This window comes from Myxococcales bacterium, from assembly GCA_016712525.1.
GTDB lineage: Bacteria > Myxococcota_A > Polyangia > Polyangiales > Polyangiaceae > JAAFHV01.
Map to the genome: position 1 here is coordinate 1,664,135 of JADJQX010000001.1, position 57,671 is coordinate 1,721,805.

General features: G+C 69.7%; 45 protein-coding genes and 2 pseudogenes (2 of these 47 running past the window's edge). 17 read left to right on the forward strand and 30 right to left on the reverse strand.

All coding sequences use genetic code 11. The features are described 5' to 3' along the window. Positions 1-419 carry the 5' portion of a glutathione S-transferase family protein gene (locus tag IPK71_07105; protein MBK8213509.1) on the reverse strand. It extends 205 nt beyond the left edge of the window, so 419 of the gene's 624 nt are visible here — the first part of the coding sequence; the start codon lies at positions 417-419; its stop codon lies beyond the left edge, outside the window. A gap of 145 nt (positions 420-564) precedes the next feature. Between IPK71_07105 and msrA the strand changes: the two genes are divergently transcribed. Next, positions 565-1,251 (forward strand): peptide-methionine (S)-S-oxide reductase MsrA, encoded by a 687-nt coding sequence (gene msrA / locus IPK71_07110; protein ID MBK8213510.1) that lies wholly within the window; start codon positions 565-567, stop codon positions 1,249-1,251. Between the two features lie 1,101 nt (positions 1,252-2,352). On the opposite strand, the gene IPK71_07115 is transcribed toward msrA, so the two are convergent. The 8 genes from IPK71_07115 to IPK71_07150 form a co-directional block, all read right to left on the reverse strand. Then, positions 2,353-3,270, reverse strand: coding sequence for a transposase (locus tag IPK71_07115; protein MBK8213511.1), 918 nt, complete (start codon positions 3,268-3,270; stop codon positions 2,353-2,355). Between the two features lie 983 nt (positions 3,271-4,253). Further along, complete coding sequence (locus IPK71_07120) at positions 4,254-4,973, reverse strand: glycosyltransferase family 2 protein (GenBank protein MBK8213512.1); 720 nt, start codon at positions 4,971-4,973, stop codon at positions 4,254-4,256. After that, entirely contained in the window at positions 4,970-5,410 is a 441-nt protein-coding gene (locus tag IPK71_07125; protein ID MBK8213513.1) for a GtrA family protein, read from the reverse strand. Before IPK71_07125 ends, IPK71_07120 begins: the two co-directional genes overlap by 4 nt. Beyond that, a complete protein-coding gene (locus IPK71_07130; GenBank protein MBK8213514.1) occupies positions 5,407-6,975 on the reverse strand; it encodes an NTP transferase domain-containing protein in 1,569 nt (522 codons plus the stop codon). The genes IPK71_07125 and IPK71_07130 overlap by 4 nt, the downstream gene beginning before the upstream one ends. After that, positions 6,969-7,937 carry a class II aldolase/adducin family protein gene (locus tag IPK71_07135; GenBank protein MBK8213515.1) on the reverse strand — a complete coding sequence of 323 codons (969 nt, stop codon included), beginning with the start codon at positions 7,935-7,937 and terminating at the stop codon, positions 6,969-6,971. Before IPK71_07135 ends, IPK71_07130 begins: the two co-directional genes overlap by 7 nt. Continuing rightward, positions 7,925-8,626 (reverse strand): HAD-IA family hydrolase, encoded by a 702-nt coding sequence (locus IPK71_07140; GenBank protein ID MBK8213516.1) that lies wholly within the window; start codon positions 8,624-8,626, stop codon positions 7,925-7,927. The genes IPK71_07135 and IPK71_07140 overlap by 13 nt, the downstream gene beginning before the upstream one ends. Next, positions 8,623-10,794 carry a hypothetical protein gene (locus IPK71_07145; protein MBK8213517.1) on the reverse strand — a complete coding sequence of 724 codons (2,172 nt, stop codon included), beginning with the start codon at positions 10,792-10,794 and terminating at the stop codon, positions 8,623-8,625. Before IPK71_07145 ends, IPK71_07140 begins: the two co-directional genes overlap by 4 nt. Further along, a complete protein-coding gene (locus IPK71_07150; GenBank protein MBK8213518.1) occupies positions 10,791-11,375 on the reverse strand; it encodes a hypothetical protein in 585 nt (194 codons plus the stop codon). Before IPK71_07150 ends, IPK71_07145 begins: the two co-directional genes overlap by 4 nt. Before the next feature lie 98 nt (positions 11,376-11,473). Between IPK71_07150 and IPK71_07155 the strand changes: the two genes are divergently transcribed. Both IPK71_07155 and IPK71_07160 read left to right on the forward strand, forming a co-directional pair. Further along, a complete protein-coding gene (locus tag IPK71_07155; GenBank protein ID MBK8213519.1) occupies positions 11,474-13,108 on the forward strand; it encodes a glycosyltransferase family 39 protein in 1,635 nt (544 codons plus the stop codon). Between the two features lie 69 nt (positions 13,109-13,177). Continuing rightward, positions 13,178-15,076, forward strand: a complete 1,899-nt coding sequence (locus tag IPK71_07160; protein ID MBK8213520.1) for a hypothetical protein — start codon at positions 13,178-13,180, stop codon at positions 15,074-15,076. Here the strand turns inward: IPK71_07160 and IPK71_07165 are convergent. After that, a complete protein-coding gene (locus IPK71_07165) occupies positions 15,054-16,646 on the reverse strand; it encodes a hypothetical protein (GenBank protein MBK8213521.1) in 1,593 nt (530 codons plus the stop codon). The two genes, IPK71_07160 and IPK71_07165, sit on opposite strands and share 23 nt — an antisense overlap. 150 nt (positions 16,647-16,796) lie before the next feature. On the opposite strand from IPK71_07165, the gene IPK71_07170 reads away from it, so the two are divergent. The 5 genes from IPK71_07170 (at position 16,797) to IPK71_07190 (ending at position 22,619) form a co-directional block, all read left to right on the forward strand. Then, positions 16,797-18,158 carry an efflux RND transporter periplasmic adaptor subunit gene (locus IPK71_07170; GenBank protein ID MBK8213522.1) on the forward strand — a complete coding sequence of 454 codons (1,362 nt, stop codon included), beginning with the start codon at positions 16,797-16,799 and terminating at the stop codon, positions 18,156-18,158. 6 nt (positions 18,159-18,164) lie between these two features. Next, positions 18,165-18,899, forward strand: a complete 735-nt coding sequence (locus tag IPK71_07175; GenBank protein ID MBK8213523.1) for an ABC transporter ATP-binding protein — start codon at positions 18,165-18,167, stop codon at positions 18,897-18,899. Then, positions 18,896-20,122 carry an ABC transporter permease gene (locus IPK71_07180; protein ID MBK8213524.1) on the forward strand — a complete coding sequence of 409 codons (1,227 nt, stop codon included), beginning with the start codon at positions 18,896-18,898 and terminating at the stop codon, positions 20,120-20,122. The genes IPK71_07175 and IPK71_07180 overlap by 4 nt, the downstream gene beginning before the upstream one ends. Positions 20,123-20,259: 137 nt before the next feature. Then, the gene (locus IPK71_07185; GenBank protein MBK8213525.1) at positions 20,260-21,654 is read left to right on the forward strand and encodes a DUF2330 domain-containing protein; all 1,395 of its coding nucleotides are present in this window, start codon (positions 20,260-20,262) and stop codon (positions 21,652-21,654) included. A gap of 83 nt (positions 21,655-21,737) precedes the next feature. Next, entirely contained in the window at positions 21,738-22,619 is an 882-nt protein-coding gene (locus tag IPK71_07190; protein ID MBK8213526.1) for a hypothetical protein, read from the forward strand. A gap of 35 nt (positions 22,620-22,654) precedes the next feature. Here IPK71_07190 and IPK71_07195 read toward each other — a convergent pair whose 3' ends face one another. Continuing rightward, the gene (locus IPK71_07195; protein MBK8213527.1) at positions 22,655-23,848 is read right to left on the reverse strand and encodes a hypothetical protein; all 1,194 of its coding nucleotides are present in this window, start codon (positions 23,846-23,848) and stop codon (positions 22,655-22,657) included. Between the two features lie 56 nt (positions 23,849-23,904). Here IPK71_07195 and IPK71_07200 point away from each other — a divergent pair, with 56 nt between their 5' ends. Together IPK71_07200 and IPK71_07205 are read left to right on the forward strand one after the other, a co-directional pair. Further along, positions 23,905-24,858 carry a LysR family transcriptional regulator gene (locus IPK71_07200; GenBank protein ID MBK8213528.1) on the forward strand — a complete coding sequence of 318 codons (954 nt, stop codon included), beginning with the start codon at positions 23,905-23,907 and terminating at the stop codon, positions 24,856-24,858. A gap of 60 nt (positions 24,859-24,918) precedes the next feature. Continuing rightward, positions 24,919-25,320 (forward strand): hypothetical protein, encoded by a 402-nt coding sequence (locus IPK71_07205; GenBank protein ID MBK8213529.1) that lies wholly within the window; start codon positions 24,919-24,921, stop codon positions 25,318-25,320. 7 nt (positions 25,321-25,327) lie between these two features. Here IPK71_07205 and IPK71_07210 read toward each other — a convergent pair whose 3' ends face one another. After that, positions 25,328-26,161 (reverse strand): hypothetical protein, encoded by an 834-nt coding sequence (locus IPK71_07210; protein MBK8213530.1) that lies wholly within the window; start codon positions 26,159-26,161, stop codon positions 25,328-25,330. A gap of 183 nt (positions 26,162-26,344) precedes the next feature. On the opposite strand from IPK71_07210, the gene IPK71_07215 reads away from it, so the two are divergent. Further along, positions 26,345-27,529, forward strand: coding sequence for a beta-lactamase family protein (locus tag IPK71_07215; GenBank protein MBK8213531.1), 1,185 nt, complete (start codon positions 26,345-26,347; stop codon positions 27,527-27,529). 109 nt (positions 27,530-27,638) lie between these two features. Here IPK71_07215 and IPK71_07220 read toward each other — a convergent pair whose 3' ends face one another. The 8 genes from IPK71_07220 to IPK71_07255 all read right to left on the reverse strand — a co-directional run bounded on the left by IPK71_07220 (position 27,639) and on the right by IPK71_07255 (position 34,030). After that, the gene (locus IPK71_07220; protein ID MBK8213532.1) at positions 27,639-27,788 is read right to left on the reverse strand and encodes a hypothetical protein; all 150 of its coding nucleotides are present in this window, start codon (positions 27,786-27,788) and stop codon (positions 27,639-27,641) included. Between the two features lie 38 nt (positions 27,789-27,826). Further along, a complete protein-coding gene (locus IPK71_07225) occupies positions 27,827-28,273 on the reverse strand; it encodes a TIGR02646 family protein (GenBank protein ID MBK8213533.1) in 447 nt (148 codons plus the stop codon). Beyond that, complete coding sequence (locus IPK71_07230) at positions 28,273-29,472, reverse strand: AAA family ATPase (GenBank protein ID MBK8213534.1); 1,200 nt, start codon at positions 29,470-29,472, stop codon at positions 28,273-28,275. The genes IPK71_07225 and IPK71_07230 overlap by 1 nt, the downstream gene beginning before the upstream one ends. A 232-nt stretch (positions 29,473-29,704) precedes the next feature. Continuing rightward, complete coding sequence (locus IPK71_07235) at positions 29,705-31,471, reverse strand: hypothetical protein (protein ID MBK8213535.1); 1,767 nt, start codon at positions 31,469-31,471, stop codon at positions 29,705-29,707. 61 nt (positions 31,472-31,532) lie between these two features. Beyond that, entirely contained in the window at positions 31,533-31,931 is a 399-nt protein-coding gene (locus tag IPK71_07240; protein MBK8213536.1) for a DUF302 domain-containing protein, read from the reverse strand. Positions 31,932-32,006: 75 nt separating this feature from the next. Continuing rightward, positions 32,007-32,669: a hypothetical protein gene (locus tag IPK71_07245; GenBank protein ID MBK8213537.1), complete on the reverse strand. Its 663-nt coding sequence runs from the start codon at positions 32,667-32,669 to the stop codon at positions 32,007-32,009. Positions 32,670-32,840: 171 nt separating this feature from the next. After that, positions 32,841-33,287, reverse strand: a complete 447-nt coding sequence (locus IPK71_07250) for a hypothetical protein (GenBank protein MBK8213538.1) — start codon at positions 33,285-33,287, stop codon at positions 32,841-32,843. Beyond that, complete coding sequence (locus tag IPK71_07255; protein ID MBK8213539.1) at positions 33,284-34,030, reverse strand: SDR family oxidoreductase; 747 nt, start codon at positions 34,028-34,030, stop codon at positions 33,284-33,286. Before IPK71_07255 ends, IPK71_07250 begins: the two co-directional genes overlap by 4 nt. 352 nt (positions 34,031-34,382) lie before the next feature. Between IPK71_07255 and IPK71_07260 the strand changes: the two genes are divergently transcribed. Both IPK71_07260 and IPK71_07265 read left to right on the forward strand, forming a co-directional pair. Beyond that, positions 34,383-34,988 carry a hypothetical protein gene (locus IPK71_07260; GenBank protein MBK8213540.1) on the forward strand — a complete coding sequence of 202 codons (606 nt, stop codon included), beginning with the start codon at positions 34,383-34,385 and terminating at the stop codon, positions 34,986-34,988. Between the two features lie 38 nt (positions 34,989-35,026). Next, positions 35,027-36,193 carry a CapA family protein gene (locus tag IPK71_07265; protein ID MBK8213541.1) on the forward strand — a complete coding sequence of 389 codons (1,167 nt, stop codon included), beginning with the start codon at positions 35,027-35,029 and terminating at the stop codon, positions 36,191-36,193. Between the two features lie 59 nt (positions 36,194-36,252). Here IPK71_07265 and IPK71_07270 read toward each other — a convergent pair whose 3' ends face one another. The 7 genes and pseudogenes from IPK71_07270 to IPK71_07300 form a co-directional block, all read right to left on the reverse strand. Next, positions 36,253-37,518 carry a hypothetical protein gene (locus tag IPK71_07270; protein MBK8213542.1) on the reverse strand — a complete coding sequence of 422 codons (1,266 nt, stop codon included), beginning with the start codon at positions 37,516-37,518 and terminating at the stop codon, positions 36,253-36,255. 191 nt (positions 37,519-37,709) lie between these two features. After that, positions 37,710-38,618, reverse strand: coding sequence for a hypothetical protein (locus IPK71_07275; protein MBK8213543.1), 909 nt, complete (start codon positions 38,616-38,618; stop codon positions 37,710-37,712). Positions 38,619-38,701: 83 nt separating this feature from the next. After that, positions 38,702-40,924, reverse strand: a complete 2,223-nt coding sequence (locus IPK71_07280; GenBank protein MBK8213544.1) for a protein kinase — start codon at positions 40,922-40,924, stop codon at positions 38,702-38,704. After that, entirely contained in the window at positions 40,924-44,277 is a 3,354-nt protein-coding gene (locus IPK71_07285; protein MBK8213545.1) for an FIST C-terminal domain-containing protein, read from the reverse strand. The genes IPK71_07280 and IPK71_07285 overlap by 1 nt, the downstream gene beginning before the upstream one ends. A 102-nt stretch (positions 44,278-44,379) precedes the next feature. Then, a pseudogene (locus IPK71_07290) lies at positions 44,380-45,699 on the reverse strand (FIST C-terminal domain-containing protein). Continuing rightward, a pseudogene (locus tag IPK71_07295) lies at positions 45,673-46,821 on the reverse strand (FIST C-terminal domain-containing protein). The pseudogenes IPK71_07290 and IPK71_07295 overlap by 27 nt, the downstream one beginning before the upstream one ends. 36 nt (positions 46,822-46,857) lie before the next feature. Beyond that, positions 46,858-48,084 carry a SpoIIE family protein phosphatase gene (locus IPK71_07300; GenBank protein ID MBK8213546.1) on the reverse strand — a complete coding sequence of 409 codons (1,227 nt, stop codon included), beginning with the start codon at positions 48,082-48,084 and terminating at the stop codon, positions 46,858-46,860. A gap of 284 nt (positions 48,085-48,368) precedes the next feature. Between IPK71_07300 and IPK71_07305 the strand changes: the two genes are divergently transcribed. Next, on the forward strand, positions 48,369-50,999 hold the full coding sequence (locus IPK71_07305) for an AAA family ATPase (GenBank protein MBK8213547.1): 2,631 nt from the start codon (positions 48,369-48,371) through the stop codon (positions 50,997-50,999). 4 nt (positions 51,000-51,003) lie between these two features. Here the strand turns inward: IPK71_07305 and IPK71_07310 are convergent, their stop codons facing one another. Next, on the reverse strand, positions 51,004-51,852 hold the full coding sequence (locus tag IPK71_07310; GenBank protein MBK8213548.1) for an AraC family transcriptional regulator: 849 nt from the start codon (positions 51,850-51,852) through the stop codon (positions 51,004-51,006). Positions 51,853-51,882: 30 nt separating this feature from the next. On the opposite strand from IPK71_07310, the gene IPK71_07315 reads away from it, so the two are divergent. Then, a complete protein-coding gene (locus IPK71_07315) occupies positions 51,883-52,263 on the forward strand; it encodes a cupin domain-containing protein (protein ID MBK8213549.1) in 381 nt (126 codons plus the stop codon). Between the two features lie 87 nt (positions 52,264-52,350). Continuing rightward, entirely contained in the window at positions 52,351-53,013 is a 663-nt protein-coding gene (locus IPK71_07320) for a glutathione S-transferase (GenBank protein ID MBK8213550.1), read from the forward strand. A 3-nt stretch (positions 53,014-53,016) separates the two neighbouring features. On the opposite strand, the gene IPK71_07325 is transcribed toward IPK71_07320, so the two are convergent. Beyond that, entirely contained in the window at positions 53,017-53,748 is a 732-nt protein-coding gene (locus IPK71_07325) for a hypothetical protein (protein MBK8213551.1), read from the reverse strand. A gap of 290 nt (positions 53,749-54,038) precedes the next feature. Here IPK71_07325 and IPK71_07330 point away from each other — a divergent pair, with 290 nt between their 5' ends. Beyond that, positions 54,039-56,426, forward strand: a complete 2,388-nt coding sequence (locus IPK71_07330; protein ID MBK8213552.1) for a ribonuclease H-like domain-containing protein — start codon at positions 54,039-54,041, stop codon at positions 56,424-56,426. 11 nt (positions 56,427-56,437) lie between these two features. Here the strand turns inward: IPK71_07330 and sthA are convergent, their stop codons facing one another. Continuing rightward, positions 56,438-57,671: the 3' portion of a Si-specific NAD(P)(+) transhydrogenase gene (gene sthA, locus IPK71_07335; protein ID MBK8213553.1), read on the reverse strand. 188 nt of this gene lie beyond the right edge of the window; 1,234 of the gene's 1,422 nt are visible here — the last part of the coding sequence; its start codon lies off the right edge, out of view; the stop codon is at positions 56,438-56,440.

A 57,671-nucleotide genomic window follows, 5' to 3' on the forward strand; every position in this document is an offset into this window, starting at 1 on the left:
GACACCGCGTGCTCCATCGTGGCGAGCATGCTCGCGTAGTCGCCGAAGCCGGCCTGGCCGGGCTTGAACTCCCACTTGGCGGCATGGGCCATCGACCCGGGCTCGATCACGGACGGCGCGAAGAGCGCCCAGCGGTAGTACGTGCCGCGGCGCGGATCGTCGAGCGCGGGCGCGAGCTTTCCCTGGCCGTAGCGATCGGCGAGGTAGAGCCCGATGGCCGCGACCTCGGTCACGACGGTGTCGCCGTCGACGAGCGTGGGGAGCTTGCCCATGGGGTTCTTCGCGACGAAGTCCGGGTGCTTCTGCTCGCCCTTCATGAGGTCGACGTAGCCGAGCTCGTACGGCACCTCGAGCTCCTCGAGCATCCAGATGACGGTGGCCGCGCGCGAGAACGGGTGATGGTAGAGGACGATGGACATGGGCGCTCCTTTCGGGAGCCCCGTCGTACCGCGAGAGGCGTGGCGGTGTCGAAACATGTCGTCCTTACGCGGCCGTAGGGCCATGATCGTCTCGCCCGCGAGGCTCTCGCGAAACCAGCCTCCCCTCGCGTGCGTAAGGTCCTTCATGAAGCACCCGTCCTTCACCGCCGCCGTCGCCGCCTCGGTCGTGTCCGCCCTGCTCGTCGTCGCGTGCAAAGGCTCCCAGGCCTCGCCCGATCGCGCCGAGAGCCCCCACGTCTCTCCCTCTGCCGGTCAGATCGCGCCGACGGGTGTGGGCACGAACCCGGGCAACGCAGGGAAGGGGACGCCCCTCGCGGCGGCGCCCGGGCACGAGCTCGCGGCGTTCGCGATGGGGTGCTTCTGGGGCTCGGAGAACACGTTCCGCCACGTGCGCGGCGTGACGGCGACGGCCGTGGGCTACGCGGGCGGGCACACCGAGGCACCGACGTACGAGGACGTGTGCGGGCACGGCACGGGCCACGCCGAGGTGGTGCTCGTGGAGTTCGACCCGAAGGTCGTGAGCTACGACAAGCTGCTCGAGACGTTCTGGAAGAACCACGATCCGACGACGAAGAACCGGCAAGGCCCCGACGTGGGCGACCAGTACCGGAGCGGCGTCTTCACGTTCTCGCCCGCGCAAGAGGCGGCCTACCGGGCCTCGATGGAGGCCGAGCAGAAGCGCCGCCCCAAGGCCATTACGACGATCGTCACGCCGATGAAGGTCTTCTGGAAGGCCGAGGAGTACCACCAGCAATACGACGAGAAGACCGGCCACGAGTCGTGCCCGCTCCCCGGCGTTCGCGGGACGTGAAGTGCGAAAACAGAAGATCCGACCGACGTTGGCGCTAAGTGGTTGAAATTACATTGACGCCCAGCTCGGCGGCGGGCGAAGCAGAAGATCCGACCGACGTTGGCGCTAAGTGGTTGAAATTACATTGACGCCCAGCTCGGAGCGGCGGGCAGATCGCGGGCACGGGCAGATCCGACCGACGTTGGCGCTAAGTGGTTGAAATTCCATTGACGCCCAGCTCGGAGTGGCTGGAGCGGAAGATCCGACCGAGAGCGGAAGATCCGACCGACGTTGGCGCTAAGTGCCTGAAATTCCATTGACGCCCAGCTCGCGAAAGTGGCGCCACTTCCCCTCGGGAAAGAACCCATCCCGCACTGCGCTCCTCATCTTCGCAAACGCCTCACGGTACGCCCCCAAGAACGCGGCCCGCTCCTTCATGGCCCGCACCGCCATCTCCACGTTCCCACCCGCCGCAAAGCTCGGATTCCGTGCCCCCTCCTTCTCGAACGACGGGCAACGGGCAGATCCGACCGACGTTGGCGCTAAGTGGTTGAAATTCCATTGACGCCCAGCTCGGGAAAATCACATAGCGGCCGGCAACGGCCAGCTCGCGCGGGCAGATCCGACCGCTAAGTGGCACCAGCAGATCCGACCGGCGTTGGCGCTAAGTGCTTGGGAGGGCAGGGGAGGGCAGATCCGACCGACGTGGGCAACATGGGCATGGGCAGATCCGACCGACGTTGGCGCTACGACCGAGGAAGATCCGACCGACGTTGGCGCTAAGTTGTTGAAATTGCATTGACGCCCAGCTCGCGAAAGTCACATAGAAGGAAGATCCGACCGACGCTGGCGCATTGACGCCCAGCTCGGGAAAGTCACATAGCGGCCGGCAACGGCCAGCTCGCGCGGGCAGATCCGACCGACGTTGGCGCTAACTTAAGTGTTGGGAAGACCCGACCGACGTTGGCGCTAAGTGGTTGAAACTACGTTAACGCCGAGCTCGCGGAAGCGGTAGCATCCGACCGACGTTGGCGCGAAGTGGCACCAGCACCAGCAGATCCGACCGACGTTGGCGCGAAGTGCTTGGGGCAGCAGGGGCGGAAGATCCGACCGACGTTGGCGCTAAGTGCCTGAAATTACATTGACGCCCAGCTCGCGAAAGAGGCGCCACGTCCCCTCAGGAAAGAACACATCCCGCACTGCGCTCCTCATCTTCGCAAACGCCTCACGGTACGCCCCCAAGAACGCGGCCCGCTCCTTCATGGCCCGCACCGCCATCTCCACGTTCCCACCCGCCGCAAAGCTCGGATTCCGTGCCCCCTCCTTCTCGAACGACGACGCGCGAGTCGTATGTGGCACAGCGAAAATCCACTCGAGCGAGCGCACGAACTTCCCTGCCTTGCGGGCCACGATGCGCGCCTTCTCTACCGCAGCGTTGACCGCGGACACGATGCGCTCCCGCGCCCCCTCGTGCCCCGAGCTCGCCTCGAGCGCGCGCGGCACCGTGATCGAAATCTCGGCCGCCGCCGGCCAGCGCGTGTTTTCCGCGTCGAAGTACATCTCGGGACGCGCGACACGAATCGTACGCGTGCCAATGTCCGTCGCCGCGAGCGTGACACCGGGCCAATCCTCGGGGCTCGCCACGAGCCCCGCCTCGACCGCATTCGCGAGCGTGTACCCGATCTTCTGTAGCACGGCGTCCTCACCATAGAGCGCAACGACGCTCGCGCCCTCACGCGAGAAGACCTCTTCGGGCCACCCGCGAAGCACCTTGATGGCGTTCGCGAGCAGGCGATTTCGCTGCGACAGAAAGTCGGGGAGCCTTCCTCGCGTGTCCGTGAGCACCTCGTGGAGGTGGTTCGAGAGCATCTGCACCGCGTGAATCTCTATGCCAAATTCCGCCGCGAGCACGGCCGTGGTGTACCAATAGAACGCAAGCAGGATCCGCCGCTTGTCCGGGTTCAGGAGGAAGTAACGGCGCGTGGTCCTGCGCGTGATGAGGTAGGTGGTGCCCGGAACGATGCGACGAGGGTTGGACATGCCCTGGCTTAATTCACGATCTGGGCCAACACGAAGTAGCTGAATTTACAGGGGATCGTGTGCGGCCACAGTGGCCCGGCCAGGTCCAAGGGGTGGCCCGGCCAGGCCCGCGAGAGCTTCGCGGACTCGGGCCATCGTTGGTCGGTCTTGCGTCGGTCGCGACCTGCTCGGCCGGACCAAGCCGGCCCGGCTCGTCCGCCACGTGCCTTCGTGGACTTGGCGCCAGCGTCGGTCGGGTCTGCTCGCCACGTCGCCAGTGCTTTCGCGGACTTGGCGCCAACGTCGGTCGGATCTGCTTCCCCGCTGCTTGCGTCGGTCGGATCTGCTTCTCCGCTGCTTGCGTCGGTCGGACCAGCTGGCCGGCTTGGCCACCACGTGGTTTCGCGGACTTGGCGCGAACGTCGGTCGGATTTGCTCCGGTCGGATTTGCTTCCTTCTGCCTCGCCACGTGGTTTTCGCGGACTTGGCGCGAACGTCGGTCGGATCTGCTTTGGTTTCGCGGACTTGGCGCGAACGTCGGTCGGATCTGCTCCGGCGCGGACTTGGCGCGAACGTCGGTCGGATCTGCTTTGGTTTCGCGGACTTGGCGCGAACGTCGGTCGGATCTGCTCCGGCGACCGTTGTTGTGGCGCGAACGTCGGTCGGATCTGCTCCTGCTGGACCTGCTCCTCCGCCACGTCGGTCGGATCTGCTCCTCCGCGACGTACTTTCGCGGACTTGGCGCCAACGTCGGTCGGATCTGCTGTCGCCGGCTCGCCACGTGGTTTCGCGGACTTGGCGCGAACGTCGGTCGGATCTGCTCCGGGATCTGCTCCGTCACGTCGGTCGGATCTCCCGCCTCCGCGACGTACTTTCGCGGACATGGCGCGAACGTCGGTCGGATCTGCTGCGCCGTGCGCATGGTCATCGACGCCAAGGGAACGTACCCCGGTCGCGACCTCCTCTTGTTCAGGGTCACTGTCGGCGGTTCGTGAGGGTGAACGTCACCCCCGCAGCTTCGCCATGTAGGTGACACTGCGCGCGATGTTCCGAGCCTTCGACTTGTAGTTGAATGCCCACTTCGACTCACCGTGCTCGCGGTCGCCGAAGTGCACGTCGAACGTGCGAACCATGAAGCCGTTCTTCTTCGCCACGTAGAAGAAGTAGAGGTCGAGCGAGAGGTCCGTAGGCGGGTTCTCGCAGAGCTCGAAGAGGCGCCGGTGGAAGCACTTGGGCTGGCCGTTGATGTCTTCCAGGCTCTCGTGGAGCAGCGCGAACGCGACGACCTGCATGCCCATCGTGAAGAGCGTGTCGCGGAGCGGGCGCGCGCGTCGGCGGCCCTTCACGAGCGTGCGCTCGGGGCTCGCTGCGGCCTCGAGCATGTCGAACGCGCGGAAGACGTCCTTCGGTGGCGTCTGGCCGTCGGCGTGGGTCCACGCGAGCAGCTCTCCGCGCGCGGCCCTGAGACCGGTGACGATGCCGTGCCCATAGCCCACGTTCGGCGAGGGCACCGTGACGACCTTCACGAAGTCTCGCCCCGGTTTCGCGAGCTCGGCCTCGAAGACCTGGGCGCTCTCGTCGGTGCTGCCGTTGTTCACGAGCAGAAGCTCCCAATCGAGCTTCGTGCGATCGTCGGGGACGAGCGCCTCGAAGCGCGCGATGAGGTTCGGGAGGTTCTTCGCCTCGTTGTAACAGGGGACGACGATCGACTTTCGCAGGCTCATACCGAGGGCTCCTCCGCCGCCGAGGTCTTCTTCTTGGCCTCGGCGAACACGATGAACTTCATACCCAAAAAGTTCGACACGGTGGACGCTCCCGTCGCGAAGAGCCACGCCACGGGCTTCGGCAAGCCTATCCAGAGGCCGGCCGCGTTCACGGCCATGTTGAGGAGCAGCGTCGTCAGGTAAAGCGCGACGAACGCGCCCGCCTGATGCGTGACCTTGCCCTTCTCTTTGGCGCGGAACACGAATACCCGATTCAGCACGAACGAAAGCACCGCGCCCGCCGCGAACGAGATGCCCTTGGCCACCGAAGGCGGCAAGAACCGCACGAGCACCATGTACGTGAGAAAGTCCGTGCCGACGGCCGAGAGGCCCACGACGAGGAACCTCCCGAGCTCCGCCGTCTGGGCCTTCGCGCGATCGGGCCGAGCCTCGGTCACAGGGGCGCTCCGCCGCGGTGGACGTCGTTCCAATAGTGGAACGTGTCGAGCTCCTCGGGGGTGCCCCAGGGGATGTACTTGTCGACCGTGAGGGCGCGCACCTTCGCGCCGCGCTCGACCATCCGGCGCGCGATGGTGTCGATGTAGTACTCGTTCTTCACGGTGTCGCCCGCGGCCACCATGGCCTCGTACTCGCGCACGAAGAGGGCCTTCGAGGCGAACCAGAAGGTGCCGAGCACGACCTCTTGCTCACGCGGGTCGAGCCCCTCGATCTGCTTCTTCACGGCCACGCCCGTGGCTCGACCGCCCTCGACGCGCACCCAGCCGTACATCTGCGGGCGCCAGAGCGCGGGCAAGTGGCCTTTGGCCGTGAACACCACGAGGTCGGCGTCCTTGTCGCGCTCGGCGGCGAGCAGCGCGTCCACGTCGAACACCGAGCCCGTGTCGCACGGCGCGAAGAGGATGGGCGCGTCGTCCGGAATCCCTTCGAGGCCGCGTAGGGCCGTCGTGGCCTGTCCGTTCGTCAACGAGGGAATGGCAAGTACGCGCGCCGACCGCGCCTCGGCGATGGCCCGGAGGCGCGGATCGTTCGCGTGCTCCTCGAGGGCCACGAGCGTCGTCGTGGGGGACCGGGGCAGCATGCGGAGCACCTCGTCCACCATGGGGCGCCCCGCGACGGGCACGAACGGCTTCGGCTCGGTGTACCCGCGGTCGCGGAAGCGCTGGCCGAGGCCCGCCATCGGCACCACCGTGTGCGCCGCGATCGTGGTCTCGGCGACGCGCGCGAGGAAAACAGGCATCCCACGGAGCGCGCGGCTCCAGCCCTCCCAGTCGCGCAGATCGTCGGGTGTGCCCCACTGGTAAAAGTGCTTGAGCGGGAAAACGCCGACCTTGAGCCCCCGCGCCACCACGCGCTGGATCGCCATCGACACGTAATACTCGCCCTGCACACGCTCTCCCGAGGCGAGCATCTCCTTGGCGATGTCGAGCAGCATGTCGCCGCGGCGGAAGTAGTAGAGCCCCGACGAGGCATACTCCGAGAATTTGTCGGGCGTGAAGTGGTGCTTCTCGCGGATCTCGAGCACCGTCTCTTGGTCGTCGGCGACGCGCATGTACGCGTAGAGCGTCGGCCCGAGCGAGTGCGGGTGAAAGCCACGGTAGGCCGACATCGCGCCGTCCCAGGCGTGTTTGGCGAGCCACGCGCGGAACTTGGGATACGACCAGTCGACGCCGAAATCGCAGTAGTTGAGGAGCACGTCCTCGTCGGGTCGAATGTGGTCTTTGGCGGCGAGCAGGGTCTGCATCGGCCCGTCTTTGTGGGGCTCGCAGACGACGATCTCCGCGTCGGGCACGAGCCGCTTCGTCACGGCGACGAGGTCGGTCTCTTCGGCGTGCGTGCGGTTCACCACGAAGACGTACCTGTCCCCGGGCTGCCGCGGCTGGAACGCCTCGAGCACACGCTCGATCATGGGCACTCCATCGACGGGGATGAGGGGCTTCGGCTCTGTGTAACCTGCACGCTTGTAGCGGTCGCCGAAGCCGGCCATCGGGACGAGGATCAACATGGGGAGTCACTCCGGGTGAGCGAGAGTCGGTATTGCTCGGAAGGCATGCCCACGATCTTCGCGGGCTCGTCGTCGGGGAGGTAGCGCCCGTCGCCGCGGGCGAGGAGCGCGTCCTCCACGTAGTCGTGGGCGAGGAGCACCTCTCGGGCCTGCGCGAGCTCGTCCTCGTTCCGCGCGACGTGCATGCGCGCGCCGTCGTCCGCGACGAGCACCACGGGGCGCCCGAAGGCCGTGAGGGCCGCGCGGGCGTGCGAGAGGCGCGCCTCGGCGGTCTCGAGGCTCGGCACGCGGGAGACGCTCGCGAACACCGCCGCGTCGGGGAAGAGGAAACGACCGATATGCCCTTTGCGGGCGGGCAGTGTCGTGAGCACGAGGCCGTCGCCGCGGAGGACCTCGTACGGCGCCGAGACGCGCGGCGCGAAGGCCTCGAGGCCGGAAAACTCGGCGCGGAAGGCCGCGTCGATCTCCCGCGTCCGCGCGATGGCGCCCTCGGTCGTCTCTCCGTAGACGACGAGCCCATGCGAAGCGAGCAACACGGTGCCCTCGCGCGCGCCCCCGAGCGCCTGCGCGACGCGCACCCCGAGGCCGCGGCCCGGCCGCTCGTACGGCACTTCGACCACGCCCGCGGGTCTCTTCGCGCCCGAGCACGCGACCAGCATCGCGCCCACGGTGTGCGTGTGAATGACCACCTTCGCGCCGATGGCGTGGAAGTACGTCTCGAGTGAAGGGCGCGGCGTCCGGGCGAAGGTGCGGGCCTCGGCCTCCTTGTCGCCTTCGAGGGCGGCGCGCGCGTCGGCGAGGGGCACGGTGGCGATCGACCCTGGTTTGCCCATGTCGCGGAGGCGCTTGCCGCTCGCCTTCACGTGGAGCACGTCTCCCTCTTTGACCGAGACGTTTCCACCCGGCCCCTGCACCCACTCGGGACCTCCGAGCTCTTGGCCGATGCGTGTCAGCGCGTCCATGCGTTCCTCCTCACGATCTCGTCGAAGATCTCCTCGAGCGTCAGGCCTTCGCCGACGGCGAGCGTCCGCGCGCGAAAATAGGGAATCCCGAGCGCCTCGGCGCCCGCGCCGTCTTTCTCGACGTTGTCCCCGACGACGGCGCACGCCTCGAGCGGCACCCCGAGGCGCGCCGCCCCGAGCGCGAACGCGGCCCTCGCGGGTTTGTCGGCGCCGACCTCTTCGCTCGCGACGAGCGCGTCGATGCGGCAAAAGAGATCGAGCCGCGTGAGCTTCTGGAGCTGGATGTCGAGCGTGAGGTCGGTCACGATCGCGACCTTCACGCCGAGCGCGCGGACCTCGTCGAGCAGGGCGTGGGCGAAGGGCCGAAGCTCCATCGTGGCGAGGTAGGCGGACCAATAGGCCTCTTCGAGCTCCCGCGCGTGCGCGAGGGGCGAGGCATCGCGGGCGCCCGTGGCCTCGAAGAGCCCGTGGAGGAGCTCGGTCACGTAGAGGAGGCGCCCGTGACCGCTCGGTGTATCGCAGCGATCTTTCACCGATTTTCGCGCCGCGGAGAAGCGGGCCTCGAAGGTCTCCCGAGGTGTGCCGAAGAGCGCGTGGGTGCGCGCAAAGAGGGCCTCGCGGGCCGCGCGTTCGCACGGGGCGTACTCGTAGAGGGTGTCGTCGAGGTCGAGGAGGAGCCCGCGGATCACGACGGCATGACCCCTTGGCGGAGGCGCACGCTGATGGCATGCAGCATGACGAGCTGGGTCATTCCGCGGCTCCCGGGGAGGAATCCCACGAGCCTGTCGTCGACGATGTCGTCGAGGTTCGGAATGGCCACTTGGGCGACGACGCGGAGCTCTTCGGAGTCGAGCTTTCCGGAGACGAAGAGGGTGTCGCGCTCGAGGGTCTCGTCGGGCCGCCACTCGACGGTGAGCCCCTCGACTTGGCAGAGCATCTCGAAGAGAGAGAGGGTGTCGAGCGCGCTCGCGAGCTCGTACTCGACGGCGAAATCGTGCTCGCCCTCCGGGGTCTCCATGAGGCGCACCACGAGATCGGCGTGGCGCTTCTGCGGCCGGATGTACTTGGCCGAGTCGGCCGCGCGGCGCTCGATCTGCTCGAGCACCTGCTCACGCGTGTACCCGCGCTTCTTCATATCGCGGGAGACCTTCCACTCGAGGCGGATCTCTTCGCGCGGCTCGACGAACACCTTGAGGTGCAAGAGGTGGCGCTGCGACGCGAGGTAGAACGGGTGGAGGCCCACGATGGTGACGAGCTCCTTCGCTTTGAGGAGCATCGCGTCGGTGAATTTGCCCTTGTCGTGGTCGTAGTGGCGCTTACGCACGTCGGTGCCGCGCCGGAGGGAGTCGAGGGCGTCGAGCTGCGCGCGGAGCAGATTCCCGCGGGGGTCGAGGTGGGTGTACTCGCGCCACATGGCGTGGCCGCGCTCCCACCTGTGGTCGTCGTCGCCGTTGATGAGGGTCATCGTGTCGGGGAAGAGCGCGGCGAGATCGCGGCCGATCGTGTGTTTGCCGGCGCCCGAGTCGCCGCCCACGCCCACCATGAAGGTCTGATCGCGGAAGGCGTAGACGCCATTCGAGCGCACGCCCTTCCTGTACATCTCGAAGCCGCACATGGCGGTGGCCGCGAAGAGCCCCGTGAAGGCGATGCTCGCGCCGTGCGGCGAGAACACCGAGGGGAAGTGCACCATGAGGCGCGCGGCCTTGGCGGCGCCGAAGCCTTGGCCCATGAGCGGGTCGAGCGCGTCGAGGAAGGTCGCCGGGTCCGACACGAAGAAGTAGACGAGGTACGTGACGCTGAGGAGCCACAGGGCCACCTTGCCGGTGCGCGACATGCGCGCCCCGAAGAAGGCCACGAACGGCATCGACCACACGAACCAGCCTGGCTGCGGCGGCACGAGCGCCACGAGCGCCACGTAGAGCGCGCCCAAGAACATGAGCAAGAGCTCACGGTTCACCTTGCGGTAGCTCGCGAACCGGAGGAGCGCCACGGCCACCACCCCGGGCGCGGCATAGAGCGAGACGCTCCCGAACGGCACGACCACGGTCCAGAGCTTCTTGGCCTCGGCGCTTCCGAGCACCATGGCGCGGAACGCCGGGTGGGTCATCGGGAGGGCGTAGAGGGCGGCCGCTACGAGCACGGTGATGGCGGCGAACGAGAGCACGCCGCGCCGCTGCCGATGAAGAAATACGGCCACGAACGGCACGGCGATGACGAGGTGCCCCTTCGTGGCGAGCGAGATGCCGAACACCACGGCGGCCGCGACGAGCTTCCGCTTGAATAGCAAATAGAGCGACGCGCAGAGGAGCGCCGTAGGCAGGAGATCGAGCTGCCCGTGCACGTACGTGGCATAGAAGACGATGGGCGACAGCCAATAGGCCACGAGCGCGTCGTGCGCGTGCACGCGGAGCCAGCGCATCAAGAAGAGCAGCACCGCGAGGTCGGCCAGCAAGAGCGGCACGCGCAGGAGGAGGAGCCCGAGGTGCGAGCTCGGGTCGAAGCTCGTGACGAGCGCCGGGAGCCACGACACCGAGAGGAGGCCGAGCATCCCGGGGCCATAGGGGAAGGCGAGCGTCTCGCCGCGCTCGAAGAAGGGAGTCCACGGCTCGGCGAACTTGCCATGCACGAACGCGTAGAGGAACGGCGCGAACCACTTCGTGGCGAAGTGGGACCCGAAGAGCATAGCCGCGAGCACCTTCGCGACGAGCCCGGCCCAAAACAGCTTGGACGAGCGGAGAGCGCGGAGCTCGGTCTTGAGCTCGTCGATGTCGAGCTCGACTTGAGCGCGGGGCCCGTCCATCGCCGGCGGGGCCTCGCTCGAGGGCTTGAGGGGCGAGGGCCGCGCCTTGGCCGTCATGGGGCGGCCCAGAGCTCGGGTTTCTTGGTGCACACGGCGTGGTACGTGCGCCCCTCGAGGCTCGCGCGGAGGGCCTTGGCCTTCGCCTCGTCGTGGCCTTGGAGCTCGGGGCTCACGAGGCAGATCTTGAAGTGTTCCGCGATCTTGGCGAAGTCTTCGGCCGACCCGGGGAAGGCCTGGAAGCAGTCGACCCAGACCCACTCGGCCTTGCCGCGGAAGGCCATCACGGCCTCGATGGGCTCGACCTCGGAGTACCGCACGGCGAACCTGCGCTCGCCGGCCCGCGCGAGCTTCATGGCGGCGGGCACACTGCAATCGAGGAAGAAGTAGTCGCGGATGCCCGAGGCTTCGGCGAGCTCCATGACACGCGCCTCGATGCCCTCGGTCTTCACGTTGAAGATGCACGGCCGCGCGCCGATCGCGGGGAAAAACTCCTCGATCGTGGGGCCCTTCGTGAACGGATCGTGCGTGACGAGCACGTCGTCGCCGCTCGAGCGAAGGTCGAATTCGATGCCCATCGTCGGCGGAACCGCGGAAAGGGCCTCGAGCGTGTTGATGCGGTGCTTGAACAAGCGAAGCATGGGAAGCGCGCGGGGTATACCGTGCGACCGGCCCCCGAGCAACGCGACCTTGGGATCATGCCTGAACGGAAGACCGGGCGTGATTGCCAGGGGCTTTCATGGGTGCTACCGCCGTCGACGTGACGTCCAAGGAAGAGTCCGAACGGCCCGTCAGGATCGCGAAGCCCGAGGCCCCCTCGGGGTGGCGCGCGGCCCTGCCCGACGTGCTCCTCGGCGCTATCGCCGCCGTGGCCACCCTGCCGACGCTCCTGTACCCGTTCGGGCGAGACCAGGGGCTCTACCACTACGTCGCGCGCGAGTGGGTCCTCCGCGGGTCCGTTCCGTACAAAGACGTGCTCGACCACAAGACGCCGGGCATCTACCTGCTCCATGCGCTTTCGGTGCTCCTCTTCGGCGAGACGATGTGGGGCATTCGTGTGCTCGAGGCCCTCGGGGTGCTCGCGTTCGGCTTCGTGGCGGGCGCGCTCGTCGCCCCGCGCGGAGAGGCCCATGCCCCCGGGGCGCGCGGGGCCGGCATGTTGGCCACGGTCGTCTTCTATTTCGGGCACTTCGACTTCTGGAGCACGGCGCAGAGCGAGATCTGGTACGCGGGCTTCGGCATGTGCGCGGTCTTGGCGGCGCGCCGGATCGAGCGCACGGAGCGGGCGGCCGCCCTGGTCGGACTCTTCGCGGGCATCGCCGTCCTCACGAAGCCGCCGAGCGTGTGGTTCGTGCTCGTGGCCGTGGTCGTCCTCGCCCTCAGGCTCCGCGGAGAGGGCAGGCTCACGCCGAAGAAGTGCGCGAGGGAGCTCGGGTGGCTCGTGGGCATGGGCGCGCTCGTGCCGGCCTTGGTGCTCGGGTATTTCGGCGTGAAGGGCGCGCTCCCGGCCATGAAGGACATCGTGGTGGGGGCGAACTCCTACTACGTGAAACATGAAGTCGGGGCGGTGGCCCGGCTCGATCAACACCTCGGGTATATCCTTTGGATCTTCGCTCCGACCTCGTACGTCCTCCTACCGGGCCTCGTCGTTGGGCTCGTCTTCGGAGCTCGTCGCAAGATCGCGCCGATCATCGAGACGTTCGCGCTCGGGCTCGGGCTCGTCCTCGCGGCCACGTTGGCCGTGGCTATGCAGGGCAAGTTCTACCTCCTCCACTGGGGCTGCTTGCCGCTGCCGCTCGCGTACGCCGCCGTGGCCATCGCCGCGTGGGCCCTCACGAAGGCGCGGGTTTGGGTGCTCGCTTCCGTCTTCGTCGTCGTGGTGCTGCTCGGGTATCGGGCGACCGAATACTTCGCGAACGCCTTTCCGGTCCAGCGGGACACTCTCGATGCGGAGATCAAGTACCTCCAGGGCACGTACGATCGCCGCGCGTTTGACGTGAGGTTTCAGTCCGCCGCGATCGGTTTCTTCTTCCACGACAGCCGCGACGTCGGGACGTGGCTCGAGGCTCACACGACACCTGACGAGACCGTCACCGTTCGCGGCTTCCAGCCCGAGATCTACGTGGTCGCGCATAGGCGCCACGCGGGCCGCTTCTTCTGGACGACCTTCCTCACGAACCCCGCGCGGGCCTACCGCCGGGAGGAGTGGCTCGCCGAGGAGCTGCGGGACTTCACCGAACATCCGCCCAAGTACGTCGTCGCGCTCGACTTCATGCACGAAGGGCTCGACTCGGCCGAGTACCACGAGGCCCGTGGGTACACGCGGGTCGCGGCCTTTCCGGGGTACGTGATCCTCGAGCGCGCCGCGAAGTAGTCTGCGGCGCGCGTCGCCGCAAGTCTTGGGTGGAGCCGCCTGAGCGAATGGCGTAACCTGTCCAGGCTTATGCTTCCCGTTGCTCGTCGTGTGCCCCTCGCCCTCGTCGCGGGCGCGCTGCTCGCCGGCCTGCTCGCCGTCGACCTCGCTTCCGTATCTGCGCATGGCGTCGCGTCTCCCGCGCGTGGCGCCGCCTTCCTCCTCGTCGTGGCGTGGGCGGTGGGGAGGCTCGTGTGGGGCCTCGCGCGAGGTTCCCGTTCCCCGACGACGTCCTTCGTACTGCCTATTCCGCTCGGGGTCGCCGTGCTCGCGCTCGTCTATGCGGCCTCGGTGGCGGCGGGCGCGCAGCGGGTTTACCCCTTCGTCGCATACGGGCTCGCGGCGGCGGGCCTCGTCGTGACACGCACCGATCGCGCCCTCCGCAGGCGCATGTCGATTCGGAGGCTCCTCGTGGCGGCGGCCGTCGCGGGGCTCGCGCTCCGTGGGGTGTGGCTCGTCGATCGGCTCGACCTCACGAAGGTGACCACGACGGCCTACTCGTGGGTGGACACGCCCCTCTGGCTCACCATCGCGCACGCCGCGGAGCGCACGTTCCCGCCCGAGGACCTGCTCTTCGCCGGCCAGAGGCTCAATTACCATTATGGCCTCGGCCTCGTCGTCGGGGCCATCCGTGGGGCGACGGGCCTTTCGGTGCAGGCGGCCTATTTCTCGGCCTTGGCGTCGTTCGCCGTCCTGCTCCCTGCGGTCGTGGCGCGGACCGCGGCGCTGCTCTTCCCCCTGCGCGCGCGTGGTCTAGCGGTGGTCGCGTTTGCGGCCTTGGCCCTCACGAAGCTCGTGGTCTTCAACTTCCCGTCCATGTGCGCGCTCCCGGTCACGGTGGCGCTCGTCGCGGTCCTCGTGCGCATGAAGAGGCCGGGGGAGGTCGCGCTCGTCGCCCTTGGCCTCGGGTTCGTGATGCTCACGAAAGAGGTCGACTACGTGCTCCTGCTCGCCGTCGGCGGGCTCGTGGCGCTCGACCGCGCCGCGCGCGAGCGACAGGCGCTCCCCCTCGTGGCCCTCGGGCTCGCGGTGATCACGACGCGCCCGCTCTACGAGCGCCTCCTCCGCCCCGATCAACACTCCAAGCTCGCGCCCTTCGTCGAGCATCTCGACCCCGCGTGGATAGGCTCCGAGATGGATCGCGTGGCGATGCGCGTCGCGCTCGCGGTCGCCCTCGTCGCTTTCGGTGTGTCGTTCGTGCGCGCGCGGCCCCACATCGCCCGAGTCGCGTTCGGGGCGAGCCTCGTGTACGCAGCGCTCCTCGGGCTCTCGTGGGCGGTGAAGCCGGTGTTCGTCCCGCCCATGGACCCGTTCTCGTACGGCTGGATCTTGCTCGACATGGAGCAGTTCGAGCTCCACGGGTGGTTCGTGCTCGCGACCACCGTCGCGGCTCTCGTGGCGTCGTTCGTGGGACGTCTCGAAGGTGGAGTGGCGGGCCGGGCGGCGGCCACGAGCGCCACGGTGGGCTTCGCGGTCCTCGCGTTCGTGAGCACGTTCCGGAGCACGCCGCTCGCTGGCAAGAACCCGCGTCCCGAGGAGCGCGGTCCCGACCCGGTGCACGGGCTGCTCGAGAATGTCCCCACGCAGGGCACGCTGCTCGCCGCGCAGCGCCTCAACTGGAACTACGAGAACCCGCACTGGGCGGCGTTCTTCGGGCACCGCTTCTACTTTCTACGGCGCGGGCGCTGGGCCACCGCCTATCCGGACTTTCAAGAGAGATGGCGCGACAACGACGCCCTCTTTCGAATGTCGGACCGCGACGCTGCCCTCGCGCTCGTCCGGAAATACGGAATCACCCATCTCGTCGACGAGGTGTCGCGGCCCTCCCCGTGGCTCGCCTCCGAGCGCCCGCTCGGCGAAAACCCGTACTACCGCGTCTACGACCTCCGCCCCCTCGTAGCCGCGCCTACCGCCCGCTCCGCTCCATGATCACGAAATACCCGCGCTCCACGATCGGCCGATACCCACGCGCCTCGTAGTAGGCAGGGTTCGCGGCGTCGAGGTCGGGGTAGTCCCGGCGGGCGACGAGATACCGTGGCTTCGTTTCGGCCAGGGCCTTCTCGTCCTCGGCGAGGTACTCCTCCCGCCGGTAGGCGCGGGCCGGATGCGTGAGGAAGAGCGTCCAATAGAAGCGCCCCGGGTACCTCCTTTGCGCGCTCGCGTAGACCTCGGGCTGAAAGCCTCGCACGAGGACGGGCTCGTCTTCTTTCGTGTGCTCCTTGAGCCAGAGTCCCACCCACTCCGAGTCGGCGTAGTCGAAGTGGATATCGGCGAACGAGTACCTGTGGAGGTACCACTGGCGATCGTCTTTCCCCGAGAGATAGCGCGAGACGGCGAGCTGCTGCTCGACCCACCTGCGACCCGTGGGGGACGTGAAATACCCCGCGAGCACCACGAGCCACGGCGCGAGCCGGGTCGCGCGCGCCGAGAAACCGAGCCCGCCGAGGCCTCGCGACGCGCCCTCCGAGGCGAGCACCCCGAGCAGCGCGAGCGGCGCGATCATGGGTGTAAAGTGCAGAAGATAGAACTTCATCTGCATGGCGATGCAGACGAAGCACGCCACGGAGACGCCGAGGGCGCGGCCATACGACGCGCGCGTCTCGCTGTCTCCCACGCGTCGCGCGATGGCATACGCGACCGCCGCGGCGGCCACCACGAGCGCGCCGAGGGGCGAGGTGTGCGCGAGGTACCCTTGGATGGCGTCGACCCCGTCGGCCACGGGGTTCTTCGCGTGCTCGTGAGACACGTAGTACCCATTGGCGCCCACGACGATGTCCTTCATGGCCGCGAGCGCGCCGTGCTTCGCGAAGTAAACGAGCGTGACCGCGAGGGGGACGGCCCCACCCACGGCGAACGTCACGCCGGTGCGCGCGATCGCCTTCACGTCGGCCTTTTGCTCCCGGAGGCGTTTGCCGAGCACGATCACCACCGCGAGCCCCACCCACATCACGGGCGGCTTCATGACGAGCGCCGCGCCGAGCGCGAGCCCCGAGACGAAGGGCAGGGCGCGCCGCTCCGGGGCGTGGTGCTGGGCCGCCGCGAGCGCGAGGCACCCGAGCATCGTGTAGTGGAGCTCGCTCTGCGCCGTGTCCCAGAAGTTCAAGACCCCGTAGTAGAAGAGCGTCACGAAGAGCGCCGCGCGCCCCACCGTGCCCCGCGCGATGGGCTTCCCCGGGGCGGCCGCGAGCCAGGCCACGACGAACGCCATGGCGAGCACACCGGCGAGGTCGATGATTCGGATGCCCCACATCACCTCGCCGAACACCTTCACCGAGAGGGCGTGGAGCACGTAGATGCCGGGCGTTTTGTGGTCGAACACGTCCCGGTAGGGGATGGCGCCGCGGAGGGCCCACTCTCGGCCCACGTAGTAGTAGAGCCCCTGGTCGCGCCCGAACGGGTACACGAACGACGCCACGCCGAAGACGATCGCGACGACGAGCCCCGCGGCGTCCTCGAGGGAAAAACGCGGGCGTTCGGGGGCGGGCGGAGGCGTGCTCATTCTCTCGGGTCGCGCATAGCACGGAACCCGGACGGCCCGAGCCCGCGCCGCGGACAGGCCGTTAAATCGCCCTGCGCAAGATTGGGCTCGTGGCCCGTGCCGCGGAAACCCGCGAATTTCGCTGCGTTTTCGAGTACCTTCGGGTGTGGAATGAAGCGTGTCCTCTGGATCGTCGTAGGTCTCGTCGTCGCGGCGCTCGCCGTCTTCGGGGGCCTGAAGCTCGTCGCGCAGGCCGACAAGGTCGAGATCGACTACAAAACGGCGAAGGTCCAGAAGCAGAAGCTCGTCGCCCAGGTGACGGCCAGCGGCACGCTCTCGGCCCGCGTCACGGTGCAGGTGGGCAGCCAAGTGTCCGGGCGCGTGCAAGAGATCTTCGTCGACTGGAACTCGCCCGTGAAGAAGGGCCAGCTCATCGCACGCATCGATCCGCAGCTCTTCCAGGCCCAGGCGGCGCAGGCCAACGCGAACTACGTGTCGGCCAAGGCGCAGCTCGCCCGCGCCGAGGTGCTCGCGTTCGACGCCGATCGCATCTACACCCGCGCCAAGGCCCTCGCGGCCCAGTCGCTCGCCGGGCAGGCCGAGGTCGACACCGCCGAGACGAACGCCAAGGTCGCCAAGACGCAGATCGACGTGGCGAAGGCCGCCGTCGAGCAGACGCTCGCCGCCCTCAACCTCGCGCAGGTGAACCTGTCGTACACCAAGATCATCTCGCCGATCGACGGCGTGGTCATCTCGCGCAACGTCGACGTGGGCCAGACCGTGGCCGCGTCGCTCTCGGCCCCGGTGCTCTTCACCATCGCCGAGGACCTCAAGAAAATGCAGCTCGACACCAACGTGGCCGAGAGCGACGTGGGCCGCATGGAGCCCGGGATGCGCGCGCAGTTCACGGTCGACGCGTACCCGGGCGTGAAGTTCCCCGGGGAGATCGCGCTCATCCGCTACGCGCCGCAGACCGTGCAGAACGTGGTCACGTACGACGCGGTCGTCGCCGTCGACAACTCCGACCTGCGGCTCCGCCCCGGCATGACGGCCACGATCGCGATCGTGTACCAAGAGCGCGAGAGCGCCCTCGTGGTGCCGAACGCGGCGCTTCGGTTCAAGCCCCCGAAGGAGGTCGACGCCGGCGCACAAGACGCCTCGGCCGTCCCGCCCCCTTGGGCGAGCGAGGGCGGCGCCGACGGCGGGGAGGGGTTCCATCGTCGTCACGGCGACGGCGGCCCGCGCGACGGTGGCGGCGGAGGCTTCCGCGGCAATGGCGGTGGCGAGGGGCGCTCCCGCAAGAAGGTGTATGTTCTCCGCAACGGGGACCCTGTCGGCGTCGACGTGCGCACCGGCCTCACGGACGGCTCGTTCACCGAGATCCTCGCGGGCGAGCTCGCCGAGGGCGATCTCGTGATCACCGACGCGACGACCAAGGGCCAGAAGCCCGCCGCGGCCGCGGGCGCTGCGCCCGGCATGAGCCCCATGAGCGGCGGCGGCGGCGGTGGCACGGGCCGCCGGCAAGGCTTCTGAGGAGCCATGGCCGACGAGCCGCAGATCCGCGTGAAGGACCTCATGAAGGTCTACACCACGGGCGACGTGGTGGTGCGCGCGCTCGCCGGGGTCTCGCTCACGATCGAGAAGGGCGAGTTCGTGGCCATCATGGGGTCGTCCGGCAGCGGCAAGAGCACGCTCATGAACGTGCTCGGATGCCTCGACAAACCCACGAGCGGCGAGTACTGGCTCGCCGGCCGCGAGGTGTCGAAGCTCGACAAAAACGCCCTCGCCGAGGTGAGGAACCACACGCTCGGCTTCGTGTTTCAGAGCTTCAACCTGCTCGCGCGCACGAGCGCCGTCGAGAACGTGGAGCTCCCGCTGCTCTACCAGGGCGTGGGTGGGCGTGAGCGCCGCGAGCGCGCGACCGAGGCGCTCCAGCGCGTGGGCCTCGGCAAACGCCTCGACCACGTGCCGAGCCAGCTCTCGGGCGGTCAACAGCAGCGCGTGGCCATCGCGCGCGCGCTCGTGGGGCGCCCCAAGGTCATCTTGGCCGACGAGCCCACCGGCAACCTCGACTCGCGCACGAGCCTCGAGGTGATGAAGCTCTTTCAAGACTTGAGCAACACGGGCATCACCATCGCGCTCGTCACGCACGAGCCCGACATCGCCGAGCACATGTCGCGCGTGGTCGTCGTGAAGGACGGGCTCATCGTCGAAGACCGCCGGCAGACCCCGAAAGAGGCCGTCGTGCCACCCCCGAAGGAGGGCGCGCCGTGAGCCCGTTCGTCACCCTCCGCATCGCCGTGCGGGCCATCGTGCGCAACAAAATGCGCTCGTTCCTCACCATCTTGGGCATCGTCATCGGCGTGGCGGCGGTCATCGCCATGATGGCCATCGGCGCCGGCGCCAAGGCGCGCATCGAGGCCGCGTTCGCGTCGATGGGCACGAACCTGCTCGTGATCCTCCCGGGCTCCACCACGGCCGGCGGCGCGCAGGGTGGCTTCGGGTCGCAGCCCACGCTCACCTGGGAAGACCTCGCGGCTATTCGCAAACAAGTGCCCACCGTGAAGGCCGCGGCCCCGCAGCTCCGCACCACGTCCTCCGTGATCGCCGAGAGCGCGAACTGGAGCACGTCGATCGTGGGCACCTCGGCCGAGTATTTCGAGGTGCGAACGTGGGCCATGTCCCTCGGGGAGGCCTTCACCACGGGCGACGTCGACGCGGGCAACAAGGTCATCGTCCTCGGTCAGACGGTGGTCGAGAAGCTCTTCGGCGCGAGCGCGAACCCCATCGGGCAGACGGTGCGCATCCGCAACGTGCCCTTCGTGGTGGTGGGCGTGGCCGAGAAGAAGGGCCAATCGGCCACGGGGCAAGATCTCGACGACACCGTGTTCCTCCCGTACACGGTCTACGCGCGCACCATCCAAGGCGGGCTCGGCAAGTACATGTCGGGCGTCATCTTCGTGAGCGCCACGAGCGCCGAAGACACGCCGCGCGCCCAAGCCGGGGTGGCCGAGCTCCTCCGCGAGCGCCACAGGCTCGTCGGCGCCGAGGACGACTTCTCCATCCGCAACCTGAGCGAAGTGGCCGGCGCCCAGGCCGCGGGCACCGAGACCATGACGAGCCTGCTCGCGAGCGTGGCGGCCGTGTCGCTCTTGGTCGGCGGCATCGGCATCATGAACATCATGCTCGTGAGCGTCACCGAGCGCACCCGCGAGATCGGCATTCGTATGGCCATCGGGGCCAAGCCCCGCCAAATTTTGCTCCAGTTCCTCATCGAGGCCATCACGCTCAGCCTGCTCGGTGGCTTCCTCGGCGTGGCCCTCGGCGTCGGCGTGTCCAAGTGGATCGCGGTCAAGTTCGGCTGGGCCACCCAGGTCGACCCGCAGGTCGTGCTCATGTCGGTCGCGTTCAGCGCGTTCGTCGGCGTCGCGTTCGGCCTCTTCCCCGCCCGCAAGGCCTCGCGCCTCGACCCGATCGACGCCCTCCGCTACGAGTGACGTGAAGGGCGGATGCCCCACGACAGCGGCGTCGGGAGGCCTCTCGGGGGGCGTGCCAAGCCGTGCCAGTCCCTCCCTGATTGGCCCCGAAACCCTGGATTTTCCAGCGTGGTCTGCCGGTTGCACTAGGCCCTGGCATGCGCTCTTCCTTCCTCCGCAAGGCGTTCTTCTCCGTCTCCCTCCTCGGCCTCGTCGCCGCGTCTCCGGTGTTCGAGCGTGATGCGCTCGCGTGCGGTGGCGGGTTCTTCGAGAACCACGTCCCGGGCGAGGTGATCCCGGGCGCGAGCGAGGCCGTCGAGGTCACCGATCACCGCATGGTGGTGGTCATGGAGCGCACGAAGACGGTCCTCTACGACCAGATCCTCTTCCACGGAAACCCGAAGGGCATGGCGTGGGTGCTCCCCGTGAAGGGCGAGGCGAAGCTCGGGCTCTCGACCGACAAGCTCTTCGAGGCCCTCGATCGCGAGCTCGGGCTCAAGGTCGTCGGGCCTACGGTGCGGTGCCCGTCGTGCACCTCCATCAGCGGGGGCGGTGGAGGCGGCGGTGGGGGCGTGGGCTGTGGGAGCGCGACCGCCTCCGACTCGTTCTCCGGTGCCAGCTCGAAGAGCGCAGGCCCCAACGACGGCGCGGGCGAGCCCGAGCGCCCCGAGCCCGAGCTGCCCGTCACGGTGAAGTCGCACGAGGCGGTCGGCCCGTACGAGGTCGTGCGCGTCGCCGGCGAGGATCCGAAGGCCATGGCCGAGTGGCTCTCGAAGAACGGCTACAAGGTGCCTGCGTCGTTCGAGCCGGTGCTCGCCGCCTACGTGCGCGAGAAGTTCGACTTCTTGGCCTTGCGTCTCCGGCCTGGGCAGAGCGCGTCGGCCATTCGCCCCGTGCGCGTCGAGCTCCAAGGGGGCTCGAACGTGGTGCCGATGCGCGCGAGCGCCGCGGGCCCCACCGACAAGCTCGGCATCACGATGTACGTCGTCTCGGAGAGCCAAGCCTTCGTGCCCTCGAGCTACCCGGTGTTCACCGTGCCGTCGGCGTCGATCACCTGGGATTTCGCCAAGAAGAAGAGCGACTACGCCGAGGTCCGCGAGGCTCGTGCGGCGGAGAGCGGCTACCGCGCGTGGGAGCTCGTGGGCGCCGAGACCAAGAGCGGCATCGGCATGAGGATCACCGTCGACGGGAAGTACGAGGGCGAGACCGCCGAGGCCGATCGCCAGGCCGACGTCGAGGCGTTCGGCGTCGCACCGCGCATGATCACCCACCTCCGCGCGAACGTGCGCACCTCCGAGCTCACGAGCGACGTCGTGCTCGAGCCTGTGGGCTCGGCGCCCACGTTGACGCGCACGCCGTCGAAGGTCTCGGGCGCGCCCCTCTGCAAGACGTTCGACTCCGACTGCAACGTCACGGGAGAAGCGCCCGCGTCCGGCGCGCAGATCGAGCCCGGGGTGGCGAGCGGGGCCTCGCGCGCGCCGAGCGCCGTCGCCGTGGGAGGCCTCGTGACCGCCCTCGTCGCACTCTTTCGGCCACGGAAGCGGCGCCCGTGATTTTCGGCGTGGCGTCGGCCAAAAGCCCTCTACGCTGAAGAATCGTGCTCTCTCGGGCTCGAGGTCGCCGTTCGGAGGTCGTCATGTCGGTCTTTCGGAGTCACGTCGTCGTGGGGGCTGCTTCGGTCGCGCTCGCGCTCGCGAGCCTGCGGTGCAGCGCGAGCTTCAGCCCCGACTTCGACGCCGGGCCCCTCCCGCCTCCAGCCGACGCGACCTCGCTCGACGCCCCGAGCGACGCCCCGCCCGGCGAGGTGCCTCCCGACGCCTCGACCGACGGGGGCGGAGATCCGCGCCTCGATCGCGCGCCCGCGGCGACCTGTTACACGGCGCTCGATCCCTCTGCCATACCCAGGGTCTTCCCCGGGTACACGGCGGATCTCTTCATGGGCACGCGCCTCGACGGCGGCGTCATCACGAGCACCGTGGGCCAAGCCTTCTATTGCCCGAGCTCGGGGCTCCTCCGCGCGCTGCTCTCGTACGGGCCGCCCGCGGCGTCGCATCGGCCCTCGTTCGGCGTGATCCGAGAGGGCGTGCCCACCGCCATGGTGGTCGAGTACGTGCTCGAGGGAACGTCGATCCCCGAAGAGACGACCGAGGACGTGCTCGTCGGGCCCTTCGTCCGCTCGGTCACGGCCGACGGCTTGCTCGTGCTCGCCGTGGCGCGTCGCTCGCCGTCCGAGGAGCTCGCCCTCGTGCGCATCAACAACAGCGCCGATGCGGGTGAAAACTCCGGCGCGGTGCCCCTCGGCACGTTCACGTACCCCGTGCGCGTGCGGCTCGCGACCACTCCCGCCGCGGGTGGCAAGGTGAAGTGGGACATCGTGCTCCAAGACCGCAAAAAGAGGGTCGCGCGCTCCGGCGAAGAGATCATGCCCGCGGCCCCCTTCGGCGTCCTCTTCGGAACGACGCGCACCGCGCCAGGCGGCCCGACCACGGCCATCTTCTCCGAGGTGAAGCTCCCGTGAGCGCGCGGCTCGGCTGACCCGCGCACGCCCTCGCCTCACCCGCGCACGAAGAGATCGCCCGCGTGGCGGCGGTACGAGACGAACGGCGGCGGCGTGCGGCCGACCCTCAAGATCATCTGAATTTTTCGGGGTGCCGTCACCCCCGAGCGGGCCTCGAAGGCTTCGCGCAGGGGCCGCATGGCCTCGTACTCTTGAAGGACCTGGTTCACCGGGTGGGTGAAGAGCCCGTGTCTCGTGGCCGCGAGCATGAGGCGCATCGTGGCCCTGCCTGCGGCGAGGTGCGCGTCGTGGCCGTTCTCGCCCGTCGTGACGAACGCGACGGCGCTGGTCGCGCGCACGGCCTCTCGGAACGACGCGAGCCCCTTGTCGATCGTGCCCTTCGCGTTCCACGACTCTTCGGTGTCGCTCGTGAAGAGCCGCGCGAAGAAGGCGCTCGTGCCCGTGATGCCGTTGGCCTCGAAGGTGAGCCCGTCGCGCCGCTCCTTCGCCGCGGACCCATCGAAGCGAAACCATCGGCGTGTCTCTTCGTTCGTCGCGCGCGTCGTCGACTCGACCTCCATCGCGCGCTCGAAGAGCTCGAGGTACGGGTCGAGGCCCGCGCTCGGCACGAACGTCACCTCGGCGTCGCCCGCGCCCATGTCGGCGAGCACGCGGGCCGTCATCTCCGGCGCGAGGCGTGGCTCCAAGTGGGGCAGGCGGCTCGTCTGGCGCGCCTCGAGGAAGGCTGCGAGCGGATCGGGGGCGGCGCGCTCACCCGTGAGCACGAGCCTCGCGACGGGTAGCGTGCCCACCGCGGACGGGCTCGGGTACGGCCCCATGGGGAACGGGTCCACCCGCGCGGCGTGCCCGAGCCGGCTCGCGCCGAGCACGAACGCCTCGGCGAACGTCCCGCACCCGATGTGGATCTGCCGCGCGGGCGGATCGGTCTCGGGCAAGAGCCGCCTCGGATCGACGAAGAGCAGGCACTCCCGGTCGGACACGAGCCGAAAGCGCCACGACTGTGTGTTGTGAGGGCTCGGCGCGTGCAGGCCCAGCACGAGCGCCGCGACGATGGGGGAGAGCCCGGGGGTCGGAGAGTCGCGTTTGTCTTCGTCGTACGCGCGGGAGCGTGCGCCCGCGGCGTCGCTCGGACCTTCGGGAGAGGCGCAGGCGGCGAGGCTCGACGCGCCGAAGAAGGCGCCGACGGAGAGCACCTCGCGGCGAGAGGGGAGGGGGCGGGGCGTCGTCATGCGCCTACGGTGCGCGAGGCCACCGCATGCGTCCAATGCATAGGTAGAATCTGCCCATGCGCCCCACGCAACTCCGTCGCCTCGACATGAACTTGCTCGTCGTGGCCGACGCCCTACTCGAGACGGGCAGCGTCACCGAGACCGCCGAGCTCGTGGGGCTCTCGCAGCCCGCCGTGAGCCGCGCGCTCGGCCGCCTGCGTGACGAGCTCGGCGATCCGCTCCTCGTGCGCGACGGCCGCGGCCTCGTGCCCACCCCGTTCGCGTCGTCCCTTCGCCCGCGCCTGCGCGCGTCGTTGCTCGAGCTCGAACGCACGCTCGCCCACGACGGGGCCTTCGAGCCCGCGGCGGAGCGGGGCACGTTTTCGCTCGCCTCGGCCGACTTCGCGGCGTTCTCGTTCTTGCCCGTGGCCCTCTCGAGGCTCGCCGAGAAGGCCCCCGGGGCGCGGCTCGTGATGTCTCCCTACCGTGAGCCGTTCGAGGCGCTGCTCGAGGCCGGCGAGGTCGACGTGGTCGTCGGGCATCGGCCGTCGCAGAAGGCCTGGGTGCGCTCCGTCGAGCTCTTCGCGAGCCCGTGGGTGCTCGTCGCGCGGCGAGGGCATGCTCTGCTCCGCGCGCCCACGCTCGAGCGCGTGTGCCGGGCCGCCCACGTGCTCGTGAGCCCCGAGGGGCAGGGGCAGGGGCCCGTCGATGTGGCGCTCGAGGCCCTCGGGCACACACGCCACGTGGCCCTGCGTGTGCCCGATTTCGCCGGGGCGCTCGCGGTGGTCGCGCAGTCGCGCACGGTGACCGTGGTGCCGAAGGTGCTCGCCGAGGGGGCGCGTCGCGTGCTCCCGCTCGCGGCCGCGAAGCTCCCCTTCGAGGTCCCGGCCGCGCGTGTCTTCGTGAGCTACCACACCGCGCGCGACGCCGATCCGCGGCACCGGTTCTTCCGCGACGAGCTGCGAGGGGTAGAGCGCGAGGTCGCGAGGGTGGCCTCGAACGACGCGCCCCGCCGACGCCCACCCCGGTGACCTTCGCCGTCCGCGCGCTTCGCGGCTTGCATCGCGAAGGCTCCGTGGTATCCCGCCGGTATGCGGTTCTTGGGGGCAGTCGTGGCGCTCGGTCTCTCGGCCTTTTCGCTGGTTTCGCTCGTCGCGCCTGCGCGCGCCGAAGAGAAGGCGAGCCCCGGCAAGGTGCTCTGCGTCGTCCACGAAGGCGAGAGCCCGTTCCGAGCGTTCGTGCTCGGCGAGGATCCGAACGGGCTCGTCATGAGGTTCGACGTCGGGGCCCTCGACACGTCCTCGCGCTGGAAGGGGCTCGGCCTCGAGTCGGGTGAGATGGCGTTCACGGCGTCGTCGAGCGGCGGCCAATCGAGCGGCGGCGGGCTCTACACGGCGAAGTCCGGCACCACGCTCGAGCGCGACGGCATGAAGGGCGTCATGGTCTTCCCGGGCAAGGTGCCCGCGGTCGCGTCGTTCGCCTGCGCGGAGTAGTCCCGGCTCACAGCGCCTTCAAACACACCTCGACCCAAACCTGCGTGACCCGCACCGTCGCGTTGTCCGGGTTGGTGGGAGCTCCGATCATCTCGACGCCGACCTGCACGTCGTTCACGAGCGTCTCGGACCACTTGGTCCCGGGCGAGACGATGTAGGGCTCCTGGAGGTAGAAGCTCGCGATGTCGTAGGACGAGCCGACCCGCGGCTTCGGGACTTGGTAGAGGGTGCTCACGGACGTCGTGAAATAGTAGATGAACCCGATCTCGGAGCTCGCGTCCGAATCGACGTGGCGAACGCGGCCGCGGAGGTAGACCGACTCGATCGCACGATTCGGGGGTAGCCGGAAGAGCTCCGACCTGAGCCTGAAGAACGCGCTCCCTTTGCCGATCACCGCGTCGACGTACGTGCCGTCGCCATCGCCTTCCCCACGCTCGCGGACCGCGTCGACGATGGCCGTGCCCGCCGGAAACGTCGACAGCGTCCCGCTCTGGTTCACCAACGATTTCGGCCGCACGGCTACGACGCCGCCATCCCCCGTGCACGACGTAGGGAGGCATACGCCGTCCTCGCAGAACGACCCCCCCGGGCAACCGCCCGTGCACTCTCCGGATGCGGCGTCCGGCGCCGAGGCGTCGACCTCGGGGCTCGGACCCGCGTCGGGCGTGCTCGTGTCCGGGGCGCTCGAGCTCACGGGCGGGATCGTGCTGCGCGCGTCCTCGACCGCACCCGCGTCCGGCGTGTCGCTGCTCTCGCTCGAGAACGCGGTGCACGCACCCACGATGGCGGCGAGGCTCGACACGACGCCGAGGGTGATCGTGGTCGAGGCGCGCAGTTTCATGATCCTCCAACGATATGGGAAGGCCTATCCGTCGCCAAGACCGATACGGACGGAGCGCGCTCGGCCTGGACGACGGCCTTTCCATGAACCTGCCCAGGTTCACCCCCGAGGGCAGGCGCGCTCGAGAAATGCAGGGAATCTCGCGGAGATCCGAGGTGGCCTCGTGTTTGCTCTCCGCCTCGCATGCACCTCCGTTCGCTCTCGCTCGTCGTGGCGTTCACCTCGGCCGTCGCGGCCATCGCCGCGTGTGGCGACGACCCTGTCTCCGTGCCTCCTCCCTCGAACGACGCAGGCACCTCGAGCCCCGAGGCCTCCGCACCCGACACGTCGACGCCTCCTCCCGAGGACGCGACCACCGACGCGAAGAACCCCGCCTTCGAGGCCATCGACGCGGCCATCGAAGACTCCCGCAAGAAGGCCGCGGTCGACGGAGGCCCGCCGCCTGCGCTCGCGTTCGCCCTCTACGACAAGGGCGAGCGGCTCGTCTTCTCGAAGGAGTACGGGGGCTTCAAGACGAGCGATCGCGTGGCGGTCGCGTCGGCCTCCAAGATCGTCTCGGGCCTCGTGCTCTTCTCGCTCGTCGGCAAGGGCCTCCTCACGCTCGACTCGACCACCGGCGCGGTGCTCGGCTGGCCCGCGCCCAAAGACCAGATCACGCTGCGCCACCTGCTCTCGTTCACGTCGGGCCTCCCGCCCGAGGCCCCGTGCACCGCGAACCCCGCGACGACGCTCGAGGCCTGCGTCGGCACGATCGCCGCGCTCGATCCGGACGCCGCGCCCGGCACCCGCTACGACTACGGCTCGACGCATCTGCACGTCGCCGCGCGCATGGCCGAGGTCGTCACGGGCAAGACGTGGAACACCCTCTTCGACGAGCTCGTGCGCGTCCCCCTCGGCCTCCCCGCGGAGGTCGCGTACTTCACGGCGCCGCGCCAGTCGCTCGGCAAACAGAACCCGCTCGTCGCCGGCGGCCTGCGCGCCTCGATGGACGAGTACACGAAGATCCTCACGGCGATCTACGCGCGTGGCGAAGGCGCCGTGAAGGCCCCCACCACGCTCTTCGATCTGCAGATGGTCGAGCCGTACCCTGGCGTGGTCGTCGGCAATTCGCCCGTGAAGAGCCTCGGGTACGACTTTCGTTATGGGCTCACCGCGTGGCTCGAGTGCAAGACTCCCGCGACGGGCTGCGCGACCATCTCGTCGCCCGGCGCGTTCGGCTTCACCCCGTGGCTCGATCGCAAGGTGGGCTACACCGCGATCCTCGGCATGCAGCTCGAGCGCGAAGGCGCCGCGTCGGGCGTGGTCGGCTTCGCGGTCGACCTCGAGCAACGCCTCGAGCCCCTCCTCCCCGCGGCCCTCGGCAGGTGATCCCGAGCCCCCGAAATTGACGCAAATGACGCGCAAAATGGGGCGCCCAATTTTGCGCGTCAATCGAACGATCTCCTGAGGTTACATGGGGGTCGGCGAGAGAAAGTCGTCACGGCCCGTGGGAGGGTCTCGAGAGGTAGCGTTGGAGCTTCTGGGCCACCACACCGGCGTACGGAGGGAGCTCGCCCGCGCTCTCGTCGATGTACTTCGCGTAGAGCCGCCTCACGCGCGTGAGGTCCCAGTCGTGTTTCTTCAGCATCGTGAGAACAGCCTGGTCCGCGGCCTTGCGGTTCCGTTTCAGTGCTCGAGGTTCAGGCCGAGCACGTGATCGAGCTCGTCCTGGTGGGCCGGATCGGGGACGCGGATGTCGCCGTTCGCTCCGTACCGAACGCCGTCGGCGTGAGCCGAGGGGTGCCTCGGATCGAACCGGATGGTGCGGTTGCCTTTGCGCACGTCGCAGTGATGAAGCGAAGGAGAAGCTCCTTCGTTCCCGTGACACGCCGCGAGGAGGTTCGGGTACGCCAAGCCCTCGTCGGGGAACGAGCTCTGCGGCCGGTAGTGCTCGATGCGGCACGTCTCGGGGCGAATTCGCGCCATGCAGTAGCAGCAAAGCCAGCCCTGTTCCTTGACGAGCTGCGCTCGAAGCGCGCCCTTCGTGGCCCCATCGAGCGTGCCGAACGTCACGCCTGCGACGCGAGCTTCGACGAGCGCCCGCGGCTCTTTGCGCTTGTGGATGGTGCGCACTACGCCCTCTCGAAGTCGAGCAGGAGCCTCAAGCGAACGACCTCGCTGTCGTTCGGCCCGCAGAGCGCCTCCAACGTGTCTGTGTGCACGCGGGCATCGTCGAGGGCTCCCGCATCCAGCGCTCTCCCGGCGAGCTCGATGAGCTCGAGCGCGGCGCGAGGCCGCTCCCGCGCGCCGAAGACGTCCCTCAGGAGGGCGTTGGCGTCGCGCCCGGTCACCGGATCCCGAAGCGTGTAGGCCGTTCCTTCGTCGAGCACACGAACCTGTGTGGTCGAGCCGATGGATGCGAGGACGCTCGGCGAGTGTGTCGTCGCCACGATCTGAATGTGCGGGAACGTCTCGAGGAGCCGCGGGAGTATCGTCTCTTGCCAGCTCGGGTGGAGGTGCAGCTCGACCTCGTCGATGAGCACGACGGCCTCGGCGTCGACGGGGCTCGAGCCCGCAGGGGCGAGCGGGACGAGCCTCCGCGCGAGGTTCGCGGCGAGCCCGAGGAGGTTGCGTTCGCCGTCCGAGAGCTGGCTCGCCGTGAGTCGTGCGCCGCCTTTCTGGGCGGTGAGCGCCGTCTTGCCGCCGGAGCGGTCGATGCGAACGTCGCTGTACTCGGGCCCGAGCACGCTGCGGCAGGCGCGCCGCACCGCGCCCAGGGAAGGGAGCTCGAAGTCCAGATCGCGCCGGCTGACACGCTCCTGGTTCTCGAGGTCCTCCTCGGAGCGCATCCACCGCACGAGCCTGTCGAACGCGACCTCGGTCTCGAAGTACCCGTCGTCCCATGCGGGGACGGGCTCGCTCGTGTCGGTCACCTCGGCGGTCGGCGCTCGCGCCCGGTCGACGCGGAAGGCAACGATCGGAATGGCGCGGCCCACCCCGTCCTCAGCGCTAGCTTGAAACGTGCGAGAGGTCATTCGCTCCGCCTCGAAGGTGTACGCCGTACCGTCGACGTGCCAGGTGCTGATCACGTGGGCCGACGTCGCGCCCCCTCGAACGTCGGACATGGAGATGTCACCGGGTCCGTCGTGACGGCTCGGTGCTTTTCCGAGCGCCACGCTCGTACTGAGGAACGCGCACGTCGTGATGGCATCGAGCACGGACGACTTGCCCGAGCCGTTCTTCCCGACGAGCAGCGTGAGGCGAGGGTCGAAGGTGACGTCGAGCGCCTCGAAGCCGCGATAGTTCGAAAGGACGAGCCGCGCGAGTTTCATCGGCGCCGGAGCGTACTCGGATTGCTTCGTGTAGCCTACCCGAGCACGGGTCCGTCACGGCTCACGAGGGCGCGATCGTTGGAGGCGACCGCCCCTCCCGAGCCCCCGAAATTGACGCAAATGACGCAAAAGTTCGAGCGCCCGGACTTTTGCGTCAATCGAACGATCTCCAGAGGTTATCTGGGGGTCGGCGAGAGAAAGTCGTCACGGCCCGATCGTGGGTTTTCACCCCTCAAGGCACGGTCGCTCGCGCCGTCGCGACCACGAGCGGAGCCATCGCGTTGGGGCCGATCATGTCGAGGAACCGGAGCGCCGCCGGCCCGGGTTTCTCGGCGAGGTGCTCGAGCTCGGAGGGGCGAATGGTCTGGTAGAGGAGCCTCACCTCGACGACTGATCCGGTGGGCGCTCGAGGCACGCGGTAGAGCACCGTGTCACCGCCCGGCACGAAGTCGCCGTCTTGCGCGGTGCCGACCGGGAGGGCGAGCGCGGCGCGAGGGTCGGCCGCGTCGAAGCCCTCGGGCAACAGGCGATCGTCCTTCGTGTACCCGGTGGCCTCGAGCAGGCTCGTGGCCTCCCGTCCCTCGGCGTTCTTGGGGATGGCCTCCCACACCGAGACGCCCGTCGAGGAGGTGATCTCCGTCGTGTGCGCGAGGATGGCGCCCTTCGCGTCGAGCACGTTCCCAGCACCGTCGACGATGCGCCCGTCGCGGCTCGCCCCCGACTCCAGCACGAGCGCGCCCGCCGCGTCGGTGACACGCACGTGGAGCCACATGCGGCGCGAGGGGTAGGCCGTGGGGAGCTTGTGCCCCGTGAGGTTCTCGACGCGCACGCGGAGCGAGGCCCCCTCTCCGGCCCTCTCGATGGGGAGCACGGTCAGCCGCGCAGACGTCCGAAGGCTCGCCTCGGCGCGCTCGGCCTGCGCGAAGAGGAGCTCCGCGGGGGCGTCGTATCCGGCCCACGCGCGCTCGTTCGCGAGCACCCGGAGCATGAGCGCGTTGGCGCCCGAGAAGAGATGACGGCCGACGGGAGACCTCGGAGAGAGCCTCCCCGGGCCCGGTCGGAGCGAGAGCACCGTGGAGATCGGCGCGCCGTCGTCGTCGGTCACGGGCACGTGGCAGTCTTGGCAGGTCTTGCCTCCGGGCTTCGCGAAGCGGGACACGCTCCACTCGACGAACGGGCCCTGCTCGAGCACCTCGGGGCCCGTCGGGGCGCCCTTCGTGTCGAGCGCGCGGGTCACCACGGTGTGGCACGACCCGCAGAGGCCGCTGTCCGTCATGTGCGACGAAGCGGTCGGGGTGTAGTTGACACGTTGGATCATCGGCGTCGTGAACGGGCTCGCGTGCGGCCCGTAGATCGTGCGGTTGGCGTCGATCGTGTAGCCCCCCGTGAAGCTCGCGGGGGTGCCGAGGCCCTGCGGCGTGATCTGGTGGCACAGCGAGCAGGTGACGCCGTCACGGCCTACGGTGCCCTCGGGCGAGGTGCCGGTGGTGAGGTCACCGTACGTGAGGTTCTTCCCGGCCTTCGCGAGCTCGACGTTACCGGCGGGCGCGTGGCAGCGGGTGCACGTGCTCATCACGGTGGCCTCGGCGCCGGGGTGCGCCCCGAGCTCGTGCTCGAGCACGGCGAGGTAGTACGGGTCGCGCGCCGCGAGCCCCATCATCGAGCCTCGGAAGCTCTCCACGGGCGACACGTCGCGCCCCTTCGCGTCGCGCAGAACGCTCGAGCCTGTATCGGTCGTGTGGCAGAACGCGCACTCGTCCTGCGTCATGAACGTCGCCGTGCGCGCGCTCGCGGCCTTCGCGAGCGGACCCATGCGCTCCCCGGGCAAGCCTTGCCACGGGCTCGTCCCGCCGCCCGAGGTGACGGGCCCGCCGTCCGCACCAGGGGACGACGGCGTGCCCACCGGCGGGGCGGCGCCGCTCGGCGTCTTCGTGTCGCTCCCACATGCGCCGAGCGCGGTCGCGACGAGGAGCGGGATGGCGGAGAGTGTGGTTCGCATACCCGTAGGAGCCCGTGGGCGAGGGATCGGGTTCGCGCAAACCGTGCGCTTCCCCGCGCGGCTACGCGATGGCGTCGATCGCCCTCCGGAGGCGCGCGTCCACGTCGTGCGCGAGCTCGCCGAGCTTCGTGTCCTCTCCCGCGGCGCCGATGGTCTTCAAGGGGTCGATCGCGCCGACGACCGCCTTGCCGTTGATGGCCTCGTACACCACCACGTTGCACGGCAGGAGCACCCCGAGCTCGGGGCTCTCGGTGAGCGCCGCGAGCGCGAGCTTGGGGTTGCACGCGCCCAGGATACGGTAGCGGCGGAAGTCGACGCCGAGCTTGGCCTTGAACGTCTCCTGCATGTCGATCTGGGTGACGATGCCGAAGCCCTCGGCCTTGAGCGCCTCGGGGAGGCGAGCGAGCGCCTCGTCGAAGCCCATGCTCAGCGTGCGAAAGTGCCCTCGTGCGGTCGTCATGGTGGTTTCTCCTGATCGTACGAGCCGCCTCGAGGGCCGGAGGGTTCGCGCGCGCCGCGAACCCGCCCTAGCCCGTCAAAGTCGCGTGTAGGTCTGAACGACGCCCGACCCGGCAGGGCCGCGGTTCTGTGGCGTGTAGAACGTCACCGTCTGCCCGTTGACGGTGAAGGTCGACGGGTCGTCGGCCTCGGCCTTGGGACACACCTCGTTCGGCTGCACCACGCCTCCCGTCACCGTGTAGGTGCCGCTCTTGCGCTCGTCGACCGAGTCGGCTTTGCCGTTCAAGTTGACCGACTCGATCCGGTCGTAGGTGCCGTCGGCCTTGAAGCGCACCGTGGTCTTGATCGTGATCGCGGGGATCTGGATCTTGTGGGCCACGATCGCGGTGAGCACGTAGGTGCCGGGTGGCAGCGTGGTGCTCGTCCCGGTGGGGACGTCGTTCGCGTCGGTGCCCATCGTGACGAACGCTCCGCACGCGCCCACGGTGCCGCAGGTCGGGTTCGTCCCCGTGTTGGGGGCATCGACGCAGGTGGTCGGCAGCGGGCTCCCATCGGCGACCGCGTCGACCGGCACGGCCGCGTCGGTGGGCACGGCCACGTCGGGGGTCGTCGAAGCGTCCGCGCTCGTCGCGCCATCGGCCCCCGCGTCAGCATCGGGGACGCTCGCCGTGGTGCCCGAGCACCCCGCGGCCACGACCAGAGCACACCCCACGAACACACACGCTCGAACGATCCTCATGGGCCCTCCTCGTTGCAGCGACTCACGAACCCTCGAGCGTACGCGGGGCGAACGTGCGCGCAACGTGGCAAGCGGGTCGACCGGGCGGCGCGGCTGGGTCGGCGCGGGAGATGCGCGGGCTCGCCCAGGGATCGAAGTGGCGGTGGTCGCCGCGTCGACCGGTGCTCGTGTTTACTCGGGTAGCGCGCGCGCGACCGCGCCCACGACGAGCACGCCCCGCAACGACCAGAGCGCCGTGCGGAGGGCGTTCGCGGCCAAGAGCAGCTCGTGGGCGCGCGGGTCGAACCCGCGAGAGAGCACCGCGTGCTGCGGTACGGCCAAGAAGAACGTCGCGGCCCACGTCGCGATCGCGAGCCCCGCGCCCACCGCGGCGAGCCATCGGGGCACGACCGGATCCGCCGCCGCGAGCCCGCCGAGCGACGCCATGAGCTCCGTCACCATGAGAGGCGCGACCACGTACGTGACGAGGCGCGCGTGGGCCGCGTGGTACGCGGGAAACTCGCTCGCGCCCACCCTCGCGAGCTGCGGATACACGAGCACCTGCACGAGCCACGTGAGCCCCACGAGTGGCAGCGTGGACGCGAGCTGCGCGACGAGCGCGAGGCGGCCCGGGCTCACGCGCTGCGGGGCCGCACCGTGGCGAGCCCTCCGTCGACACCGAGCACCTGACCCGTGAGCCACGCCTGCATGGGGGACAGCAAAAACGCGATGGCGCGGGCGACGTCCTCCGGCTCACCGAGCCGCCCGAGCGGGTGCATGGCGAGGCTCGCGTCCTCGGACGCCTTGTTGGCCACGATGCGCGCCGAGAGCGGGGTTCGCACGAGCCCCGGCGCGACGACGTTCACGCGCACGCCACGAGGGGCGTACGTGGCCGCCGCCGACATGCCGAGGCTCGTGACGCCGCCTTTTGCGGCCGCGATCGCCTCGTGGTTCGCGAGGCCCACGCGTGAAGCGGCCGACGCCACGAGCACGATCGAGCCACCGCCCGTTCGGGCCATCGACGGCGCCGCGGCGCGTACGAGAGAGAACGCCGTGAGCAGGTTCGTCGAGATGACGTCGCTCCACTCGGACAGCGAGGTCGCGTGCGCGGGCTTCAGCACGATCGAGCCCGCGAGGTTCACGGCCCCGTCGACGCGTCCGTGGCGCGCGACGGCAGCGGCGACCTCGGCTCCGAGCGCGTCGGGATCACGCGCGTCCACCACCGCGGTCTCGCCCGACACCTCGTCCGCGAGGGCGCGGAGCTTCTCGGCGTCCCTCCCGGCGAGCAGGAGCTTCACTCCTTCGGCCGCGAGGAGGCGGCAGAGCGAGCTCCCGATTCCACCGTAGGCTCCCACGACGAGCACGACGCGTTGCGAGGACATGCGGCAGCTCGGATGCCCCGCCCATGGGCGCGTTGCCTCGACCGCAGCGGAAAAAACCGGGGCCCGCCGCGTGCGCCCTGAGATTGCCTAAGGATCGGTACTCGTTGCGGTTTTTTGCCTACATGCACCCAGAGACATCTCGGATCCGCGGGAGGATGAAGAACGTCCCCAGGTGATCACGTCGCATTTCCGTCTCCGTCGTGATCGTTCAGTCTCGCCGGCCCGTTCGTGCGCTCCGCCTGAAGAGTTCCGCCCTCATGGCACCTCCGGCACCTGGCACGTCGAATGCTCTAGCGGCGCCTCGATGAGCATGGACGCACGACGCCTTCTGGGAGCCTTCGGATTCTTGACCATGATCGGCTCGATCACGCTCGGCTGCTCGGCCGAGATGGCCGACGGCACCGACGAGGCGGTCGCCGACGACGACGACGAAGGGGACGACGGCATCGGGTCCGACGAAGCGGCGATCTCGGTGTCGGGTCGCTGGAAGCTCCCAGCCGACGTGCGGGCGGCTGGCGCGCGCGTGCGCGTGACGTACGACGACGGGCCCGCTTGGAGCTCGCGTCTCTGTGCGGGTGGCCTCCGCGCCGGAACGCAGAAGCTCCGCGCGCACCTCGATCAGAAGTTCCCCCAAATCTCGAGCATCCAGGGCTACGCCTGCCGCGCGAACACGGCGAGCCCGAGCCGCATGTCGATCCACGGCACGGGGCGCGCGCTCGACATCTTCATCCCCACGACGCGCGGCGCCGCCGACAACACGGCCGGCGACGCGGTGGCGAACTACCTCGTCAAGAACGCGCAGGAGCTCCAGATCCAGTACATCATCTGGGACCGCACGAAATGGCGCTCCAACGGCACGAACGACGCCTCCTACACGGGCCCGAACCCGCACGTCGATCACCTCCACGTCGAGATCACCGAAGAGGCGGCGTCGAAACAGTCGGCCTGGTACCGCTGACGGGTCGCCGTGCGTGGGCGCGCGCGGCCTCTCCGCTCGTGCTCGTCGTGGCGTGCGGAGCGGCCTCGCGTACCGGGGACGTGTCGCGCGCCGCGGCCCCGCCGATCGACGCGTCGCTCGGGATCGACGCGGCCTCGGCCGACGCCCATCCGACCGAGCTGTCGGTCACGGCCCCGCACGACGCAGCGCCCCCTCCGCGTGATCGCGTGGTGGTCGTCGCAGGCGGCGACGTCGAGCTCGCGCGCGCGACCGGCAAGAAGCTCCTCGCCGACCCTTCCTACGATCCGCTCTTCGGCGTCGCGAAGGTCCTATCGACTGGCGACGTTCGTTTCGTGAACCTCGAGTCGCAGCTCGCCGAGACGGGCGGCGTGACGATGTCGAGCACGAACCCGCTCGTGTTCGTGGGGCCGCCCGTCGGCGCCGACGCCCTCGCGCGGGCGAAGATCACCGTCGTGTCGACTGCCAACAACCACGCTTGGGACTTCGGGCGTCGGGCCTTGCTCGAGACGATCGAGAACCTGGATCGGGTCGGAGTGAAGCACGCGGGGACGGGCAAGACCCTGGACGACGCCGAGCGCGCGGTCATCGTGGACGTGTCGGGCTTTCGCGTCGCGTTCTTCGCGGTGACCGACATCTTCAACTTGGGGCCGCTCGAGAAGCACCCCGCGAGGGACCACCTCGCGCGCGCCGACGAGGCCTCGCTCCCTCGCCGCATCGCCGAGCTCCGGAGGTCGGGTGGCGCCGACGCCGTCCTCGTGAGCTACCACGGAGGCGACGAGTACCAAGACGCCCCGCTCGCGCGCACCCGTAGCATCGTGCGCGCGGCGATCGACGCGGGCGCCGACGCGGTGCTCGGGCACCACACCCATGTGCTCCAGGGCATCGAGTGGCGCGCGGGCAAACCCATCCTCTACGGCATGGGGAATCTGCTCATGCAGCGCCACAAGGACGTGCCCGCGACGGGGTACGGGTACCTCGCGAGGCTCGTGCTCTCGCGCGGCCGCGCCCCCGAGCTCGAGGTGTGCCCGTTCCGCACCGTGGGCCTCGTGCCCGTGCCATTCGTCGGGGATCCTGGCCGCTCGGTGTACGAGCGCGAGGTGTTCCTTCGCCTGCGGCGCACGAGCTCCCACGTGTCGCAGTCGCTCGCGATCTCCACGACCGGAGACGACGGGTGCGCCCGCGTGCGCCCCGCCGATCCGTCGTGAGCGCCACATGAGCGCGCGCGATCCGCGAACGGCGTGCGCCCCCGCGGGCTCTGCGCGAGCTACTTGATGACCACGCCCGTGGGCGAGTCGTTGCAGACCGCGACCTCGAGGAGCACCCCGAGGAGGGCGCGCTCTTGCGGGGTGAGCGTGCTCGCGAACGGCTCGGTGTGGTATGTGCTGAAGAGCACACGCCCGCACCCTTGCTCGAAGCTCACGGTCGCCGGCTTCGGCGCCTGACCGGCGCGGGACCCCGAGACCCACACGCGCGGCGTGATGGTCTTCGTGCCCTGCGTGACCGAAGAGACCTTCGAGATCCCCGTGTAGTTCTTCTCGAGGGTGAAGGTCGAGAGGCCCTGCGCGCCCATCCACGCGCCGAGGCTCGGGTCGAGCGACGTGGCCGTCGCGTCGTACGAGAGGCGTCCGCAGCCCGAGCAGGGGACGTTGCTCTCGCCCTCGAATGAGACGAATCCGGGGAAGGTCTTCGTGAGGAAGTCGTAGTGCCAGTCGGTGACGTAGAGGCGCCCTCCCGCCTCGACGAACGCCTTCAAATTGCTGCGAATGGTCTCGTCGGCCGAGAGGTCGACGTTGGGCGTGGGTTGGGTGTAGTCGCCGCACGGCAAGAAGATGATGTGCTTGTCGTCGACGCGCGCCTTGTCCCGAAGGAAGGCCTTCGCGGCGTCACCGACGAGCGGGCTCGTGACGATCTCCATCGCGCTCTTGTCGATGCCGAGCTTCTCGAGCGAGGCCTCGATCTCGTCGTATTGGCCGTGAACGACGGTCATCCTCGGCACCTCGTCGCCGCGCGCAGCGTCGGTCTTGCCCGGGAGCGTCGTGAGGGTGGTCGGCAGCGTCTCCTCGCCCTTCTGGACGTAGACCTCGCGGACGCGGCGGAAGCCGCCCTTTTGCACCACGAGGAACTGAGCGCCGGTGACCTTGGGACCGAGCGAGAACTCGCCCTTCTCGTTCGCGATGGCGTGCGGCGTCGTGGGGCCCACTTGTACGCACGTGTCGCAGTGAACTCGGGCGGGCGTCGGCTCGGGGCGCTGGGCGGTGAGGTAGACGAGCGCGCCTGCGATCGGGACCGTGCCGTTCGGGGCCATCACGGTGCCCTTGAGCAACCCCACGGCCGCGCCGTCGCCGAACGCGCCCGAGTCGAGGTCGAACGCGCCCGAGTCGCCGCCGTTCAGGCTCCCGTCGGCGGACGGGTCGCCCCCGTCGGGCCCCTCGTCGAAGCCCGAGGGGCGGGCCGTGGATCCACAAGCGACGAAGCCCGTGAGGGCGAGGGCGGAGAGGGCGAAGGCGAGGGCGTGGGGCCGGGAGCTCATGAGCGTGGCGTACGCCCCTCCGCGCTCCATCGCCGCTTACACGGATCTTACACGCGTGGCCCAAACCTCGGGAATTCAAGGGCCGAGGGCGCTTTGGGCATGTACGGGGCCGACGATTCGTCGCCAAACCTCGATCGCTCTCCGCGGCCGCTCGTGGCACGAGGCCGACGAGAAGTCGTCGTCCCTTTACCTTAGAGCAGGTGGAGCGAGACCGGCATCCTTCGAGCCTCTCGCGCGCCGAGGTCGGCGTCGAACAGCACCGTGACCCGTGTCTCTTGGCCCGGGGACACGCGCACCACGAGGGACGAGGCCGCCGCGTAGACACGGTGGAGCCCGAGGCCCGCCCCGCCGAACGAGGTGTCGATTAGCCTCGACGGATCGTCTTCTTGGTCGCCGCGCTGCCCGCGGAGGATGCCGTCGACGACGTGCTCTCTCCGCAAGAGCCCGAAGGGATCGGAGACCTCGAGCCCGATGAGCGAGCCGTCGAACGCGAAGCGGACCGTGGGGGCCTCCTCGGGCAGTAGCCGCACCTCGCCCGTGCGATCGTGCGCGAAGCGCGGCTCTCCGTATTGATCGACGGGCGCGTCGTACATCGCGTTCATGACGAGCTCGTACGCGACCTCGCCGACCTTCTGGGCGAGGCGCGTGGCCACCCCCGCGCGCTCCGCGACGGCACCGAGCTCGGCCACGACGAGATCGCGCTCGCGAGAGGTGGTCGGCCGGTACTTCACCGTCGTGGCGCCCCACGCCATGAGCTCGGCGAGCCTCGGGGGCGGCGCGCTCGGATCGAGGGCCGATCGCGCCGCGAAGAGCAGCTCCCACGGCCGCGGCATCGACAGGAAGCTCGGGAACGCGACGAGGCTCGAGAGGGCCTCGGCGGAGCGCATGGCCTGGAGCGCCGCGGTGGTATCGCTCGCGCACCAGACGATCACCTTCGCTCCGCGGTAGCGGCCGTGCGCCCAGTCGAGCAAGAGGTCGAGCTCGGACACGTCGCCCGCGAGGAGCCGGGGGCTCGACCCAAGGAGCGCTCGAAGGCTCGCGGGGTCGGACTCGACCGCGACGTCGTCTCCGGGGGTGGCCGCGCGTAGGACGCGCGCGATGCGCTGCGCGAGGGTGCGGTTCGTCTCGAGGACACCGACGGTGGCGCCGGACGGCAAATGGGCGGGAGGGCGTGTGGAGGGGCTCACGTCGGGAACCTCGGCGGGAGGGGCGTCGTGGTCGTTCGAGGCTGTCTCGTGTCGGGCTCCACGAAAACGGCGTGTCGTCGCGCCAGCGCTCCGGCCGTCGCGGCAGCGGCGAGGACGACGCCGAGCACGAGCAAGACGAGGTGCCTGCGGGCCGAGCGGACATTCATCGGGCGCTGAACCGCCGCGACAGGCTCGCCGGGGAGCGCGTCGCCGTCGTGAGCGCTCTCGTGCGGCACGCCCTGGGAGCCGAGCGTCGCCCCGCAACGACGGCACTCCGCCGCGGGTGGAGAGGAGGACGCGAGGGCCCTCGCGTACGACGCCCCGTCGACACGCCCGAGCCGCGAGGCCGAGCAACTCCCGCAATACCCCTCGGTCACCACCGTCAGGACCCGCATCCGCGCGGAGGGGCGCGCCTCGAACGCGACCCGGGCGAGCGCCTCGGGCACCTCGCGCAGATCGATGGCGGTCACCTCGTCGTCGAGACCACGAAGCGCCGCGAGCACGGCCGCCGAGGTAGCGCCGTCCATCGTGGGCATGCCCCGAAAGTCGATGACCAGCTTGCCCTCGACGCCGTCGAGCGCTCTTCCGAGCCGAAGGGCCCTCCGGGGCGCCCGCCGCACGACGATCCGCGTCTCGTCCGCCGTGACGATCTTCTCGAGCACGTCGCCGATGCCGCTCTCGTGGCGCACGTCGAGCTCGTCGACCACCGTTCGCACTCGCGCGGGTAAGGGCGAGCCCGCGTGCTTGCGGACGAAGCCGAGGATCGAGGGGTCGTCGTCGAGCCGCGGCCTTCCGCCGCAACGCTCGCACGGCCGCTCGGGGGTTCGACCGTCGAGCAGGACGTCGCGGGAGCGCTCTACGTCGATCGCGAGCTGCGACGTCGCCCCGCAGTCGTCGCACACCACGGGAACCACGAACGAGACGACGCGCGCTCGCCCCGCGAACGCCGACGACGATGCGAGCTGAGCGACCACGGCCTCGGAGCACCGGTAGAGGTGCACCTCGGCGTCGGTCGGGATGGCCTCGAGCATCTCGAGCCACGCGCGCACTCCGTACGACGTGATGCGCTCGACCCCGGCGAGGTCGAGCACGAGCGATCCCGACAGGGCCGAGCCGAGCTCTCTCCCCGAGAAGCGCTCGTCGATGCGCCCCTCGAAGCGGACGACCGTGAGGCCCGCGACGTGCTCGATCGCCGCCACGACCGCGTGAGCCTCGAGCCGCCTCTGGGCTTCACGCGCTTCGCGAGGCGACGGCTCGCGGGACTGGGGCGCGAGGGTGGCCTCCTCCCCCTTGTTTCGCCTCCCGGCCCTGTCGAAGATCTCGGCGACCCACCGCGCGACGGCGCTCCGATCGGCGCTCTTCGCCCCTCGCTCGAGGTCGTCGGCGAGCGCGGCGCACGTCGGGTGTCGATCGTCGGGGTCGAACGCGATGGCGCGGAGCACCATCTTCTCGAGCTCCACCGGGAACGACGCGGAGCGCTCCCGAGGCGCGACGATGTCGTGCTTCGCGATGGCGAGCATGAGAGCGAACTCGGTGGCGTTCGGCACGGCGTACGGGCGCGCGTCGAGGATGCACTCGTACAGGGTCACCCCCATCGCGTACACGTCGGCGCGCCGATCGAGGGCCTCGCACTTGATCTGCTCGGGCGCCATGTAGGGCACCTTGCCCTTGAGCATGCCTCCTTGGGTCTCGTAGCCGCGCAGGTTGCTCTTCGCGATCCCGAAGTCGACGACCTTCACCGCCCCGTCGATGCCGACGAAGATGTTCTGCGGCGAGACGTCACGGTGCACCACGTAGAGCGGCTCGCCGTCCCGCCCGCGCGCCTCGTGCGCCGCGTGAAGCCCACGGCAGGCGTCGATGGCGATGCGCACGACGACCTCGATGGGGACCCCGATCCCGTGCTTTTTGGCGGATTTGCACAGTTTTCGGAGATCGCTGCCTCGCAGGAGCTCCATGACGATGGCGTGTCGCCCCTCGATGGTACCGACGCCGACAGTCCGCACGAGGTTCGGGTGCTCGAGGAGGAGGGCGAGCTTTCCCTCCTCGAGGAACATGTCCAAAAACTCGTCCTTGGCCTCGAGCTCCGGCAAGAGCTGCTTTACGGCCACGTGATCGCCGAGCTCCGCGCGGAGGTGCGGCGGAGGGTTGGCGAGGAACACCTCCGCCATGCCTCCACGCGCGAAGCGGTCGCCGAGCTCGTATCCGACGAGGCGCGCCATCAGGGTGTGGGCGGGGCCTTGTAGAACCTCACGGTGCGCCGCGCGCCGGCCGCTTCGACGTCGACGGCGAGGGCACCGCGCGGGGGCGTCTGTGTGTACGCCTCCGACATGGTCTTCGCGAAGGCCTCGGGGCTCGCGACGTGGCGGCTCTCCACGGCGAGAACGACGTCGCCCGGGCGAACCCCGGCCCCCTCGGCGAGGCGACCCTTCTGCACGGAGAGGACCACGATCTCGCCCTCGGAGTGGAAGGCACGCTCGAGCGTCGGGAACACCCGTCCGACGACCATCCCTTGGACTTGTGCGGTCTCGCGGTAGAGCGCGACAGCCTTCTGGTAGGCCGCGCGCTCGAGCCGGAACTTGACGAACCCCGGCCCCGCCGGCCCGAACCAGGTCTCCACGCGCTCGAGCGAAGCGAACGTCCCGCATTGGGCCACGAAGCGGTCCACCACGGCCGCGTCGGACCGCGGTGCCTCTCCGTGCACACGCGCCGCGACGAACTCGTAGACCGGGCTACCCGAGAGCTCTCGGCCGAGCTCTTGGACCACCCGGAGGATCGCGGCGCTCCTCGCCTGTTTCAGCGCGGCGTCGAGCGCCAGACCTGAGTCCGCACGGCCGACCACCGTTACTTCTTCGGCGCCGATGACGAGATCACGCTCGGTCCACGGGGGTGGCTCGGTGCTCCCGACGCTCGGCTTCGCGCTCGGCGCGGGTGCGGCCGTGGCGACGGGCTCGACGTGGCCCGGTGCGGGCGGAGGGCGCGTCCCGAGGTAGGCCACGAGGCTCAGGGCGAAGGCCGCGCTCGCCGCACCGACGACGACCATGGGGGAGCGCCATCGTCGATTCCCCGAGTCGGCAGCCGTTCGGACTGCAGCCGGGATGGCCACGGGCTGGGGCTCGGACCGCACCGCGGGTCGTGTCGTCGCTTCGGCGAGCCGAGAGATCCCCGCGATGGTGAGGGGCGCGCCGCATCGTTTGCAGGGGACCGCCGGGGCTCGACCGCTCGCGATCACCTCGGCATGCTCCGAGGTCGACACGTACGCGGCCCGCGGGACGTCGCAGCTCGGACAAAACCCGTCCATCATGGCCGAGGCCAGCTGGAAGCCCGGGAGGGCCCGGAGCGCCTCGAGCTTGTCGAGCATCGCCTCGGGGCACCGCTCGAGCGTGACACGGCTCAGATCCGGTGCGATCGCCGAGAGCCCGGCCTCGAGCGCTCGAACGGCGCTTGCGTCGGGCGCGCCGGCCGCGCCGAGGTCGACCACCAGGTTGCCTTCGACGCCGTCGAAGATGCGCTTCCAGCGGAGATCGGCCGTGAGCTTGGTCTGGAGGCGCACGCGGGTCGTGTCGCCCTCGACCGTCTTGTCGACCGGGTCGTTGCGGGTCTCGGGTCTCGTCTCCGCGAGGTGAGAGAGTACTGCGCGCACCGATGGCTCGACGGGAGTGCCGACGTGGGGACGCGCGAACGCGAAGTAGGTCTCGGGCTCGTCGTCGAAGCGCCCCTTCGCGCCGCACGCCGGGCACGAGGCCTCGGGCGGCGCGGCGGCCAAGATGGCGTCACGGTCACGCTCCACGTCGAAGAGGCGCTCGAACGGCTCGCCGCAGCGTGTGCACTGGTACGGCGCGAAGAACGAGGCGACGTGCCCCGCTCCGGCGAATTTTCGAATCATTCCGAGCTGGTTCACGATGGCCTCGGAGCACCTCGCGAACGTGATCGAGCGCGCGTTCTTGGCGCAGCCCAGCATGGCGAGCCACTCGCGGACGCCGTACGACGTCACGCGCTCGACCTCTGCGAGGTCGATCACGACGACCCCGGAGAGCGCCGAGCCGACGGCGTCCCCCTTGAACGACTCGGACACACGGCCGCTCATCCGGAGGACCGTCGTGTCGTTCAGGGTCTCGGTGACGACCGTCGACGCGCTGGCCGACGCGACGCGGTTCGTCGCGCGCACCACCACGGGGATCGCCGACGTATCGACCGGGACGCGAACCTGGCTCGTGCTCACCGGCGGGGCGATGGTCGCGTCCACGGCCACGCTCGGAGGATCGCGCCTCGGGGGCGCGACGGGGAGGGGGGCCTCGCTCACGCGCGGACCGGGTGGCATGCGCGCGCGTGTCGGGTCCTCGATGGGCTCGAGGCGCTCGAGCGGCGTCGACGACTCGGAGATCACCGTCAACGTCATGGTCTGGTTGTGGAGGTCGCAGTGGCCGGTCGCGTAGGGGGAGATCTCTCCGTACGAATAGAAGCCGGTGACCTCGGACTTCTCCCCGTGGTTGGGCAGCGCCTCCTTGACGGCCTCCACTTCTTCCTCGGTGCGATCCCCGAGCACGAGCCGTCTACCGACGCAGCTGATGGCGATCGTGAGGCTCTTGTCCTCGTTGCCGATCCCACGAACCGCCGTGGCGGCGAGTGAGGCTCCGCCCACGAGCTTGTCGAAGTCGGCGCGCATGAGCTGCACCAGGTGTCCGCGCGGCAGGTCGCCGGCGAAGGTCATCGACCCTCGTTCGTGGTCGACGGCGAGCAGCGTCCTCACGAGGATCTTCTCGTCCCTCGACGAGGCCCGCATCGCGAGCGGGAAGAGCAGGCCCGACGCCGGGAGATCTTTCGCCTTCTCGCCGAGGTATTCCTTGTAGAGCGCGAGCGCCGGCTTCCCGTCGAGCTCGTAGAGCACGTTCCCCTCGGAGCGTGTCACCACGCGCTCGGGCCCGAACGTGTCCCATCCGCCCTTCGAGCCGTGCCCCACGACGACGTGATCGCCGTAGAAGCCGACCGCGGCGATGACGTTGCGGGCCACGCGCCCTCCGACGGCGACCCACGTTCGCTCGAAGCGCGAGCCGTCGCCAGCGAGGCCTCCCGTGACCACCACGGACGGGTCGAGCGTCTCGTTGATCCCGCGCACGAGCTCGCTCCCGTTCACGGCGAGCCCGTCGGAGAGGACGAGCACGGCGCGGAGCCCGGGTTTCTCGGCCAGCAGCCGCTTGGCGAGCGCGCGGCCGACGGGGCGAGAATCCTCGGCGGACTTGACCTCGAACGACGCGAGCGCGAGGTCCGTCTTGGCGAACCTCGTGGCCGTGATCGAGAGCGAGCCGTCTCGCACGAGGGTCCCGTGGATCTCTCCGGCGCTCGAGCACCCGACGATGATCGAGGTCGGCAGCTCCTTCGCGAGGCGCTCGAAGGGGGACGGATCGTCGATGACCGACGCGTCGCCGAACGCGAGGACGAGGGTGCGAGGCGAGTCGACCTTGGGGAACGTCGAGAGGCTGAAGCGCTTCTCGGCGACCGAGTACGCCCACCGGGAGGTGGTGAACGTGGCGGGCGCTGTCACGGACGCCGGCGCGGCAGCCTCGACCCGGGGCATCGGCGCGGGAGGCGGCGGGGCCTTCGGTGCGGTAGGGGCCCGACCCGACTTCGGGGCGGCGTCGACCTTCGTCCGGCTCACGCGGCGCGCCTCCGAGAAGATCGTGAGCGTCATGGTCTGGTTGTGGAGCTCGCACGGCCCGGCGACGCCCGTGCCGGGATCGACGAAGGGCGACAGCTCGCCGTACGAGTAGAACCCCGTGACGTGAGCGTTGTCTCCGCCCCTCGGGAGCGCGCTCTTCACGGCCTCGATCTCCTCTTCCGTCCGGTCTCCGAGCACGAGCCTACGCCCTACGCACGAGATCGCGACGACGAGGGATGGGGTGCCGTCGGGCACGCCGCTCAGCATGCCAGACGCCTCTCCGGCGCCGTCGACGAGCTTCTCGAAGTCGGCCTTCATGAGCTGCGCGAACGAGCCCTGATGCACGTCCCCGGCGAACGTGAGCGACTGCGCCTCGCGGTCGACCGAGAGGAGCGTACGCACGAGTCGCCGCTCGTCGGTCTGGGAGCTCCGCACGCTGAGAGGAAAGAGGAGGCCCGAGGCCGGGAGATCCTTGGCGCGCTCGCCGAGATACTCTTCGTAGAGGCGAAGCGCGGGGCGGCCGTCGAGCTCGTAGACGACGTTCCCTCGAGACTTCGTGACGACGCGCTCGGGGCCGAACCTGTCCCAGCCGCCCTTCGAGCCGTGGGAGATCGTGACCGCGTCCCCGTAGAAGCCGACCGCCGCCACGGCGTGGGGGCGCAGCTTGCCGCCGATGCTCACCCACGTCTTCTGGAACCGGGCGCCGTCGCCGGCGAGACCCCCGGTGATGACGACGTCGGCCGGGAGCGCCTCGCGAAAGCCTCGCGCCAGCTCGCTCCCGTTGACCCCGAGCCCCTCCGAGAGGACGAGCACGCCACGGAGCCCGGGCCGAGCGCGCTCGAGCTTCTTGGCGAGGGTGTCGGCGGTCGCTCGAGACGTGTCCGCGCCCGTGACGTCCGCCGACGCGAACGAGAGATCGGTCTCGGCGAATCGCGTGACCGTGACCGCGATCGAGCCGTCGCGAACCTGTGTATCATGCACCTCTCCGGCGCCCGAGCACCCCACGACGATCGATCGTGGGAACGCGCGCGCGAGGTCGGCGAGCGGAGTCGGGTCGTCGGCCGCCTCGGGGGCCCCGAAGGCGAGCACGAGGGTGCGCGGCGAGTCGAGCGGCGGAAACGGCGCCGACCAGCGCTTCTCGCGGATGTCGTAGGCGAGGGACACGACGGAGAGATCGGCGGCGGGGCTCTCGACCTTCGGCGTGGCCCGCGGGGCGGCCGGCGCCGGCGGCGACGACGGGCGAATCAGCTTCCCGAAGGCAGGCGCGGAGGCCCGTGGTCCTTCGTTCGAGGTGCGCGCCGGCGCGCCCTCGGCCGCCTCACGCAGCACCGTGAGCGTCATCGTCTGGTTGTGGAGATCGCACGGGCCGGTCGTGTGTGGCGCGAGCTCCCCGTACGAGTAGAAGCCGGTGAGCGCGACCCCCTTGCCGGGCAGCGTCTCGAGCACGGCCTCGACCTCTTCGTCCGTGCGATCGCCGAGGACCAACCTGCGGCCGACGCAGCTCACCGCGATGGCCAGGGTGTCCCCCTGGGAGGGCCGCTCCGTGCGCGCCGCGAGGCCTGCGCCCCGCGCTCCCTCGATGAGCTTGTCGAAGTCGGCCCGCATGAGCTGCGCGAAGTGGCCCCGAGGGACGTCGCCCGCGAAGCTCATCGATTGCTTGGCCCGGTCGACCGAGAGCAGCGTCCTTACGAGGTATTTCTCGTCCTTCTGCGAGGCCCGCATGGCGAGAGGGAAGAGGAGGCCCGACGCGGGCAGGTCCTTCGCGCGAGCCCCGAGGTACTCCTCGTAGAGCGCGAGCGCCGGCTTCCCGTCGAGCTCGTAGAGCACGTTGCCGTCGGAGCGAGTGACCACGCGCTCCGGCCCGAACCTGTCCCACCCCCCGCGCGTCCCATGATCGACGATGAGGCGCTCCCCGTAGAAGCCGACGGCGACGACCACGTTCGACGCGACCGTCGCCCCGCGCGCGACCCACGTGCGCTTGAACGCCGATCCGTCGGCCGAGAGGCCTCCCGTCACCACCACCGAAGGATCGAGCGACGCGTTGAGCCCGCGCACGAGCTCGCTCCCGTTGACGCCGAGCCCCTCGGAGAGCACGAACACGGCGCGGAGGGACGGGCCGCTCGCCGCGAGGCGCTTCGCCAGTGTTTCGCCGGCCGCGAACGATCCCTCCGCGCCTCGCACCTCGACGTGGGCCAGGGCGAGCGAGGCGTGATCGAACTTGCTCACCGTCACCGAGAGCGAGGCATCCCGAACCACCGGGCCGTGGATCTCCCCTGCCGTCGAGCACCCGACCACGACCGATCGAGGGAAGGCGCCCACGAGATCGCGGAGGGCCGTCGAGCGATCGGGCAGGTCCGGCGCGCCGAAGGCGAGGACCAGGGTCCTCTCGGAGTCGAGCTTGGTGGGGAAAGGCGAGGACCAGCGCGACGTCGCGAGGTCGTAGGCCATGGCTTCGGTCTTCATCGAGCAACCTCGAGCCCTCGGCGGGCGTCGTCTGCGTTATTTGACGGTCCCGACCACGAGCGTGACGTCGTCGTCGTCGGGGGATGGGCTCGCGAACGTGTCGAACGTCGACTCGACCAAGGCGAGGATCGACTCGGCGCCCCCCAGGGCTGCGCGTTGGCACACCGCGCGGAGGCGCCGCTCCCCGAAGGGCTCGCCTTGGTCGTTCTCGCGCTCGACGAGGCCGTCGGTGTACCAAACGAGCGAGTCTCCCCTGTCGACGCGGAAGGTCATCTCGCGGTGCTCGACCGGGCCACCGGCCCCGAGGGGCGGACCGTCGACCACGAGGGGCTTCGCCTCGCCCGGCCGCAACCAGAGCGTGTGAGGATGTCCGGCGTTCGCGATGGTCACCTGCGATCGCCCCGCGTCGACGAGGGCCGCCGTGAAGGTCATGAGCGCCTCGCCCCGGGCGCACTCGCGCACGACCTCGTCGAGCCTCGCGAGCAGCGCGCGCGGGCTCGAGAAGCCAGCGGCATCACGCAGCGCGGCCTCGCACGCACCTTTCACTACCCCTGCCAGGATCGCTGCGGCCACCCCGTGGCCGGTCACGTCGCCGACGAGCACGAGCGTCGTGCCGTCGGGGAGGTCCCGAACGAGCCATAGGTCGCCGCCGCACTCCGCCGCGGGGCGGAACGTCGACGTGATCCGCAGCGCGGCGCCGTCGATGCTCCCGTGGGGCGGCACGAGCAGACGCTGCGCCGCACGCGCCACCTCGAGATCCTTCTTTCCGGCGGCTCGCGCGGCGCTCGAGTCGAGGAGGCGCGTGAGCTGGTCGGCGAGCTTCACGAGGCTCACGCTGAGGCCCGAGATTTCGGCGGTCGCCGACGCGTCGCGCTCGGCGTCGAAGATGCGGTAGAGACGAGACGAGAAGTCGGCCTTGGCGGCCTCGATGGACGTGATGCCCGTGTCTTCCTGGGCGTCGCGGGTGCGAACGGCATCTCCGAAGACCGAAAGGGCCTCGCTGAGGGCCACGATGGTGTCCCGGAACGAGTCGCGTTGCTTCTCGACCTTGGTGCGCAGCACCTCGAACTCGGAGCTCGCGAGGTCCATGGAGCGCGTGAGCATCGCGCGGTCCTCGGCCGAACGGCGGTAGTGGTCGCTCAGCACGCCGAGCAGGCGCTCCCATGTCCCGGGGTCGGGTGGGCTCGTGTCCGATGCGCCGAGGCGCTTCAATTGCCGAAGGAGCACCGGGTCGTGGGGCTGCTCGCGAGAGGACGCGTTCATGGATACTCCGAGGCGCCGACGCCGCCCCCCGACTCGCACCGACCCCCTAACTTTACGAGCCGAGGCCGCGACACCCACTTACACGACACTTATTTGCCCTTACGCTGCCGGACGGCGAGCCAAGGTTGGCTCGTTGACCCAACGGCATCTCGAAAGACCGCTGTCGCGCCGAGCTCCCGCTCGTGCGCGTCGGACGGAGACGATGTAAGGTCCAGGTAAGGCCGAGGTCGCTCGAAATTCCCTAGGCTCGTACCGAACGCCTCGAAGCCTCGAACGGAGTGTGTGTGACGACCGGGCTGTCATTCGTCGGCCGAGAAGCAGAGCTCGAGATCGTCGAGGCTCGGCTCGCCTCCTCGCGCATCGTCTCGCTCGTCGGTCCCCCCGGAGTGGGCAAATCGGCGCTCCTCGCCGAGCTCGTTCGCGCGCGTGCCCTCGGCGATCGCATGGCGCGCGTCGTATGCGACGAGCGCCACACCCCGCGTTCTCTCGGAGAGGCGCTGCTCGCCGCGGTCGGCACGACCGGCGTCGTCCCTCAAGGATCGGAGGACGAGGAGATCGCCGCGTTCGCGCGGCTCGCCGTCCGAGGCCGGAAGAACGTGCTCGCGTTCGACGACGCCGACGCTTGCCTGCCGGTCGTCGTGCGTTTCGTATCCGCGTGCCTCGGCGCGAGCGCCGCGTCGCGGTGCATCGTCACGAGCCGGGAGCGGCTCCGCCTCCAGGGAGAGTCTCTCGTCGTGATCGACCCGCTGGGCCTCGCCGAGGAGACCGACGACCCCGACGAGGCGGTTCAGGCGGCCGCCGTCCAGCTCCTGGTCGCACGCGCCAAGGCCGCGGACGGCCGGTTTCGCCTCACTCGCCAGAACACGCGCGCCGTCACCGCGCTCGTCCGTGCGCTCGAGGGTCTCCCCCTCGCGATCGTCTCCTTCGCGGGGCGGTTCGGCGCGGTGGGAACGAGCGAGCTCGTGCGGCAAGCCGAGCGCCGCGTCGGTCTCTTCGCCTCCCGGGAGATCGACATGGCCTCGCGTTCTCGCTCGATCGAGGGCGCGGTGGACGCGAGCTGGGCGAACCTCCCCGAGGACCTCCGCAAGACCCTCGCGACGCTCTCGGTGATCGAGGGCGCCTTCGGGCTCGAGGGAGCCCTGGCCGCGCTCGATTGCGACGAGGACCCGAAGGCCCGCGCGCGGGTGGGGCAGGCGATCGAAGCCCTCATCGAGCGCTCGTTGCTCCGCGTCGTCTGGCTCGACGAGCCTCGCCGCTACGCCATGCTTCGAGCCGTCCGCGAGTACGCGCGCGAGCGGCTCGACGAGAGCGGCCGAGCGGGGGAGGTGATCCGGGCGATGGTCCGCCGATTCGCCGCGATGCCTCGCCCGCGTGCGTACGGTGATCCGAGGCTTACCGACTTCGATCCGCTCACGTACGAGCAGGCGTTCGCGTCGGCCATGGCGCTCGGTCTCGTCGACGAGGCCGCGAAGCTCGCGCTCGCGCTCGGCACTGCCTATCTACGCCGAGGGCCCTACGGGAGGTACGTCGAGCTCTTGACGGGCGTGATCGCGCTTGGAGAGTCCCTCGCGCCAGAGCTCTTGGCCGAGCTCCACCTCGATCGAGGGCTCGCGCACCTCCTCGGCGGGCAACGCGACTCGTCCTTCGCCGACTTCGAGTCCGCCGCGCACCTCGGTCGGGCCGAGACACGCGCGCTCGCGCGGAGCAAGCTCGGTCTCGCCGTCGGTCTGGCCGGGCGCTTCGAGGAGGCGCGCCGTCATTTCGAAGAGGCCCGCGCGATCGTCGCGGGGCGTGAGCTCCCCGACGTCGAGGGGCGCATCCACAAAGACGCCGCCAACGTCTTCTCCGAAGAGGGCACCGAAGAAGCGCACGCTGCCCTGGTCGCGGCGCGCGCCTGCTTCGTTCGCTCGGGAAATCTCCGGGAGCGGGCGTTCGTCGAGCTCTTGCTCGCTTCGCGCCTCTGCGACGAAGGCAAGCTCCAGGCGGCCCGGCGCATGGCCGACGACGTGGTCGACGCCTTCGTGAAGGTGGGCGACGAACGGTCGCTCGGCTGGGCGTACACGATCGGTGGTTTGGTGGAGCAGGAGCTCGGGCGTTTCGGGGTCGCGCGAGAGAGGTACGCTCACGCCCTCGAGGTGACGAAGCGCGTCGGTGACGTCCAGACCGAAGGGCTCGTGCTCGGGTATCTCGCGGGTCTCGAGCTCGAGCTCGGTGAGGCTCACGAGGCCGTGCTTCGGGGCGGAGAGGCGCTGCACGCCCTCGAGATCGCCGGCGCGAAGCACGCGAGCTCGATGGTGCACGCTGTGGTCGGGTGTGGGTACGCGTGCCTCGGCCATCGCCGCCTCGCCGAGCAGTCGTTCGTCGCCGCGCGTGCGTCGGCCAAGGACGACGGTCGCGCCGCACGCGCGGTCGCAGTCGACCTCCTCGCGTTCGCGGTCTTCGGAGAGCCGCCCGGCGAGCGCGACGCGGTGCTCGCTCGCTCTCCCGTCACCGAGGAGGTTCGCTTCGCGCTGCGCTATCTCGGCTCGACCGAGCGGTCCGCCGAAGAGCCCGTCCCGTCGAGCCGGACGGTGCGCGAGGTCGTCATGGGAGACGACGGCGCATGGATTCGAGGGCCCGACGGCCGCGTGCTCGAGCTCACGAAACGCCCCGTGCTTCGGCGCCTCGTCCACGCGCTCGCCCGTGAGCGCGAAAAGGCGCCGGGGAAGGCCGTCTCGGCCTCACGCCTCCTCAAGCACATCTGGCCGAACGAGAAGATCCTCGCGCGTGCCGCGATGAACCGCCTCTACGTCGCCATCACCCGGCTGCGCGACGAGGGGCTCGTCGACGCGATCGTGCGCACCGCCGATGGGTACCTCCTGTCTCCCGAGGTCGGCTTTCGTCGCGAGCGTGGCCCGGCGCCGCCGGCCTCCTGAGCCGTCACTCGTGCACCTTGAGCCCGAACTCACGGGGGCTCTTTCCGACGACGCTCTTGAAGTCGCGCGTGAGGTGCGACTGGTCGGTGTAGCCGAGCTCCGCCGCGAGGTCGGCCAAGGAGGGCGCCTCACCGCGCTCGAGCCGCAGCGCCACCTCTTGGAGGCGGTGCCGCCGAATGACGTGCTTCGGGGGGGCGCCGACGTGCTCGGCGAAGAGCCGCTCGAGCACGCGACGATGCAGCCCCGACGCGACCTCGAGGTGCTCGACCTTGGTGATGCCGAGGTCGTTCGTGATGCGCTCCACGAGGGCTACGGCGAGGCTCGTGTCCTCGCGGTCGCGCGGGCGCCTCCTCGAGACGAGCCACGCCGACATGTGCCCGATCGCCGTGGAATCGTCGGGCGCGCCGCGCACGAGCTGCTCGAGTCGGCGCGTCGAAGGCCCGAAGACGTCTTCGAGGGGGGTGATGGCGTCGGTGTAGTGGCTCGCCGGCTCGTCGAAGAACGCCTTGGCCGCGCCGGCTCGGATCTTCACCCCCACGACCTTTCCGCGAACTTCGAGCCTTCGGCGCCAGAGGTGCGTCCACACCCCGACGACACGACCCTCCCTGCGCGTCTCGCCGTCCTCGATGACGACGTGCATGCACGGATCGCCGAGCAGCTCGGTCTCGTGCGGCTCCTCTTCGGGCAGGTCCCATTCCCCGATCCAAAAGGTCGCGACGACGTCGCGGAGCGAGGGCGGCGGCAGGATGGTCTCGCTGCGGACACGGCGCCCGCTCGATCGGCTCGACACGAGCCCGCGCGCGCGATCGTGAGGCTCCGGTCGCGTTTGTACAAGCGGCGCTCGGCCCGCCATGGCTACCTTCGGGCTCCAAGGAGAGACCCCATGAGAGGCATCACGATCACGAACGTTAGCACCCTCGCCGCCTACGAAGGCCCACACGCCATCCCCGGGATTCGCTTCCGCGCCGCGCGAGAGCCGCTCGGGGTGTCGTCGTGGGGGATGAACGTCCTCGAGCTCGACGCGGGCTGCGAGCTCTGCCCCGAGCACGATCACGAGACCGACGGTCAAGAAGAGGTCTACGTCGTCTTGTCGGGATCCGTCGTGCTCCGTGCCTCGGGTGAGGAGCGCACGCTCGTCACGGGCGATATGGCGCGTGTCGCGCCCGACGTGCGCCGGAAGCTCGTGACACGCGATCGGCCAGCCACGGTGCTCGCGCTGGGCGGAACCCCGGGAAAGCCGTACTCGCCGTCGATGGGAGGTTGAGCCGAGCGAGCCCGCGCGGACGTGCCGTAGGAGGCCTGGATCACGTTCTCCGCGGTCCGGGGCCCACCCGCGTGTACCCTCGCGTGCATGGCGAACGTCCTCTACGTCGGCAACAAGAACTACTCGTCGTGGTCGCTCCGGCCGTGGCTCGTCCTCACGTGGGGAAAGATTCCCTTCGAGACGCAGCTCGTGCCTCTCGGGGGAGAGGGATATGGGGAGCGGCGCATGCCGGCCGTGCTCGCCTTGAGCCCCCAAGGGTCGTTGCCGGTGCTCCACGCCGATGGCGAGATCCTAGGTGACTCTCTCGCGATCTCGGAGTGGGCGGCCGAGCGCTCTCCCGATTTGTGGCCCCGAGACGCGGTCGCGCGCGCGCACGCCCGAGCGGCGACGTGCGAAATGCACGCGGGGTTTGGCGCCATTCGGGCGAGCCTCCCCTGCAACATACGGCGGCGCGCGGAGCCTCGAGCCCTGTCGGGAGCGGTCGCTCGGGAGGTCGCGCGGGTCGACGCTCTCTTCTGCTCGCTCCGAGAGCGCTTCGGGGCCGGAGGTCCGTACCTCTTCGGGCCCCGGCCGACGATCGCCGACGCCTTCTACCTGCCCATCGCGACCCGCTTTCGTACGTACGGCGTCGCTCTGTCTCCGGTCGCGTCGGCCTACGTCGAGGCCTTGCTCCGAGACCCGGACTTCCTCGTGTGGGAGCGCGATGCCATCGACGAGCCGCTCGTGATGGCCCAGTGGGACTCGGCCTAGCCGTCAGCCGAAGCTCGGGCTCGACGAGCCCGAAGGTGGGTTCGCGACATACACCGGGGCCGTCGCGTTTCGGCCCGCTGCCCGACGAAACCCGGCGTCGCGAATGGTGCCGTTGGCGACCAACGCCTCGACGGCGGCCGTGCTCGCGTTCGTGTCGAGCCCAAGGCCCTCGAGGTGCGAGGCCACCTGGCGCTCCGTCGCCCCGCGCGTCGCGCGCTCGACATAGAACGCCACGATCGCGTCGAGGACCGACGGCGACAGCTCGGGCCGAGCCTCGGGTTGCGCGTCGCGGGCGCGCTTGCGCGTCGCAGGCGTCGTGGCCTCGGGGGCCGTCGTGGCGCGGGCGGCCTTGGCCTTCGGGCTCCTGCGGGGCGTGACTTCGGTGGACGCCTTGGCAGGGGTCTCGGCCGCCGTCGTCTTGGGTAGGGCGGCGACCCCGGTCGTGTCGCTCTTCGGCGCGGCCTTGGCGCTCGCGGGCCCGGGCTCGGGCACGACCTTCGAGGGGCGCGCGGCCTTGGTGGTCGCGCGGGGCTTCGTCGGACGGTCCCCGGCGCGCGCACGATCGCGGCTCGCCTTCGTCTCGGTCTTCGTCGCGACGGGCGCTCGGGTGGCGGTCGTCCGCATCGCCGAGGTCTCGAGGAAGGCGTGGAGCTCGTCCATCGGAGCCGCCCGGAGGGCTCGGACGATGGCGGTCGCGAACTCAGAGGCCATCGTGGCCAGCGTGTGCTGAAGCATGCTCGCGGGATACCCGTGCGCGCGGGCAGTGGCAAGAGCATCGCCGCCGCAGCACTTAGGTCAACGTGGTAAATGTCGCGCCGCCGTGCACGCCAGCGAACGGGCGGAGGTGTACGGCGTCACGTGGCGCCCACGAACGGCCAAATCCTGCGCTCGATCCACGCGAGCGTAGCGCCGTGGACGTGTGCGCCACCATGTGTGCGTGGAGGGCGCGCGAGGCGCGAGGTGTCCTCGAGGGCGCGCGAGGCCGCATGGAATCCGGCCCGCGTCGCGTGTAGCTTCGGGCGCACGTGAGCCCCGACCCGGAGAGAGCCGACGAGTGGGTCTGGGGTTGGGATCCGACTCCGGGGATCGTGTCGGTGTGGGCCGAGCCCGACGGCCGCGCGTACGTCTGGCGCAGGGTGAACGGCGCGCTCGTCCGGGACGACGAGCGCTACCGCCCGTGGATCCTCTTGCCCTCGCTCGCCGACCTCTCGCACCTCGGGCGAGATCTCCGCCCGCACCGCCGTGGGGCCGAGGGGATCACCTACACGGAGCTTCGTGGGGCGGGCGCCCTGCGCTTCGTCGTGAGCGCCGGGGACGCGCGGACGCTTTCGAATGCCGTGCTGCGCGGGTGCGAGCGTCGCCTCGGGCGATCCCTCCGTCACCTGCGCCAGCTCGGCGACGACGAGGTCTGCGTGCTGCCACCCGAGGAGCAGTACCTCGTCGCGACGGGGCGCACGTACTTCCGCGACCTCGCACCCGGAGCCGTGCGGCGACTCCAGCTCGACATCGAGACGACCGGGCTCGACGCCTCGCGCGACCGCGTGTTTCTCGTCGCCCTGCGCTCTCCCGAGGGCGTGACCACGGTGCTCGAGGCCCGGGGCGCGGCGCCTGCCGACGAGGCCGACCTCATCGGCCGTGTGGTGGCTCTCGTGCACCGCGAGGACCCCGACGTGATCGAGAACCACAACCTCCACGGGTTCGATCTGCCCTTCCTCGCCCGCCGGGCAAGGGCGCACGGTGTGTCGCTCGATCTAGGGAGATTCTCGGGCTTCGGGCTCCGAGAGCGCCCCGCACGTCGGGGCTTCTCCGTGGGAGACGGCGATGGGCCGCGCCGCAGGTACACCGTGCCGGGGCGCGAGCTCTTCGACACCATGGACGCCGTCCGGAGCATCGACTTCGCCACGAGGGAGCTCCCGAGCCATGGGCTCAAGGCCGTCGCGAGGCACCTCGGCGTCGCCGCCCCCGATCGCGAGCACGTCCGCGGTCACCGCATCTACGAGGAGTACCTCCGCGACCCGGCGCGTGTGCGCCGCTACGCCACGCACGACGTCGAAGAGGTGGCCGCGGTGTCGCGTCTGCTCGGGGGCGCCGCGTTCGCCCTCGCGCGTATGGCCCCACGACGCTACGAGCGGCTCGCCGACGCGGGGCCGGCCACGGGCGTGCTCGACCCGATGCTCCTCCGCGCGTACCTGAGGTCGAAGCGGGCCCTCCCGGAGCGTTCGCGCGGCGACGGGACACCGCACAAGGGCGCCGCGCTGCACCTCTTCTCCTCCGGAGTGGCGCGCCGGATCGTCAAGGCCGACGTCGCGAGCCTCTACCCGTCGCTCATGCGGGCGCACGGCATCGGCCCCTCGTGCGACGAGCTCGGCGCGCTCCTCGCTATCGTCGATAGGCTCGTGGTCTTGCGGCTCTCCGCGAAAAAACAGGGCCGCGAGGCCCCTCGAGGGTCGCCCGAGCGCTACGAGCACGAGGCCACGTCGGCCGCCATGAAGCTCGTCGTCAACTCGGCCTACGGGTACCTCGCCGCGGTCGGGCTCGTGCGCTTCTCGGACGTGCACGCGGCCAACGAGGTCACCCGGCGCGGACGCGAGACCCTCGCCCTCATGTGCCGTGAGCTCGAGAGGCGCGAGGTGGTGTTGCTCGAGGCCGACACCGACGGCGTTTACTTCTCCGTCCCCGAGTCGTTCACCGAGGCCGACGAGCGCCGCGTCGTCGCCGAGGTCGCCGCGCTCCTCCCCGATCTCGTGAAGCTCGAGCTCGACGGTCGTTATGCCGCCATGCTCTCCCACGAGCCGAAAAACTATGCGCTCCTCGGCTACGACGGTGCCCTCACGCTCCGCGGTGTGGCCTTCCGGTCGAGCCGCGCGGAGCCCTTCGGTGAGGCCTTCCTGCGGCGCGCGCTCGCGTGTCTGCTCTCGTTCGACGTAAGGGGGACCCGAGAGGCCTACGTGGCGACGGCGCTCGCCCTGCGGCACCGAGAGATCCCTACCCGGGACGTGGCGATGCTCGTCCGCCTCACGAAGACGCCGGCCGAGTACGCTTCGTCTCGCCGGGCGCGTCGCGAGCTCGCGTACGAGGCGCTCCTCGCGGCGGGGCGCACCGAGTGGACCCCGGGCGAACGTGTGCACGTCTATCGTGACCGTAGGGGGCGCCCGCGCCTCGCGCCCGAGGCCGACGAAGACGAGCTCCCCCTGGACTCCGACCCACGCGACTACGACGTCGACCACTACCTCCGTGTCTTGCGAGGCTCCTTCGTGGCGCGCCTCGAGCGGGCCTTCTCTCCGGAAGACTTCTCCGCCGTGTTCGACGATCCCGAGCAACCGACGCTCTTCACGCGCGCGCTCTCCGCCATCGTGCCCGTGCTCGAACGTGCCGACCCGGCGGGGTTCGACGAGTACTCCAACATGAAGTAACTATTTGGAATTTAGACGCAACGGTTCAGCCCGTTCAACGCCGCGACGCGGTAGGCCTCGGCCATCGTCGGGTAGTTGAACGTCTGCGAAACGAAGTACTCGATGCTGTTGTGCGGATCGGGCTGCGACATGATGGCCTGCCCGATGTGCACGATCTCGGCGGCCTGGTAGCCGAAGCAGTGGATGGCCAGCACCTTCTTCGTCTCACGGTGGAAGAGCACCTTGAGCATCCCCACCGGCTGCCCCACGATCTGCGCGCGCGCGAGGCTGCGGAAGAGGGCGTGACCGACCTCGTACGGAACGCGCTTCTGCGTGAGCTCGCGCTCCGTGGGCCCGAGTGAGCTTATCTCCGGGGTCGTGTAGATCCCCGTCGGCACCTCGTGCGCGAAGATGGGGCTCGACTCTCCTTCGATGAAGTGCGTGGCCGCCGCGCGACCCTGGTCGTACGCGGCGCTCGCGAGCGCGGGTGGGCCTATCACGTCGCCGACGGCGTAGATGGTGGGCACCGTCGTCTGGAAGCGCTCGTTCACCTTGAGCTGACCGCGGCTATCGGGTGTGAGCCCGAGCGCCTCGAGGCCGATGTCTTGCGTGTTGCCCGTTCGCCCGTTCGCCCACAAGAGGAGATCGGCCTTGATCGATTTTCCGCTCTTCAGGTGCAAAATCACGCAATCGTCGCGGGTCTCTACGCGCTCGTACTCCTCCATGTGGCGCAAGATCGTGCCCTGATCGCGCAGGTGGTACGCGAGGGCGTCGACGATCTCGTCGTCCAAGAACGAGAGCAGCTTGTCGCGCGTGTTCACGAGCGTGACCTTCATTCCGAGCGTTCGGAACATCGACGCGTACTCGCACCCGACGACGCCGGCGCCGTAGATCACGATCGAGTGCGGGTTCCAATCGAGCCGCAAGATGGTGTCGCTGTCGCGCACGCGCGGGTGCGAGAGATCCACGTCGGGCGGGTGGTAAGGGCGCGAGCCCGGGGCGAGGATGATGCCTCGCGCGGTCATGCGGTTCTTGCCGCCTTGTGGCCCTTCGACCTCGATGGTGCTCGCGTCGACGATGCGCGCGAGCCCCCTCACGACCTTGACCTCGTTGCGCTCGTAGAAGCCGCGCCGGAGCTGCACTTGGGCGCGCACGACCGAGTCGGCCGAGCGGAGCAGCGTGGGCAGATCGACCGAGACGGCCGCGGACACCTGCGAGAGCAGCGGGTTCGCGCGGAGGTCGGCCACCGTACGGATCGAGTGGCGG

Excerpts from the sequence above, each read along its gene's own strand:
- IPK71_07300 (MBK8213546.1), bottom strand. The coding sequence starts at position 48,084 with ATGAACGCGTCCTCTCGCGAGCAGCCCCACGACCCGGTGCTCCTTCGG.
- IPK71_07210 (MBK8213530.1), bottom strand. The coding sequence starts at position 26,161 with ATGAAACTGCGCGCCTCGACCACGATCACCCTCGGCGTCGTGTCGAGC.
- msrA (MBK8213510.1), top strand. The coding sequence starts at position 565 with ATGAAGCACCCGTCCTTCACCGCCGCCGTCGCCGCCTCGGTCGTGTCC.
- IPK71_07195 (MBK8213527.1), bottom strand. The coding sequence starts at position 23,848 with ATGACGACGCCCCGCCCCCTCCCCTCTCGCCGCGAGGTGCTCTCCGTC.
- IPK71_07310 (MBK8213548.1), bottom strand. The coding sequence starts at position 51,852 with ATGGCGGGCCGAGCGCCGCTTGTACAAACGCGACCGGAGCCTCACGAT.
- IPK71_07220 (MBK8213532.1), bottom strand. The coding sequence starts at position 27,788 with ATGCTGAAGAAACACGACTGGGACCTCACGCGCGTGAGGCGGCTCTAC.
- IPK71_07280 (MBK8213544.1), bottom strand. The coding sequence starts at position 40,924 with ATGGCGCGCCTCGTCGGATACGAGCTCGGCGACCGCTTCGCGCGTGGA.
- IPK71_07315 (MBK8213549.1), top strand. The coding sequence starts at position 51,883 with ATGAGAGGCATCACGATCACGAACGTTAGCACCCTCGCCGCCTACGAA.
- IPK71_07270 (MBK8213542.1), bottom strand. The coding sequence starts at position 37,518 with ATGAGCTCCCGGCCCCACGCCCTCGCCTTCGCCCTCTCCGCCCTCGCC.
- IPK71_07200 (MBK8213528.1), top strand. The coding sequence starts at position 23,905 with ATGCGCCCCACGCAACTCCGTCGCCTCGACATGAACTTGCTCGTCGTG.
- IPK71_07135 (MBK8213515.1), bottom strand. The coding sequence starts at position 7,937 with ATGGACGCGCTGACACGCATCGGCCAAGAGCTCGGAGGTCCCGAGTGG.
- IPK71_07185 (MBK8213525.1), top strand. The coding sequence starts at position 20,260 with ATGCGCTCTTCCTTCCTCCGCAAGGCGTTCTTCTCCGTCTCCCTCCTC.
- IPK71_07230 (MBK8213534.1), bottom strand. The coding sequence starts at position 29,472 with ATGAAACTCGCGCGGCTCGTCCTTTCGAACTATCGCGGCTTCGAGGCG.
- IPK71_07215 (MBK8213531.1), top strand. The coding sequence starts at position 26,345 with ATGCACCTCCGTTCGCTCTCGCTCGTCGTGGCGTTCACCTCGGCCGTC.
- IPK71_07235 (MBK8213535.1), bottom strand. The coding sequence starts at position 31,471 with ATGCGAACCACACTCTCCGCCATCCCGCTCCTCGTCGCGACCGCGCTC.
- IPK71_07205 (MBK8213529.1), top strand. The coding sequence starts at position 24,919 with ATGCGGTTCTTGGGGGCAGTCGTGGCGCTCGGTCTCTCGGCCTTTTCG.
- IPK71_07115 (MBK8213511.1), bottom strand. The coding sequence starts at position 3,270 with ATGTCCAACCCTCGTCGCATCGTTCCGGGCACCACCTACCTCATCACG.
- IPK71_07155 (MBK8213519.1), top strand. The coding sequence starts at position 11,474 with ATGGGTGCTACCGCCGTCGACGTGACGTCCAAGGAAGAGTCCGAACGG.
- IPK71_07170 (MBK8213522.1), top strand. The coding sequence starts at position 16,797 with ATGAAGCGTGTCCTCTGGATCGTCGTAGGTCTCGTCGTCGCGGCGCTC.
- IPK71_07145 (MBK8213517.1), bottom strand. The coding sequence starts at position 10,794 with ATGACGGCCAAGGCGCGGCCCTCGCCCCTCAAGCCCTCGAGCGAGGCC.
- IPK71_07320 (MBK8213550.1), top strand. The coding sequence starts at position 52,351 with ATGGCGAACGTCCTCTACGTCGGCAACAAGAACTACTCGTCGTGGTCG.
- IPK71_07130 (MBK8213514.1), bottom strand. The coding sequence starts at position 6,975 with ATGTTGATCCTCGTCCCGATGGCCGGCTTCGGCGACCGCTACAAGCGT.
- IPK71_07160 (MBK8213520.1), top strand. The coding sequence starts at position 13,178 with ATGCTTCCCGTTGCTCGTCGTGTGCCCCTCGCCCTCGTCGCGGGCGCG.
- IPK71_07240 (MBK8213536.1), bottom strand. The coding sequence starts at position 31,931 with ATGACGACCGCACGAGGGCACTTTCGCACGCTGAGCATGGGCTTCGAC.
- IPK71_07165 (MBK8213521.1), bottom strand. The coding sequence starts at position 16,646 with ATGAGCACGCCTCCGCCCGCCCCCGAACGCCCGCGTTTTTCCCTCGAG.
- IPK71_07120 (MBK8213512.1), bottom strand. The coding sequence starts at position 4,973 with ATGAGCCTGCGAAAGTCGATCGTCGTCCCCTGTTACAACGAGGCGAAG.
- IPK71_07285 (MBK8213545.1), bottom strand. The coding sequence starts at position 44,277 with ATGCCCCGGGTCGAGGCTGCCGCGCCGGCGTCCGTGACAGCGCCCGCC.
- IPK71_07245 (MBK8213537.1), bottom strand. The coding sequence starts at position 32,669 with ATGAGGATCGTTCGAGCGTGTGTGTTCGTGGGGTGTGCTCTGGTCGTG.
- IPK71_07325 (MBK8213551.1), bottom strand. The coding sequence starts at position 53,748 with ATGCTTCAGCACACGCTGGCCACGATGGCCTCTGAGTTCGCGACCGCC.
- IPK71_07190 (MBK8213526.1), top strand. The coding sequence starts at position 21,738 with ATGTCGGTCTTTCGGAGTCACGTCGTCGTGGGGGCTGCTTCGGTCGCG.
- IPK71_07260 (MBK8213540.1), top strand. The coding sequence starts at position 34,383 with ATGATCGGCTCGATCACGCTCGGCTGCTCGGCCGAGATGGCCGACGGC.
- IPK71_07255 (MBK8213539.1), bottom strand. The coding sequence starts at position 34,030 with ATGTCCTCGCAACGCGTCGTGCTCGTCGTGGGAGCCTACGGTGGAATC.
- IPK71_07150 (MBK8213518.1), bottom strand. The coding sequence starts at position 11,375 with ATGCTTCGCTTGTTCAAGCACCGCATCAACACGCTCGAGGCCCTTTCC.
- IPK71_07175 (MBK8213523.1), top strand. The coding sequence starts at position 18,165 with ATGGCCGACGAGCCGCAGATCCGCGTGAAGGACCTCATGAAGGTCTAC.